Annotated in this window: 56 protein-coding genes and 1 rRNA gene (1 of these 57 only partly in view); 21 read left to right on the top strand and 36 right to left on the bottom strand. The window is 68.1% G+C overall.

Annotated features, from left to right (window positions below; translation table 11 throughout):
• Positions 1 to 760: the 5' portion of a methyl-accepting chemotaxis protein gene (locus tag J2852_RS14430; RefSeq protein WP_209876613.1), read on the bottom strand. The gene continues 578 nt to the left of window position 1, outside the view; the window shows 760 of its 1338 coding nt (coding positions 1-760); it begins with the start codon at positions 758 to 760; the stop codon falls past the left edge of the window.
• A 257-nt stretch (positions 761 to 1017) separates the two neighbouring features.
• Here J2852_RS14430 and J2852_RS14425 point away from each other — a divergent pair, with 257 nt between their 5' ends.
• The gene (locus J2852_RS14425; protein ID WP_209876611.1) at positions 1018 to 2874 is read left to right on the top strand and encodes an ABC transporter ATP-binding protein; all 1857 of its coding nucleotides are present in this window, start codon (positions 1018 to 1020) and stop codon (positions 2872 to 2874) included.
• Positions 2875 to 2929: 55 nt separating this feature from the next.
• On the opposite strand, the gene J2852_RS14420 is transcribed toward J2852_RS14425, so the two are convergent.
• The 3 genes from J2852_RS14420 to J2852_RS14410 all read right to left on the bottom strand — a co-directional run bounded on the left by J2852_RS14420 (position 2930) and on the right by J2852_RS14410 (position 4867).
• A complete protein-coding gene (locus tag J2852_RS14420; protein WP_209876609.1) occupies positions 2930 to 3688 on the bottom strand; it encodes an OmpA family protein in 759 nt (252 codons plus the stop codon).
• Entirely contained in the window at positions 3685 to 4152 is a 468-nt protein-coding gene (locus tag J2852_RS14415; RefSeq protein ID WP_246499643.1) for a DUF4398 domain-containing protein, read from the bottom strand. The genes J2852_RS14420 and J2852_RS14415 overlap by 4 nt, the downstream gene beginning before the upstream one ends.
• A gap of 94 nt (positions 4153 to 4246) precedes the next feature.
• Entirely contained in the window at positions 4247 to 4867 is a 621-nt protein-coding gene (locus tag J2852_RS14410) for a DedA family protein (RefSeq protein ID WP_209876607.1), read from the bottom strand.
• A gap of 151 nt (positions 4868 to 5018) precedes the next feature.
• Between J2852_RS14410 and J2852_RS14405 the strand changes: the two genes are divergently transcribed.
• Positions 5019 to 5684, top strand: coding sequence for an NnrU family protein (locus J2852_RS14405; protein ID WP_209876605.1), 666 nt, complete (start codon positions 5019 to 5021; stop codon positions 5682 to 5684).
• A gap of 7 nt (positions 5685 to 5691) precedes the next feature.
• Positions 5692 to 6501: a DUF2249 domain-containing protein gene (locus J2852_RS14400; RefSeq protein WP_209876603.1), complete on the top strand. Its 810-nt coding sequence runs from the start codon at positions 5692 to 5694 to the stop codon at positions 6499 to 6501.
• On the opposite strand, the gene J2852_RS14395 is transcribed toward J2852_RS14400, so the two are convergent.
• On the bottom strand, positions 6498 to 6983 hold the full coding sequence (locus tag J2852_RS14395; protein WP_209876601.1) for an ATP-binding protein: 486 nt from the start codon (positions 6981 to 6983) through the stop codon (positions 6498 to 6500). The genes J2852_RS14400 and J2852_RS14395 overlap by 4 nt on opposite strands.
• Positions 6984 to 7078: 95 nt before the next feature.
• Here J2852_RS14395 and J2852_RS14390 point away from each other — a divergent pair, with 95 nt between their 5' ends.
• Positions 7079 to 7513: a CBS domain-containing protein gene (locus J2852_RS14390; RefSeq protein ID WP_209876599.1), complete on the top strand. Its 435-nt coding sequence runs from the start codon at positions 7079 to 7081 to the stop codon at positions 7511 to 7513.
• Between the two features lie 12 nt (positions 7514 to 7525).
• Positions 7526 to 7837 carry a DUF2934 domain-containing protein gene (locus J2852_RS14385; protein ID WP_209876597.1) on the top strand — a complete coding sequence of 104 codons (312 nt, stop codon included), beginning with the start codon at positions 7526 to 7528 and terminating at the stop codon, positions 7835 to 7837.
• Between the two features lie 45 nt (positions 7838 to 7882).
• Here J2852_RS14385 and J2852_RS32045 read toward each other — a convergent pair whose 3' ends face one another.
• From J2852_RS32045 to J2852_RS14370, 3 genes are all read right to left on the bottom strand, one after another.
• Positions 7883 to 8686 carry a cold-shock protein gene (locus J2852_RS32045; protein ID WP_209876595.1) on the bottom strand — a complete coding sequence of 268 codons (804 nt, stop codon included), beginning with the start codon at positions 8684 to 8686 and terminating at the stop codon, positions 7883 to 7885.
• A 138-nt stretch (positions 8687 to 8824) separates the two neighbouring features.
• Positions 8825 to 9010, bottom strand: a complete 186-nt coding sequence (locus J2852_RS14375; protein WP_209876593.1) for a hypothetical protein — start codon at positions 9008 to 9010, stop codon at positions 8825 to 8827.
• Positions 9011 to 9012: 2 nt separating this feature from the next.
• Positions 9013 to 9552, bottom strand: coding sequence for a hypothetical protein (locus tag J2852_RS14370; protein WP_209876592.1), 540 nt, complete (start codon positions 9550 to 9552; stop codon positions 9013 to 9015).
• Positions 9553 to 9714: 162 nt separating this feature from the next.
• Here J2852_RS14370 and J2852_RS14365 point away from each other — a divergent pair, with 162 nt between their 5' ends.
• From J2852_RS14365 to J2852_RS14340, 6 genes are all read left to right on the top strand, one after another.
• Positions 9715 to 11808, top strand: coding sequence for a carbon starvation CstA family protein (locus J2852_RS14365; protein ID WP_209876590.1), 2094 nt, complete (start codon positions 9715 to 9717; stop codon positions 11806 to 11808).
• Positions 11801 to 11995, top strand: a complete 195-nt coding sequence (locus J2852_RS14360) for a YbdD/YjiX family protein (protein WP_209876588.1) — start codon at positions 11801 to 11803, stop codon at positions 11993 to 11995. Before J2852_RS14365 ends, J2852_RS14360 begins: the two co-directional genes overlap by 8 nt.
• 40 nt (positions 11996 to 12035) lie before the next feature.
• Positions 12036 to 12797 (top strand): nucleotidyltransferase domain-containing protein, encoded by a 762-nt coding sequence (locus J2852_RS14355; protein ID WP_209876586.1) that lies wholly within the window; start codon positions 12036 to 12038, stop codon positions 12795 to 12797.
• Positions 12790 to 13506: a metallophosphoesterase family protein gene (locus J2852_RS14350; RefSeq protein WP_246499641.1), complete on the top strand. Its 717-nt coding sequence runs from the start codon at positions 12790 to 12792 to the stop codon at positions 13504 to 13506. The genes J2852_RS14355 and J2852_RS14350 overlap by 8 nt, the downstream gene beginning before the upstream one ends.
• 137 nt (positions 13507 to 13643) lie before the next feature.
• A complete protein-coding gene (locus J2852_RS14345) occupies positions 13644 to 15014 on the top strand; it encodes a globin-coupled sensor protein (protein WP_209876584.1) in 1371 nt (456 codons plus the stop codon).
• A gap of 223 nt (positions 15015 to 15237) precedes the next feature.
• Positions 15238 to 16128: a DMT family transporter gene (locus tag J2852_RS14340; RefSeq protein ID WP_209876582.1), complete on the top strand. Its 891-nt coding sequence runs from the start codon at positions 15238 to 15240 to the stop codon at positions 16126 to 16128.
• Positions 16129 to 16148: 20 nt separating this feature from the next.
• Here J2852_RS14340 and maiA read toward each other — a convergent pair whose 3' ends face one another.
• The 9 genes from maiA to J2852_RS14295 all read right to left on the bottom strand — a co-directional run bounded on the left by maiA (position 16149) and on the right by J2852_RS14295 (position 24104).
• Entirely contained in the window at positions 16149 to 16787 is a 639-nt protein-coding gene (maiA, locus tag J2852_RS14335; protein ID WP_209876580.1) for a maleylacetoacetate isomerase, read from the bottom strand.
• Between the two features lie 57 nt (positions 16788 to 16844).
• Positions 16845 to 17795: an MBL fold metallo-hydrolase gene (locus J2852_RS14330; protein WP_209876579.1), complete on the bottom strand. Its 951-nt coding sequence runs from the start codon at positions 17793 to 17795 to the stop codon at positions 16845 to 16847.
• A 27-nt stretch (positions 17796 to 17822) separates the two neighbouring features.
• A complete protein-coding gene (locus J2852_RS14325; protein ID WP_209876577.1) occupies positions 17823 to 18524 on the bottom strand; it encodes an ABC transporter ATP-binding protein in 702 nt (233 codons plus the stop codon).
• Between the two features lie 13 nt (positions 18525 to 18537).
• Complete coding sequence (locus tag J2852_RS14320; protein ID WP_209876976.1) at positions 18538 to 19323, bottom strand: ABC transporter ATP-binding protein; 786 nt, start codon at positions 19321 to 19323, stop codon at positions 18538 to 18540.
• 41 nt (positions 19324 to 19364) lie between these two features.
• Positions 19365 to 20342, bottom strand: coding sequence for a branched-chain amino acid ABC transporter permease (locus tag J2852_RS14315; protein WP_209876575.1), 978 nt, complete (start codon positions 20340 to 20342; stop codon positions 19365 to 19367).
• Positions 20343 to 20358: 16 nt separating this feature from the next.
• Complete coding sequence (locus tag J2852_RS14310; RefSeq protein WP_209876573.1) at positions 20359 to 21234, bottom strand: branched-chain amino acid ABC transporter permease; 876 nt, start codon at positions 21232 to 21234, stop codon at positions 20359 to 20361.
• 252 nt (positions 21235 to 21486) lie between these two features.
• Positions 21487 to 22653, bottom strand: coding sequence for an ABC transporter substrate-binding protein (locus tag J2852_RS14305; RefSeq protein WP_209876571.1), 1167 nt, complete (start codon positions 22651 to 22653; stop codon positions 21487 to 21489).
• 136 nt (positions 22654 to 22789) lie between these two features.
• A complete protein-coding gene (locus tag J2852_RS14300; RefSeq protein WP_209876569.1) occupies positions 22790 to 23200 on the bottom strand; it encodes a hypothetical protein in 411 nt (136 codons plus the stop codon).
• Positions 23201 to 23285: 85 nt separating this feature from the next.
• Entirely contained in the window at positions 23286 to 24104 is an 819-nt protein-coding gene (locus tag J2852_RS14295; protein WP_209876567.1) for a Phenylacetic acid catabolic protein, read from the bottom strand.
• Between the two features lie 323 nt (positions 24105 to 24427).
• Here J2852_RS14295 and paaX point away from each other — a divergent pair, with 323 nt between their 5' ends.
• From paaX to J2852_RS14280, 3 genes are all read left to right on the top strand, one after another.
• Positions 24428 to 25408, top strand: a complete 981-nt coding sequence (gene paaX, locus J2852_RS14290) for a phenylacetic acid degradation operon negative regulatory protein PaaX (protein WP_209876565.1) — start codon at positions 24428 to 24430, stop codon at positions 25406 to 25408.
• A gap of 278 nt (positions 25409 to 25686) precedes the next feature.
• Positions 25687 to 26715 carry a diiron oxygenase gene (locus J2852_RS14285; RefSeq protein ID WP_209876563.1) on the top strand — a complete coding sequence of 343 codons (1029 nt, stop codon included), beginning with the start codon at positions 25687 to 25689 and terminating at the stop codon, positions 26713 to 26715.
• Positions 26716 to 26838: 123 nt separating this feature from the next.
• Positions 26839 to 27903, top strand: coding sequence for a 2Fe-2S iron-sulfur cluster-binding protein (locus J2852_RS14280; protein WP_209876561.1), 1065 nt, complete (start codon positions 26839 to 26841; stop codon positions 27901 to 27903).
• 214 nt (positions 27904 to 28117) lie between these two features.
• Here J2852_RS14280 and J2852_RS14275 read toward each other — a convergent pair whose 3' ends face one another.
• The 3 genes from J2852_RS14275 to J2852_RS14265 all read right to left on the bottom strand — a co-directional run bounded on the left by J2852_RS14275 (position 28118) and on the right by J2852_RS14265 (position 30972).
• Positions 28118 to 28684, bottom strand: a complete 567-nt coding sequence (locus J2852_RS14275) for a hemerythrin domain-containing protein (protein WP_209876559.1) — start codon at positions 28682 to 28684, stop codon at positions 28118 to 28120.
• Entirely contained in the window at positions 28681 to 29718 is a 1038-nt protein-coding gene (locus J2852_RS14270) for a fumarylacetoacetate hydrolase family protein (RefSeq protein WP_209876557.1), read from the bottom strand. The genes J2852_RS14275 and J2852_RS14270 overlap by 4 nt, the downstream gene beginning before the upstream one ends.
• A gap of 129 nt (positions 29719 to 29847) precedes the next feature.
• Positions 29848 to 30972, bottom strand: a complete 1125-nt coding sequence (locus tag J2852_RS14265; protein WP_209876555.1) for a homogentisate 1,2-dioxygenase — start codon at positions 30970 to 30972, stop codon at positions 29848 to 29850.
• A 142-nt stretch (positions 30973 to 31114) separates the two neighbouring features.
• On the opposite strand from J2852_RS14265, the gene J2852_RS14260 reads away from it, so the two are divergent.
• Positions 31115 to 31627: a MarR family winged helix-turn-helix transcriptional regulator gene (locus J2852_RS14260; protein WP_209876553.1), complete on the top strand. Its 513-nt coding sequence runs from the start codon at positions 31115 to 31117 to the stop codon at positions 31625 to 31627.
• A gap of 4 nt (positions 31628 to 31631) precedes the next feature.
• On the opposite strand, the gene J2852_RS14255 is transcribed toward J2852_RS14260, so the two are convergent.
• From J2852_RS14255 to J2852_RS14230, 6 genes are all read right to left on the bottom strand, one after another.
• A complete protein-coding gene (locus J2852_RS14255; RefSeq protein ID WP_209876551.1) occupies positions 31632 to 32258 on the bottom strand; it encodes a LysE family translocator in 627 nt (208 codons plus the stop codon).
• A 21-nt stretch (positions 32259 to 32279) separates the two neighbouring features.
• Positions 32280 to 33056 carry an ABC transporter ATP-binding protein gene (locus J2852_RS14250; RefSeq protein ID WP_209876549.1) on the bottom strand — a complete coding sequence of 259 codons (777 nt, stop codon included), beginning with the start codon at positions 33054 to 33056 and terminating at the stop codon, positions 32280 to 32282.
• On the bottom strand, positions 33053 to 33901 hold the full coding sequence (locus J2852_RS14245; protein WP_209876548.1) for an ABC transporter ATP-binding protein: 849 nt from the start codon (positions 33899 to 33901) through the stop codon (positions 33053 to 33055). The genes J2852_RS14250 and J2852_RS14245 overlap by 4 nt, the downstream gene beginning before the upstream one ends.
• A complete protein-coding gene (gene nikC, locus J2852_RS14240) occupies positions 33898 to 34794 on the bottom strand; it encodes a nickel transporter permease (RefSeq protein WP_209876546.1) in 897 nt (298 codons plus the stop codon). Before nikC ends, J2852_RS14245 begins: the two co-directional genes overlap by 4 nt.
• 10 nt (positions 34795 to 34804) lie before the next feature.
• Positions 34805 to 35842: an ABC transporter permease gene (locus tag J2852_RS14235; protein ID WP_425514382.1), complete on the bottom strand. Its 1038-nt coding sequence runs from the start codon at positions 35840 to 35842 to the stop codon at positions 34805 to 34807.
• A 183-nt stretch (positions 35843 to 36025) separates the two neighbouring features.
• The gene (locus J2852_RS14230) at positions 36026 to 37636 is read right to left on the bottom strand and encodes an ABC transporter substrate-binding protein (RefSeq protein WP_209876544.1); all 1611 of its coding nucleotides are present in this window, start codon (positions 37634 to 37636) and stop codon (positions 36026 to 36028) included.
• Between the two features lie 158 nt (positions 37637 to 37794).
• Here J2852_RS14230 and J2852_RS14225 point away from each other — a divergent pair, with 158 nt between their 5' ends.
• Positions 37795 to 37962: a hypothetical protein gene (locus tag J2852_RS14225; protein ID WP_209876542.1), complete on the top strand. Its 168-nt coding sequence runs from the start codon at positions 37795 to 37797 to the stop codon at positions 37960 to 37962.
• Between the two features lie 52 nt (positions 37963 to 38014).
• Positions 38015 to 38236: a hypothetical protein gene (locus J2852_RS14220; RefSeq protein ID WP_209876539.1), complete on the top strand. Its 222-nt coding sequence runs from the start codon at positions 38015 to 38017 to the stop codon at positions 38234 to 38236.
• Between the two features lie 24 nt (positions 38237 to 38260).
• Here J2852_RS14220 and J2852_RS14215 read toward each other — a convergent pair whose 3' ends face one another.
• From J2852_RS14215 to paaG, 8 genes are all read right to left on the bottom strand, one after another.
• Positions 38261 to 40351 carry an alpha-galactosidase gene (locus J2852_RS14215; protein ID WP_209876537.1) on the bottom strand — a complete coding sequence of 697 codons (2091 nt, stop codon included), beginning with the start codon at positions 40349 to 40351 and terminating at the stop codon, positions 38261 to 38263.
• 130 nt (positions 40352 to 40481) lie between these two features.
• Positions 40482 to 40676, bottom strand: coding sequence for a DUF2783 domain-containing protein (locus tag J2852_RS14210; protein ID WP_209876535.1), 195 nt, complete (start codon positions 40674 to 40676; stop codon positions 40482 to 40484).
• Between the two features lie 24 nt (positions 40677 to 40700).
• On the bottom strand, positions 40701 to 42359 hold the full coding sequence (locus J2852_RS14205) for an FAD-dependent oxidoreductase (RefSeq protein ID WP_209876533.1): 1659 nt from the start codon (positions 42357 to 42359) through the stop codon (positions 40701 to 40703).
• Between the two features lie 142 nt (positions 42360 to 42501).
• Positions 42502 to 43812, bottom strand: a complete 1311-nt coding sequence (gene paaK / locus J2852_RS14200) for a phenylacetate--CoA ligase PaaK (protein WP_209876531.1) — start codon at positions 43810 to 43812, stop codon at positions 42502 to 42504.
• Between the two features lie 91 nt (positions 43813 to 43903).
• Positions 43904 to 45112, bottom strand: coding sequence for a 3-oxoadipyl-CoA thiolase (gene pcaF / locus J2852_RS14195; RefSeq protein WP_209876529.1), 1209 nt, complete (start codon positions 45110 to 45112; stop codon positions 43904 to 43906).
• A 22-nt stretch (positions 45113 to 45134) separates the two neighbouring features.
• On the bottom strand, positions 45135 to 45572 hold the full coding sequence (gene paaI, locus J2852_RS14190; RefSeq protein WP_209876527.1) for a hydroxyphenylacetyl-CoA thioesterase PaaI: 438 nt from the start codon (positions 45570 to 45572) through the stop codon (positions 45135 to 45137).
• Positions 45565 to 47115, bottom strand: a complete 1551-nt coding sequence (gene paaH, locus J2852_RS14185) for a 3-hydroxyacyl-CoA dehydrogenase PaaH (protein ID WP_209876525.1) — start codon at positions 47113 to 47115, stop codon at positions 45565 to 45567. Before paaH ends, paaI begins: the two co-directional genes overlap by 8 nt.
• Positions 47115 to 47906 carry a 2-(1,2-epoxy-1,2-dihydrophenyl)acetyl-CoA isomerase PaaG gene (gene paaG / locus J2852_RS14180; RefSeq protein WP_209876523.1) on the bottom strand — a complete coding sequence of 264 codons (792 nt, stop codon included), beginning with the start codon at positions 47904 to 47906 and terminating at the stop codon, positions 47115 to 47117. Before paaG ends, paaH begins: the two co-directional genes overlap by 1 nt.
• A gap of 263 nt (positions 47907 to 48169) precedes the next feature.
• On the opposite strand from paaG, the gene J2852_RS14175 reads away from it, so the two are divergent.
• Genes J2852_RS14175 through J2852_RS32375 form a run of 3 tightly spaced genes read left to right on the top strand, consistent with a single transcriptional unit; the run spans position 48170 to position 50977 of the window.
• On the top strand, positions 48170 to 48679 hold the full coding sequence (locus tag J2852_RS14175; protein WP_209876521.1) for a flavodoxin domain-containing protein: 510 nt from the start codon (positions 48170 to 48172) through the stop codon (positions 48677 to 48679).
• Positions 48676 to 50352 (top strand): phenylacetic acid degradation protein PaaN, encoded by a 1677-nt coding sequence (gene paaN, locus J2852_RS14170; protein WP_209876519.1) that lies wholly within the window; start codon positions 48676 to 48678, stop codon positions 50350 to 50352. Before J2852_RS14175 ends, paaN begins: the two co-directional genes overlap by 4 nt.
• Positions 50353 to 50362: 10 nt before the next feature.
• Positions 50363 to 50977, top strand: coding sequence for a phenylacetic acid degradation protein PaaY (locus J2852_RS32375; protein ID WP_209876517.1), 615 nt, complete (start codon positions 50363 to 50365; stop codon positions 50975 to 50977).
• A gap of 80 nt (positions 50978 to 51057) precedes the next feature.
• On the opposite strand, the gene J2852_RS14160 is transcribed toward J2852_RS32375, so the two are convergent.
• The gene (locus J2852_RS14160) at positions 51058 to 52863 is read right to left on the bottom strand and encodes a bifunctional diguanylate cyclase/phosphodiesterase (RefSeq protein WP_343206742.1); all 1806 of its coding nucleotides are present in this window, start codon (positions 52861 to 52863) and stop codon (positions 51058 to 51060) included.
• A gap of 231 nt (positions 52864 to 53094) precedes the next feature.
• Between J2852_RS14160 and J2852_RS14155 the strand changes: the two genes are divergently transcribed.
• Complete coding sequence (locus J2852_RS14155) at positions 53095 to 54636, top strand: ATP-binding protein (RefSeq protein ID WP_209876515.1); 1542 nt, start codon at positions 53095 to 53097, stop codon at positions 54634 to 54636.
• 213 nt (positions 54637 to 54849) lie between these two features.
• On the opposite strand, the gene rrf is transcribed toward J2852_RS14155, so the two are convergent.
• A 5S ribosomal RNA gene (rrf, locus tag J2852_RS14150) occupies positions 54850 to 54933 on the bottom strand; the annotation flags it as partial.

The raw sequence follows: 54933 nt of genomic DNA, 5'->3' as shown, positions 1-54933 counted from the left end.
ACCGGGTCTGGTCGGCGTCCGCCTCGGCGCGGCGGCGGTCGAGATGGTCCTGAAGGTTGGCGAGCAGCGCCTGGTTCTCCGACGCCCCGCGCTGTGTGCCGTCGTGGCGCCCGGCGACCTCCCGCCCGCTGTCGCGGATGAAGCCGACCACCTCGGCCACGCTGGCTTCGACGCCGGCCAGACGCTCGCGCACGGTGCGCGCCGCGTCCTCGGCCTGCTCCAGCGCGGCACGCAGGCGGGCGTTCGCCTGATCCACCGTCGCCGGAACCTGGGCGAGCGCCCGTTCCGCTTCGGCCGGAATACCCTGCGGGCGCTGGGCGAAGGCGAGGCGCGCCGCGCACAGGTCGGCGAAGCCGTCCAGCGGCCCGGCCGCGCCGTTCTCGCGCAGCAGCCGGCGCCATGCCTCCGAATCCCGGTGCAGGGTGGCGAACAGGCGGTTCGCCTCCTCGGTGGTCAGCGTCTCGCCGTCGAAGGTCAGATGTTCGTGCGGGATGAAGTTGAACAGCGACGTGACCATGGTCCGGCGCGATTCCAGCACGAAATACTGGCCGAACATCACCACCATGATCGTGCCGATCATGCCGAGCGCCGCCGCCGGCCCCTCCGGCACGCCCAGTTGTTCGAGCGTGGCGTTCCACAGCGGGTTCAGCAGAACCACCAAGACGAACACCGGCACGCCAACCACCAGAAGCAGCAGAGCCTGAGCCTTGAAGAAGCCTTTGCCGAGCATCGCGCCCTCGCCGACCTGAGCAGTGATCACCGGAAATTCTCCTGCACGCATACGGACGCATGGCGCCCGCCTATTTCGCGCAGAGTTAAAACCTTACGCACAGAAAGGTAAAGGGAACATTGCGTTTGAAACGTATTCGAAGCAACTGCACAACATTCGCCAACCATTATGCCGCACCCCGAAATGACACAGCGCCCGTTTATTTAGGTAAATTTTGATTAACCACCCCGCCCCTAGCTTCCGCCGCCCATCGACGAACGGATTGAAACGGGCAAAGGGGCACCCCCATGCACTCCCCCGACATCACGCACGGCCGCGACCCGGACCGTGACCATAACCGTGACCATGGCCAGGGCCTCGCCGCCGGGCTCAAGGGGCTGTACGGCACCTTCTGGCGCCACACCGCCGGCTCGCGCGGCCTGCTCACCGGCTTCCTGACCCTGCTGTTCCTGGCGCAGGTGCTTCGCCTCGGCATCCCCTACCTGTTCGGGGAGGCGGTGAACGCCCTGCAAGGTACGGCGCAGACCGCCGGCGCGCAGGAACTCGGCACGGCCGGCTGGTACATGGCGCTGATGCTGGGGGTCGCCGTGGTGGCTTGGGCGATGCACGGCCCCGGCCGGGTGATGGAACGGTTCGTGGCCCTGCGGGTGCGCGGGCGCTTCGCCGACGCGCTCTACGGGCGCCTCATCACGCTGCCGCTGGTCTGGCACGACCGCAACCACACCGGCGAGACGATCCAGCGCATCAACAAGGCGTCCGGCGCCCTGTTCTCCTTTTCGCAAAATCAGTTCATCTACCTCCAGAACCTCGTCAGCCTGATCGGCCCCATCGCCGCGCTGTTCGTGATCTCCGCCATGACCGGGGCGGCGGCGCTGGCCGGCTATGGGCTGCTGGCGGTGTTCCTGGTGTGGTTCGACGTCCTCATGGTCCGCCTGCTGACCGAGGAGAACCGGCGCGAGCGCCGCTACTTCGCCGGCCTGTCCGACTGTGTGGGCAACATCTCCACCGTGCTGACCCTGCGTCTCCAGTCGGCCACGCGCCGCGTGCTGGGGGAGCGGCTGGACCACCTGTTCGAGCCGATCCGCCGCCACGTCGTGGTGAACGAGGCCAAGTGGTGCGTGGTGGATCTGATGAACAACGCGCTGCGCTGCGGCCTCGTCGTGCTCTACGCGTGGCTGGCGTGGCGGCAGGGCGGAATGGTTCCGCTGGGCACCGCCGTGATGGTGCATCAGTACGCGCAGCAGATCGGCACCGTGGTCGGATCCATGGCGACGCACTGGCAGGATCTCGTCCGTCATCAGGCCGACGTTGCCGGGGCCGCCGCCATCCTGGACGCCGCGCCGCGCGCCGGCGCCTCGGCCAGCGTGCCCGAGAACTGGTCCTCGATCCGCGTGGATGGCCTGTTCTTCCGCCACGCCGAACGCCCCGGCGAGCGGCGTCCGCGTCCGGCGCTGGACCATGTGTCGCTGGACCTGACGCGAGGCACGCGCATCGCGCTGATCGGCGAAAGCGGTTCGGGCAAGAGCACCCTGCTGCGCGTCCTCGCCGGCCTCTACGCCGCCGACGCCGTCGCCCTGTCGGTGGACGGCACCACGCGCCCGGACCTGCGTGACCTGTCCTCGATCACCACGCTGATCCCGCAGGAGCCGCAGATTTTCGACAGCACCATCCGCCAGAACATCACCATGGGCATCGACTACGCCCCCGGCGAGGTGGTGCGCGCCTGCCGTCTGGCCCAACTGGCCCCGGTTCTGGAAACCCTGCCCGCCGGGCTCGATACGGCGATCAGCGAGGGCGGCGTGAACCTGTCCGGCGGCCAGCGCCAGCGGCTTGCGCTCGCGCGCGGCATCCTGGCGGCGCAAAGCTCCAGCCTCGTCATGCTGGACGAGCCGACCAGCAGCGTCGATCCGGCGACCGAGCTGCGCATCTACGACGCGCTGCTGGCCGAATTCAAGGATGCCTGCGTGATGTCCGCCATCCACCGCCTGCACCTGCTGCCGCGCTTCGACGCGGTGGTGCTGATGGACGCCGGCAAGGTCGTGGACATCGGCACGATGGACGAGCTTCTGGCCCGCCAGCCCCGCTTTCAGGCCATGTGGCACAACTACCACGGCGCCCATGGCGCCACGGCCACGGCGGCGTAGGGAAAGCCACTGATCCCCTCTCCCGCCGGAGGCGGGAGAGGGGATTGAGCGCTCCTCAGTACCGCGTTTCGGCCACCGAGCCCGTGTCCGAAATCACGATGTCCACGCGACGGTTCTGCTGGCGCCCCGCCTCCGTGGCGTTGGACGCCACCGGCTGCGATTCACCGAAGCCCTGGACGACGATGCGGCCGGGGTTCACGCCGCGCGCGGCCAGCGCGTCGCGCACCGCCATGGCGCGCTCCTCCGACAGCCGCAGGTTCGTCGCCGACGAGCCGGTGTTGTCGGTGAAGCCCTCGACCCGCAGCGTGCGGTCCGGGTGCTGCTGCATGAACTGGGCGAGGCGGTCCAGCCGCGTTTCCGCCCCCGCCGTCAGCCGGGCGCTCCCGGTGGCGAACAGCACGTCGCCCAGCGTCATGACCAGCCCGCGCTCCGTGCGCTGGGCTTGCAGTTCGCGAAGCTCCTGCTCCAGCTGGGCGTTGCGGGCCTGCAGGCGGTAGGTGTCGGCGTTGGCGACGACCTGCTGCGCGCCCTTCAGCGCGGCCACCTCCTGGGCGATCTGCAACTGCTTGGTGGCGAGATAGGCCTGATGGTCCATCTCCGCCACGTTGCCGTCCCGGCGCTGGGCCTCGGCAAGGCGCAGCGATTCCTCGGCGCGGCGCAGTTCCAGCGCCGCGTTGCCGGCGACGTTCGGATCGGCGGCGGCGGTCGCGTAGTTCTGGCGCGCCTGCACCAGGGCCGGCGTGTCGGTGGGGGTGGCGCAACCGGCCAGCGCCGCGGCCAGAGCGCCCAGGGATAAGAGAACAGGCGTCCTCATGGCGTTCCCTCCAGCGTGCGCGGGCTGTTCCAGCTCGTGTTGCCGCTGTTCACCGGCGGCAGCAGCGGCGCGGTGGCCGAGGTGGTAGGCGCGTTCGGATAGGGCGCGACGGGGACGGCCGTGCTGCGCACCGCGCTCGCCGCCTGCTGGGCGTTGGCCCGCTGGGAGCGCACGGTGGCGAGTTCGGCCTCGACCTGCGCTTCCTCGGCGAGGCGGCGGGCGCGGGTGCGCTCGTCGGCGCGCATGGCGGCGTCGGCAGCGGCCAGCTTCTCGCGCGCGGACTGGTACTCGGTCGGCGCGTACTGAAGGGCGCCGGCCCGTTCGGCGGTCAGGATCGCCTGGCTGGAGGCGCCGAGCTGCGCCGTGGGCGGGGGGACGTCGCTGGCGCACGCGGCAAGCCCAAGCGACGCCGACAGGACGGCGGCGGCGCGCCATCCCAGGGACGTTAAGCGTTTCCGGTTCATGGTTCGGCTTCCTGCTGGACGAACGTGTATGGCCGTTCGGATATCCGCCGCAGCAACGGCCGCCTGCCGCGAAAGTTCCTGGGATTCGCGCGGCTCAGCTCTCGGAGCGCGACAGGCGCGTGCTGCGCCGGTGCCGCACCAGCCGGATCACGTACAGGAACAGCAGCGTCGCGAACAGCAGCAGGGCACCCGGCACCATGTAGTTCGCCAGCTCCGGAAAGCCGGTGCGCACCAGATAGCCGGTGGTCGCCAGCACCAGCACCCACAGGGTCGAACCCGTCGCGGAATAGGCCAGGAACACCGGCAGCCGCAGCCCGCAGGCCCCCGCCGGAATGGAAATCAGTGTGCGCAGCCCCGGCAAGGGCTGGCACAGCATCACGGCGATGCCGCCGCGCCGGGCGAACCACTCGGTCGCCTGATGCACCTGCTCCGGCCGCACGGTCAGCCAGTGGCCGTAGCGGCGCAGGAACGCCTCGAACCGCTCGCGGCCCAGCAGATGGGCGGGCAGGTACCAGACCATCTCCCCCACCGCCGAGCCCAGCCCGCCGGCCAGCGCCACCAGCAGCAGGTTGAAGTCGCCGTTCGCCGCCCCCATCCCGGCCAGCGGGATCACCGTCTCCGCCGGGACGGGGGGCAGCACGCGGGCCAGGATCAGCATCAGGAAGATGCCGACGTAGCCGAGTTGTTGGACGGTGGCGATGATCCATTCGGTCATGTCGCATCTGGAACCGTCCCCGCCCCCGATCCGTTCCGCGTCCGCCTGAGAAAAGCCGCCCGCTTGAGAAAAGCCGTCCGCCGTGCTTGCTCCCCCGACCTCTTGACTGTCATCAAGGCTAACGGTTCGCGATCCGGTGTTTTCTCTCCCCATGACCAGCACGCTCACCTTCGCCGCCCTGCTTCTGTTCGTCAGCCACGCCGCGCCGTCCTGGCCGGGGGTGCGGCCGGCGCTGATCGCGCGGCTGGGGCGGCCGGGCTTCGTCGCCCTGCATTCCCTCGGTTCGCTGGCGACCCTCGCCCTGTTCGTCTACGCCTACCGCGAGGCCGGGGGCGGCATGCCGCTGTTCATCCCCGCCGGCTGGGCGGCTCCGCTGGTCGTCGCGCTGATGCCGCTGGCTTTCCTGCTGATCCTCGCCCGCATCACCACCAAGTTCGGGGAGCACGACCGGCCCAACCCGCCGGCCGGCATCTACCGGATCACCCGCTTTCCCGGCAGCATGGGGCTTCTGCTGTGGGCGCTGCTGCACCTCCAGGCGACCGGCGACGGGCGGCGGGTGGTGCTGTTCGTCACCATGGCCGCCATCGCCCTGTTCGCTATGATCAAGAACGACTGGGTCCTGCGCCGCACCGATGCCGGCCAGACCTTCCGGGCCGAGACCTCCGCCCTTCCCTTCGCCGCCGTCCTGGCCGGGCGCCAGCGCCTTGTGTGGTCCGAGATCGGCTGGGGGCGTGCGCTGGGGACCGTGGCCGCCTATGCCGCCATGCTCATCATCCACCCCTGGCTGTTCGGGGTCAGTCCCCTCTATTGGCTGTGAGGCCGTCATGTCCATTGCTCCTGGGCCCATCGCTTCCAACGCGTCCCTTCTGAAGGTCCTGCGCGACGACGAGTCCGCGCGCGCGCGGCTTCTGGATCTGCTCGGCCCCGACAGCGCGCTGGCCGACCTGATCGGGCAGGACGCCGTTCCCGCCCGCCTGCGCGTTGCCGAGGCCGCGCGCATGGCCGGCGTGCCGCTCGACCGCTTCACCGCCGTGCTGAGCGGGGCCGCCGCCGAGGCGCCCAAGGCGGCTCCGCCCCCGAAGCCCGCCCCCTGCGGTGCCGGCCCGAACGACTGGTTCACCCAGGCGGAGGAGAGCGGGGCCGTCCACCTCGACGTGCGGCCGATCCTGGCCTCGGGCCGCGACCCCTTCGCCGACATCATGGCGCGGGTGCCGGAGGTGCCGCCGAACGGCTTCCTGGTCGTCGATGCCCCCTTCGACCCCGCCCCGCTGCGCCGCGTGCTGGCCGGCAAGGGCTTCACCTCGGTCGGGCGCCCGGTGGGGCCGGGGCACTGGCGCATCTGCTTCCGCCGCATGGACGGCGGGACCGTCCTGCCGCCGCCCCTGCCCAAGCCCGGCGCGATCTGGCGCGAGGGCAACGTCGTGCACATCGACGTGCGCGGCATGATGCCGCCGGGACCGCTGAACGCCGTGCTTCGCCTTGTCGAATCCGGCGAGGCTCCGGCCATCATGGCGCATTTCGACCGCGATCCGGTGCCGCTCTACGCGGAGCTGGAGCAGCGCGGCTGGGACTGCGTCGCCAAGCAGAACCACGGCGACGAGTTCCGCCTGATCCTGCGGCCCCGCGCCGATTAGGCGGACGGACCGACCGTCAGCACCCGGTCGAACTCGCCGGGTTCGGGCGGGACCCAGTCCTTGCGCATGGTGGCGATGATCCACAGCGGCACCCGCGTGCCGCCGGCCGCCGCGCGTTCCCGCAGGCGGCGCTCCAGCTCCGCGTCCGGCGCGTCGAACAGCACGGCCACCCGCTCCCACCCCTCCGGCACGCGGGACAGGATGCGCCTGCGCGCCTTCGCCGTGACGTTGGTGGCGTCCACGACCACATCCAGCCCGTGGGTGAAGGCGTCCGTCAGACGCCGTCGGTATTCCTTGTCGATGGGCTTGGCGAAGGCCCGCCACGCCTCGCGGTAGCTCAGCCCGTTGGCAGCGGCGAAATCCTCCACCACGTCGTCGCGGCTGACGGCGACCGCCCGGCCGGCGCGCTCCGCCAGGAAGGCGTTGCGCCACGTCGTCTTGCCGCTACCCGGCGGGCCCATCAGCACGTAAGCGGTCGGCAAGGCGCTACCTCCGCAGGGTTGTGGCACGCCACCGTCCGCCGGCTGTTGACGGTGGCGGAAACAAACCACTTTCGGGCGAAGGAAGGCTCTTTCCCATGACCATCCGCGACATCATGACCCGCGACGTTCAGGTCGTCGGGCCGAACGACACGATCCGCAAGGCGGCCCAGCTGATGGACCAGCTGAACGTCGGCGTCCTGCCGGTGTGCGACGGGGCGAAGCTGCTGGGCATGATCACCGACCGCGACATCACCGTGCGCGCCACCTCGGCAGGCATGGCGCCGGACCAGTGCAAGGTGTCGGAGGTCATGACCACCGAGCCGCGCTTCTGCTACGAGGACGACCCCGTCAACGACGTCGCCCGCTTGATGGGCGACCAGCAGATCCGCCGCGTGCCCGTCGTCGACCGCGACGAGAGGCTGGTCGGCATCGTGTCGCTGGGCGATCTCGCCACCGACGCCAAGGACGACCGCGCCGCCGGTTCGGCCCTGGAGCAGATCTCCTCGCCGTCCGAACCCGACCGTGGCTGAAGGAGGCATCCCATGGAACACATCACCGGCAGCGACGATCCGCGCATCCGCGAGCGCGCCCACGCCATCTGGGACCGCGAGGGCCGTCCCGAGGGCCGGCACCTCCAGCATTGGGACCAGGCGACCCGCGAGATCGCCGAGGAGGACGCGGCCCTTGGCCCCGACGCCGGGCTCCAAGTGCCCGACAACGCCAGCGAGCGCGCGCTCCGCGAAGCCGCCGAGCATCTGCGTGGCGTCAACGCCGAGAGCAAGGAGATGCACCGCCGTCCGTCCGCCGATCCCGTGACGGTGTCGGAAACCGGCTGGGCGGGGACGCGGACGTAGCGCAAACGGTGCCCCCTTCCCGAGGGGGCACCCGTCCTCTGCGCCTTACGTCCCTTCGACCGACACGGCCTCGGGACCCTTCTGGCCCTGGCGGACGGTGATGCGCACGCGCTGACCGTCGTTCAGGCCCGGCAAGCCGGAGCGCTCGACCGCCTTGACGTGCACGAACACGTCCTGGCCGCCGTTGTCCGGCGCGATGAAGCCGAAGCCCTTGGTGGTGTTGAACCACTTCACGGTGCCCTCGACCTGCTGGGTCGGGCCGCCCTCGGAGGAACGGTCGAAGGACCGGCGCGGCCCACCACGGTCGCCACCACGGTCACCGCCCCGATTGCCGAAGCCGCCGCGATCACCGCCCCGGTCTCCGCCACGATCACCAAAGCTCCGCTCGCGACCGCCGAAGCCGCCGCGCTCGCCACCCCGATCACCGGAGTTGCGGTCGCCGAAGCTGCGCTCACCATAGCCCCGGTCGCGGTCACCGAAACCACGGTTGCCGCCCCGGTCCCCGCCCCGATCGCCATACCCACCGCGATCCCCATACCCGCGGTCGCCCTGCGGGCGCGGCGGACGGGCGGGAGCGGCGGTGGAGGTATCGACCGAATGCAGGGCGCTGACCTGATTGCCCTTGCGCCCCTCGACCACGTCCACGACGACGGTCGCGCCGTCGGGCAGGGCTTCATGACCGGCCGTCGCGACGATGGCGGCGGGGATGAGGGCGTCGGGCTGGCCGTCCTCGAACTTGACGAAGCCGAACCCCCGGGTGGGATCGTACCACTTGACGGTGGCCTGAACCTGAGTGCCGAGGACGACGGGCTGGCGGTAGACGTGCTGGCGCGGCGGTGAACGGTGCATGGGACCCACTGAACTCCAAAAGCAACTGAGGCACCGGCGTGCCCGCCGGCGCATCCCCACACATCGCCCGTTCCGCACCGAATGACAAGACCGCAGACGGGCGGAATCGCACCCGCCCGTCCGTATCCCAAAGATCGTTCAGGAAGCCAACCGTTCCGGCGCCGGAGGCGGGTCCACCGGCGGCACGGGAATGGCGTCCGGCGGTTCGTCGATGGGCGGCCGGGACGGGTCGTCCGGCACCTCGGGAACAATCGGAGGGGGCGGCTGCTCCGGAACGTGGGGCGACGGCGGATGGGGGCCGAAATTCACCATTTCACCCACCATTCTCAGCCACCCCCGCCCGAGCCGCCCGTTCCACCGGGCGCGGTCTGCGACAGGCGGCGGGCCTGCGACAGGCTTTCCATGCACCGCGCCTCGTCCCCGTTCTTGGCCGCCGTGCGCGCGGCGGTGACGAGCGCCTCCATCTGCGCGTTCTGCGCCGCCGGGGCCATGGCGTCGCCGGTCGAACCGCTCGTCCCCGGCCCGGCGTCGGGCCGGACCGCCGGGGCGGTCGGCATGTTGCTGGAGCCGGCGCGCGGCGGCTCGATCACCGCCGTGTCGCCGACGGCGGGCGGTGTCACGACCCCGCCCGACTGGGCCAGCTTTTCGGACGACGCGGCCCCCTTACCGCCGCCGTTCTCGGCCGTCGAACCGGCAGAACCCGGCGTCGAGGGGACCGCCGTCGGCGGCGGGCTGGTGGACAGGCTGTGGTCGGCGGCGAAGCGTTCCACCAGATCGGCGCAAGACTGCGCGGACGCGGGCGCCGCCCCCCAAACGGACATCCCGGCGGCCACCAGCGCCGCCGTGATCCACCCTTCTCGATTCATCGCGAAGCCTCCCCAACAGCGATCCCTTCCACCAACGGTCCGGTGGCGTTGACGGTTCCCGGCCGGCATTCGTCCGGATTTTTGCCGTTCTCCCAGCCAACGCGGTGCCTTTTTCGCCGTTTGCGCTGTTTAGGGCTGAAGACGTGAACGGGAGCGTTCGCCATGGGCAGCAAGGTGAGCAGCAAGGCTTGGTCGGGGCTGAAATGGGTGCTGGTGACCGCCGCGCTGGCGGGCACCACCGGCTTCGTGGCGCTCAACCGGGGGGAGACGATCAACGCCGTCTGGCTGGTGATCGCGGCGGTCTGCGTCTTCCTGATCGCCTACCGGTTCTACAGCCTCTACATCGCCAACTCCGTGCTGCGGCTGGAGGCGGACCGGGTGACCCCGGCGGTGCGCTACAACGACGGGCTCGACTACGTGCCCACAGACAAGTACGTGCTGTTCGGCCACCATTTCGCGGCCATCGCCGGGGCGGGGCCGCTGGTCGGGCCGGTGCTGGCGGCGCAGATGGGTTGGTTGCCGGGCACCTTGTGGATCCTGATCGGCGTGGCTTTGGCGGGCGCGGTGCAGGACTTCGTCGTCCTGTTCGCCTCGACCCGCCGCGACGGCCGCTCGCTCGGCGACATCGCGCGGATGGAGATGGGGCCGGTCGCCGGCGTCATCGCCATGATCGGCGTGCTGCTGATCATGGTCATCCTGGTCGCCGTTCTGGCGCTGGTGGTGGTCAAGGCGCTGGTCGGCAGCCCGTGGGGCACCTTCACCGTCTTCGCGACGCTGCCCATCGCCATGTTCATGGGCGTCTACAGCCGCTACATCCGGCCGGGCCGCATCGGGGAGATGTCGGCCATCGGCTTCGTCCTGCTGATGGCGGCCATCGTCTTCGGCCAGACGGTGAGCGAGAGCCCGACGCTCGCCCCGCTGTTCACCTATTCCGGCACGGCGCTGGCGCTGATGATCATCGGCTACGGCTTCTTCGCCTCGGTCCTGCCGGTGTGGTTCCTGCTGGCCCCGCGCGACTATCTGTCCACCTTCCTGAAGATCGGCGCCATCCTGGGCCTCGCCGTCGGCATCATGTTCGTCCAGCCGGACCTGAAGATGCCGGCCGTCACCCAGTACATCGACGGCACCGGCCCGGTCTTCTCCGGCGCGCTGTTCCCGTTCCTGTTCATCACCATCGCCTGTGGTGCCGTGTCGGGCTTCCACTCCCTGATTTCGTCCGGCACCACGCCGAAGATGCTGGAGAACGAGACGCAGGCGCGCCTGATCGGCTACGGCGGCATGCTGACGGAGGCCTTCGTCGCCATCATGGCGCTGATCGCCGCCTGCATCCTGGAGCCGGGCGTCTATTTCGCCATGAACAGCCCGCCGGGCCTGATCGGGACCGACGCCGCGCAGGCCGCCCAGGTCATCAGCAGTTGGGGCTTCACCATCACGCCCGACACGCTGACCCAGATCGCCCACGACGTCGGCGAGTCCACCATCCTGTCCCGCGCGGGCGGCGCGCCGACGCTGGCCGTGGGCATGGCGCACATCCTGTCGGCGGCCATCGGCGGGCAGGCGCTGATGGCCTTCTGGTATCACTTCGCCATCCTGTTCGAGGCGCTGTTCATCCTGACCACGGTGGACGCCGGCACGCGCGTGCTGCGCTTCATGATCCAGGATCTGCTGGGCACCGCCGTCCCCTTCATGAAGCAGACGCAAAGCTGGCCGGCCAACCTGATCGCCACCACGCTGGCGGTCGGCGCCTGGGGCTATTTCCTCTACCAGGGCGTGGTCGATCCGCTGGGCGGCATCAACACGCTGTGGCCGCTGTTCGGCATCGCCAACCAGATGCTGGCCGCCATCGCGCTGATCATCTGCACGGTGGTGCTGTTCAAGATGAAGCGGCAAACCGGCGCCTGGGTGACCATCCTGCCGACCATCTGGCTTCTGATCTGCACGCTGACCGCCGGCTGGCAGAAGCTGTTCCACCCCGACCCCAAGATCGGCTTCCTGGCGCACGCCGACCTGTTCTCCACGGCGCTTGCCGAGGGCAAGGTCCTGGCCCCCGCCAAGACGGCGGCGGAGATGAGCCGCGTCATCGTCAACGACTATGTGGACGCCACCCTGTGCGGCCTGTTCATCGCCGTGGTGCTGGCGATGGTGGTCTTCGGCATCCTGTGGATCCGCCGCGCCTCGGCCGAACCGCGCGCCACCGCGCACGAGGTCACCGGCCCGGCCGCCCCGGCGCGGTCCGGAGGGGTGGGCCATGCGTGAGGCGATGGATCTCTATCTCGCCATGCGGCGGACGGCGCGGCTGATGGTCGGCATTCCCGACTACGACACCTACGTCGCCCACCGCCGCGAAACCCACCCGGACGAACCCGTCATGACCTACGAGGAGTTCTTCCGCTACTGCCAGGACCGCCGCTACGACCCGAAGAACGCGCGCGGCTGCTGTTGATCGAGCTGTTGCCGATTGGGATTCTGCTGAGGAGACCTTGATGACCGAGACCCGCGAGGGCAGCGCAGACGTTACCCCCGAGGCCGAGGCCTTCTACACCGAAAGCCTGAAACTGCTGAAGGATTCGCAAATCCCGTTCCTGCTGGGCGGCACCTACGCGGTCAGCGCCTACACGGGCATCACCCGGCCGACCAAGGACATCGACGTGTTCTGCCGGGGCGGCGACTTCCCGCGCATCCTGGCCTATTTCCAGGACCGCGGCTTCGAGACCGAAATCGAGGACGAGCGCTGGATCGGCAAGGTCAAGCACGGCAAGCTGTTCTTCGACGTGATCTTCAATTCGGCGGTCGCCATCAACCCGGTCAGCGACCGCTGGTTCGAGGAGGACCACCGCGCCATCATCTGCGGCGCCGACGTGCAGTTGATCCCGCCGACGGAGATGGTCTTCTCCAAATCCTTCGTGCAGATGCGCCACAAGTACGACGGCCCCGACGTCGCGCACCTGATCCTGAAGCAGCACGCGGCCATCGACTGGAAGCGTTTGCTCGCGCACATGGAGCAGTATTGGGAGGTCCTGCTGATGCAGGTCCTGAACTTCCGCTTCATCTACCCGACGGAGCGTGACTGCATCCCCGGCTGGCTGTTGGAAGAGCTTCTGAACCGCCTGCACGAGCGCGCGAAGCTGCCCATCCCGCAGACCCGCATCTGCCGGGGCCGGCTGTTCTCGCGCGAGGATTACCTGATCGACGTCACGGAATGGGGGTTCGCCGACGTCGTCGGCGAAGAGACGAAGCATGGCTGAAGGGAGCTTGAAGGTCGCCGCCATCGGCGACATCCACGTGGGCGAGACCTCCGTCCACCCGTACCGCGAGCTGTTCCGCGAAATCTCCGACCGGGCCGACGTGCTCGTCCTGGCCGGCGACCTGACCAACCACGGCAAGCCGCGCGAGGCGGAGGTGCTGGCCGAGGATCTGCGCGGCATCGGCATTCCGGTCGTCGCCGTTCTCGGCAACCACGATTACGAGTGCGGCCATGTGGAGGAGATGCAGCACATCCTGGAACAGGCCGGAGTGCGCTTTCTCGACGGCAATCCGCAGGAAATCCGGGGCGTCGGCTTCGCGGGCGTGAAGGGCTTCGGCGGCGGCTTCGAGAACCGCATGCTCGACGCCTTCGGCGAATCCGCCATCAAGCAGTTCGTGCACGAGGCGGTGAACGAGGCCATGCGCCTGGAAAGCGCGCTCCGCCAGCTGGAGACCGAACGGATCATGGTCGTCCTCCACTACGCCCCCATCGCCGACACGGTGCGCGGCGAACCGCCGGAGATCTTCCCCTTCCTCGGCTCCTCCCGCCTCGCCGAAACCATCGACCGCTTCCACGTCCGCGCCGTGGTGCACGGCCATGCCCACCACGGCAGCTATTCGGGCAAGACCATGCGCGGCACGCCCGTCTACAACGTCGCCCAAACGATCGAGAAGGAATCGGGTCGCCCCTACGCCCTGATCGAGGTATAGGACGAAGGCCGCGCCTCGGTATTTTCTGCTAGGCCGTCTTTCGGCGAAATCCGATGCGCGGAATCCTTCGTATTTTCCGCATCGGCAACGCCACGCATGGGGCACGGCATGCCGCAGGGAAAGAAAAAGAAAATCCAATGACGCAGACCGCGTTCACGGCAAGCCGTTCCGCGACCGACGCGAAGAACCGGCGGTTTTCCAGTTTCGACATCGGCAGGGCCGATCTTGAACGTCTGAAGCAGAACGCGGCCTTCGCCGAGCAGACCCTGCCGGGGCTCCTTGAACAGTGGCATCGGCGTTTCGCCGAATGGCCGGAGATCCAGTCGGCCCTGACGCACCCCGAGGTGCACAAGGCGCGCGTCGAGCATTGGGTCCGCGTTGCGTCCGGGCGCCTCGACGACGGTTTCCTGGAGTCGGCCAAGCGCCTCGCCACCGTCTTCTATGAAAACGACGTGCCCGGCTACGCGGTCGCGCTGTGCCATTCCACGGTCGTCAACGGCATCATCGAAGCCTTGAACCTGACCGACGACGCCGGCGGGTCGCTGTTCGGCCGGAAGGAAAGGGAACGGAAGGCGGCACTGCGCGCCACGCTCAACAAGGTGGCGTGGCTGGATCTCGAAATTCTGCTGGAGACCTACACCGAGATTGAGCGCGAAAGCCGCCGCAGGATGCTGCAGCAGCTGGCCGACAATTTCGAGGACAGCGTGAAGGGCATCGTCCAGGGCACCGTCGCGGCGTCCAACCAGATGCAGGGCAGCGCCCAGCGCATGGCGCAGATCGCCACGGCAACCAGCGCGCAGTCGATGGAAGTCTCCTCGGCCGCCGAACAGGCGTCGGTCAACGTCCAGACCGCCGCCGCCGCCGCGGAACAGCTGACCGCCTCCATCGCCGAGATCGGCCGTCACGTCGGCCAATCGTCCCAGATCGCCAACGCCGCCGTGAAGGAGGCGCAGCGCACTAACGAGACGGTCAGCGGTCTGGTCGACGCCGCCCAGAAGATTGGCGAGGTGGTGGCGCTCATCAACAGCATCGCCAGCCAGACCAACCTTCTGGCGCTGAACGCCACCATCGAGGCGGCGCGGGCCGGAGAGGCCGGCAAGGGCTTCGCCGTCGTGGCGCAGGAGGTCAAGAGCCTCGCCAACCAGACCGCCAAGGCCACCGAGGACATCCAGAATCAGGTTGTCGGCATGCAGGAGGCCGCGCGCGGCTCGGCGGACGCCATCCGGGACATCGGCGCCACGATCACCCACATCGACGAGATCGTCGCCACCGTCGCCGCCACCGTCGAGGAGCAGTCCGCCGCCACCCGTGAAATCGCCCGCAACGTCCGGGAAGCGGCAGCCGGCACCCGCAGCGTCACCCACACCATCACCGGCGTGACCCGCGCCTCGACCGAGACCGGCACCATCGCCGACGAGGTTCTTCAGGCAGCCACCCTGCTGCACCGTCAGGCCGACTCCCTGAGCGACGGGGTGGACAGCTTCCTCCAGCGCATCCGCGAGTCCTAAAGCGAACTGTCGTTCGCTTTAGGTCCAAATGGCCTCACTCGCCGGCCGGGCTTCGGACGCATGGGCGTCCGGGACCGCCGTCGCGGTCCTGAGCGGATCAAAATCCGCTCTAAAACACGGGTCGAAACGTGGGGCGGCCATGCGCGCGGAACACTTCCGCGCGCCCGTTCTTCCATCGTAGGGTGCGATCCGTTCCGCCCTACGACGAGTTCATCCCCCCATTATGCTGATCGCCAATCTCGCCGCACTCGGCGCCGCGCTCTGCTGGGCCGCCGGCGGGCTGATCGCCATCGGACCGGTGCGCGCCATCGGCCCCGTCGCCTTCAACCGTCTGCGCATGATCGTCGCCGCTGTCGGGCTGGCCGCCGCGACGACGGCGCTCGGCACCTGGGAGACGCTGGACCCGCGCACCGCCGTCATATTGGCCCTGTCCGGCGCGGTCGGCATCGTCCTGGGCGACACGGCGATGTTCTGGGCGCTGAACCGGCTCGGCCCCCGCCGCAACACCGTGGTCTACGCCACCAACGCGCCGCTGACCGCTGTTCTCGCCTGGATCGTGCTGGACGAGGCGCTGGGGCCGTGGACCGCGCTGGGCATCGCGCTGGTGACGGCCGGCGTCATGCTGGCGGTCTTTTTCCGCTCCGGCGCGCAAACGCACGACTGGGAGTCGGTACGCGGCCATCTGCTGGTCGGCATCGGCGCCTGCCTGACGGCGGCCCTCTGTCAGGCGGCCGGGTCGGTCATCGCCAAACCGGTCATGGCGGCCGGCGCCGACCCCATCGCCGCCGCCACGGTGCGCGTCGGCACGTCGGCCCTGCTGCTGTTCGGCAGCAGCCTGTTGCCCGGCCAACGCCCCGGCATCGGCGCGGACCTGCAACCGCGCATCGTCGCGCAGGTCGCGGTCCAGAGCTTCATCGGCCTCGGCCTCGGCATGACGCTGCTGCTGGTCGGGCTGGCGCACGGCAACGCCGGCGTGGTCGCCACCCTGTCGGCGACCAGCCCGGTCCTGATCCTGCCCATGCTGTGGGTCATGACCCGCCAGATCCCCGGCCCCGGCGCCTGGGCCGGTGCGGCCATCGCCGTGCTCGGCGTGGCACTGATCGTGAACCGGTAACGCGCAAAGCCTGAGCGGTTCTACGCCTCGGCGTCCGGCTGGTGCTCCGGCAGCGCGTCGGCGAAGGCCGGGATGGCGAGGCAGGCTTCCTCGATCCGCCGCAGCGTCGGATAACCGCTCAAGTCGCAGTCGAAGCGCCGAGCGTTGGTCATCTGCGGCACCAGACAGACGTCGGCGAGGCTGACCGCATTCCCGTGGCAGAAGCGCCCGGTCTGCGGATCGCCGGCCAGCTGCGCCTCCAGCCCGTCCAGCCCCTCCGCGATCCAGTGCCGGTACCAGCCGTCCACCTCCGCCTGCGAATGCCCCATCGCCTTCAGACGCTGGAGCACCCGCAGGTTGTTCAGCGGATGGATGTCGCAGGCCACCGCCAGCGCCAGCGAGCGCACCCGCGCCCGCCCCAGCGGATCCCCAGGCAGGAGCGGCGGTTCGGGGTGCGTCTCGTCCAGATACTCGACGATGGCGAGCGACTGAGTCAGCACCCGCCCGTCCACCTCCAGCGCCGGCACCAGCTTGTGCGGGTTCAGGCCGGCGAAGGGCGCGGCCTTCTGCTCCCCCTTGCGCAGGTGGACGAAGGCCTGTTCGGCCTCAATGCCCTTCAGGTTCAGCGCGATGCGCACCCGAAACGCGGCGGAGGAGCGGAAGTAGCCGTGCAGTTTCATGAAGATCCCCAAAGGCCCCTCTCCCAGCCCCGCTGGGAGAGGGGGAAACAAGCGCGATCAGCCCTGCAACGCTTCCCACATCTCGCGGTCGCGTTCGGCGGTCCAGATCTTCGGATCGCGCAGGCCGCCGGCCTCGTCATAGGCGCGCGACACGTCGAAAGGCAGGCAGTGCTCGAAGATCACCCAGCCGCCGAACTGCGGCTCCAGCGCAGTCCGCGCCTCGGTGAAGGCGTCCCGAAGCGACGCGCCCTTGTTCCGCGCCTGCTTCACCGTCTGGTACATCAGCGCGACGAAGGCGCGGGTCTCGTTGATGGCCTTGCCGCACAGCTCCGGCGTCATCAGCGCGTCGCCGCGCCCCGGCACCAGCCGCGCCGGGTTCAGCGCCGCCAGGCGGTAGAGCGTCTGCGGCCAATCCTCCAGATAGGCGTCGCCGGTGTAGGGGGTGGCCCCGTACTCCACGAGGTCGCCGGAATAGAGCACGCGGTCCTCCGGCAGCCAGACGACCGTGTCGCCCTTGGTATGCCCGCGGCCGAGCTGCATGATCTCCACGCGCTTCTTGCCCATGAAGACGGTCAGCTTGTTCTCGAAAACGATGGTCGGCCAGGTCAGGCCGGGGATGCTTTCCGAACCCTGGAACAGACGCGGGAAGCGGCCCAGTTCGGATTCATAATCCTGCTGCCCGCGCTCCACGATAAGATCATACGTATCCCGGCTGGCGATGATCTGTTCGGCGTTGTAGCCGCTCGCCCCCAGCACGCGCACGGCGTGATAGTGGGTCAGCAGCACGTACTTGATCGGCTTGTCGGTGACCGTGCGGATGTGGGCGATGACGTCCTCGGCCATACGCGGCGTGGCCTGGGCGTCGATCACCATCACGCCGTCGTCGCCGACGATGACGCCGGTGTTAGGATCGCCCTCGGCGGTGTAGGCGTAGGCGCCGGGCGCCAGCTCGGCGAAGGTGACCTTCTTCTGCTCAAGGTCGCCGGTGGACGCGAAGGCTTTGGACATGGATCGCTTCCTCTCCTCGATATTCTTTTAAAGGCCCAGATAGGCCTGCTTGACGCGCTCGTTCGCCAACAGGGCGGAGCCGCTGTCGTGCAACGTGATCTCGCCCGTTTCGATGACATAACCCCGGTCGGCGATGGCCAGCGCGGCGTAGGCGTTCTGCTCGACCAGAAGGATGGTGGTGCCCTGCTCCTTCAGCCGCTCCACAGCGTTGAAGATCTCGCCGACCAGCAGCGGGGCAAGCCCCATGCTCGGCTCGTCCAGCAGCAGCACGCGGGGCTTCGCCATCAACGCGCGGCCGATGGCGACCATCTGCTGCTGCCCGCCCGACAGCGTGCCGGCCGGCTGGTCGCGCTTCACCTTAAGGACCGGGAACATCGCGTAGAGTTCCTCCAGATCCCGCTCCGGATTCCCGCCGCGCCGGTAGGCGCCAAGGCGCAGGTTGTCCTCCACCGACTGCGGCCCGAACAGCTGGCGCCCTTCCGGCACCTGGATCAGCCCTTCCGCCACGCGCTGGTGCGCGGGCATGCGGGTGATGTCGCGCCCTTCGAACTTGATGGTGCCGCTGGTCGCCGGGTGCACGCCGGACAGGGTGCGCAGCAGCGTCGTCTTGCCGGCCCCGTTGGCGCCGACCAGCGCCACCAGCTCGCCCTCCCCCACGGTCAGGCTGGCCGACTTCAGCGCGTGGATGCGCCCGTAATGCGCGTTGAGGCCCTCGATTTCCAAAAGCATCGTCCAGGCCCCCTCAGTCCATGGTGCCGAGATAGGCCGCGACCACGTCCGGATTCGCGGCGACCTCGGCCGGCGTTCCCTCGGCCAGCTTGCGGCCGTAGTTCAGCGCGGTGATCCGGTCGGAGATGCCCATGACCATCTTCATGTCGTGCTCGACCAGGATGACGGTGATGCCCGACGCGGCGACCTTCTTGATGACCTCGTCGATCTCGCGGCTTTCCGTCGCGTTCAGACCGGCGGCGGGCTCGTCCAGCAGCAGCAGCTTCGGCTCCGACGCCAGCGCGCGGGCGATCTCCAGCCGCTTCAGCGCGCCGTAGGGCATGGAGGAGGCGTGCGCGTCCACATACTTCGCCAGACCGACCGACGCCATCAGCTCCGCCGCGCGTTCCTTGGCCTCCCGATCCTTCCGCACCAGCGACGGAAAGCGGAACAGCGCCGGCAGCAGCGTGCCGTTCAGGTGCAGGTGCCGCCCGACCATCACGTTCTCGACGGCCGTCATGTTGAAGAAGATCTGCAAGTTCTGGAACGTGCGCGACATGCCGCGCGCCGCCAGCTTGTAAGGCGGCAGGCCGGACACCGTCGCCCCGTCGAACAGCACCGTGCCGCCGGACGGCTTGTAGACGCCGGTGATCAGGTTGAACAGCGTGGTCTTGCCCGCGCCGTTCGGCCCGATGATCGAATGGATGTCGCCCTTCGCGACCGTGAAGCTCAGGTTTTCGATGGCGAGCACGCCGCCGAACTCGCGGCTCAGATTTTCCACGCGCAGCAGCGCCTGGGAGGGATGGGCCACGGGGGACATGGGCTCGTCCTCGGGCTGGATGGGGGCGTTGGCAAGCATGGTCATGCCCGCCTCCGCTGGGCGATCAGCCCTTCGATCGTGGGCAGCAGGCCCTTGGGCATGAAGACCATGGTGAACATCAGGATCGCCCCCAGAACGATCTGCGAGTAGTCCTGGAACACGGTCAGCGCCTGCGGCAGCACGGTCAGCACGACCGCGCCGATCACCGCCCCGAAGGTCGAGGCCATGCCGCCGAACACCACCATGGTGACCAGCTCGATGGACTTGAAGAAGTCGGCCTTGGCCGGCGTGATCAGCCCCGTGTAGTGGGCGAACAGGCTGCCCGCCACGCTGGCGAACACGGCCGACACGACGAAGACCATGACCTTGTACCGGGTGGTGTCCACGCCGACGACCTCGGCCGCCACCTCCGACCCGTGCACCGCGCGCAGCGCGCGGCCGACCGGGCTGTCGATCAGGTTCAGGCTCAGCCACACGGCGATGAACAGCATCACGCCGACGACCCAGTACCAGGTCTTCTCGCCGTACAGCTCCAGCCCGAAGATCTTGAAGCTGTCCACCATCATGCCGTCCGGCCCGCCGGTCAGCCCGGTTTCGGTGCGCAGCACGATGGACACGATGATGCCGATGCCCAGCGTCGCCATCGCCAGATAGTGGCCCTTCAGCCGCAGGATCGGCTTCGCCAGCAGAAAGGCGAGGACGCCGACGAACAGGGCGCCGACCAGCAGCGCCGCGATGGGCGGCCATCCGTAGGTCGTGACCAGGATGCCCGACGCGTACGCCCCGATGCCGAAGAAGCCGGCGTGCCCCAGGCTGATCTGCCCGGCATAGCCGATCAGCAGGTTCAAGCCCACGCAGACGATGGCGTTGAATCCAGCCAGGATGGCGATGTCTAGATAGAAGTTGTTGGTCAGTGCAAGCGGCAGCACGGCGATGACGACGGCCAGCGCCGCGAGGCTGAGCAGCCGCGTGTTGATCGGCTGCGCTGCGGCCGTACGCGTGGCGGCGATTTGGACCATGGCGGTGTACGTCTCCTCACACGCGCTCGGTGCCGCGCTTGCCGAACAGACCGCTCGGCATGAACAGCAGCACCAGAAGGATGATGACGAAGGCGACGGCGTCCTTGTAAGCCGACGAGATGTATCCGGCGCCCAGCGCCTCGGCGACGCCGACGATCAGGCCGCCCGCGACCGCGCCCGGCCCGTTGCCGAGCCCGCCCAGCACCGCCGCCGTGAAGCCCTTCAGCCCCAGCATGATGCCCATCTCCGTGTAGGAGAAGGTGATCGGCGCCACGACCGCGCCGCCCATGGCGCCCAGCGCCGCCGACAGCGCGAAGGAGATCAGCACGACCCGCTTCACGTTGATGCCGACCAGCTGCGCGGCCAGCCGGTTGTGCGAGGTGGCGAGCATCGCCTTGCCGGTCAGCGTCCTGTTGAAGAAGGTGCCGATGGCGACGATCAGCACGGCGGCGCAGCCGATGACCCACAGCGACTGCGGCTGCATCGAGGCGCCCAGGATGTTGATCGGCGTCTCGCCCGAGAAGGCTTCCAGCCGCTTGAAGTCCTTGCCCCAGACCAGCTCCGCGACGCCGCGCAGGAAGATCGAGGCGCCGATGGTGATGATGATCAGCGTCACGACCGAGGCGTTGCGCGCCCGCTCCACCGTGAATTTGGCGACCAGCACGCCGACGATCATCGCCCCGCCGCAGCCCATCAGGATGGCGAGCGGCAGCGGCACGCCCGAGGCGGTCAGGGTCGCGGCGGCCATGCCGCCGATCATGATGAATTCGCCCTGGGCGAAGTTGATGACGTGGCTGGCGTTGTAGATGATCGAGAAGCCGAGCCCGGCCAGCGCGTAGATCGCGCCGATCGTCAGCCCCGACAACATGTATTGCAGGAATTCGGCGAACATCGTCCGGTCGTCTCCACCCGGTGTGCTTAATTCCCTCTCCCGCCCCGGGAGAGGGTGGCCCGAAGGGCCTCTCGCGCTGGCCAAAGGCCAGCGCTGACCGCGTCAGGCGGATGCCTATGGCATCCGCTGAGAGCCGGGTGAGGGTACGGCCGAGAATCAGTGTCCCCTCCGCACCTGCACCCTCACCCTCCCACCGCTTCGCGGTGGGCCCCTCCCTCTCCCGGGACGGGAGAGGGGGCTTCGGAGCCTCCCTTACTTCACCAGCGTCCAGTCGCCCTGCTTGATCTCCACCATGTGGAAGGCGTCGAGGCCCAGGCCCATGTGGTCCTTGGCGGTCATGTTCACGACGCCGCCGGTGCCGACATAGCCCTTGGTCTGCTCGATGGCGTCGCGCAGCTTGGCCTTGTCGGTGCCGCCCGCGCGCTTCACCGCGTCCAGCGCGATCATCAGGCCGTCATAGGCGTGACCGGCGAAGGTCGAGACCTCCGACTTGAAGGCGTCCTCGTAGACCTTGGTGAACTCGGTCACGACCTTCTTCTGCGGGTCGCTGTCGGGCAGCTGGTTGGCGACGACCAGACCGGCCGCCGGCAGACGCACGCCCTCAGCGGCGCCGCCGGCCAACCGGATGTATTCCTTCGACGCAACGCCGTGCGACTGGTAGAGCGGCAGGTTGATGCCCAGCTGGCGGTAGTTCTTGGTCACCACCGCCGGTCCCTGGCCGAGACCGAAGACCAGCACGGCCTGGGCGTTCGGGTTGTTCTTGATCTTGGTGAGCTGCGCGGTGACGTCGGTGTCCTTGGCGCCGTAGGTCTCGTCGGCGACGATCTCGATCCCGCTTTCCTTGGCCGCCTTCAGCGTCTCCTCACGGCCGGACTTGCCGAAGCCGGAATCCTCCGACACCAGCGCCAGCTTGGTCAGGTTGCGCTTCTTCATGTCCTCCATGACCTTGTCGGCGGCCATGCGGTCGGTGTGCGGGGTCTTGAACACCCACTTCTTCACCGGATCGACGATCACGACCGCGCCGGCCAACGAGATGAAGGGCACCTCGCCGCGCTCCACCAGCGGGACGGCGGCCATGGTGGCGGCGGTGGTGGTGCCGCCGACGATCACGTCCACCTTGTCGCTCTCGATCAGGCGCTTGGTGAAGGAAGCGGCCTTGTCGGCCGCCCCGCCGTCGTCGTAGAGGAACAGCTGCACCGGGCGCCCATCGACGCCGCCGGCCTTGTTGATCCGGTCAACATACAGCTCCATCACGCGCTTTTCCGGCTCGCCCAGGAAGGAGGCCGGGCCGGTCGCCGACAGGAATGAGCCGACCTTGATCGGCTCGGCGGCCGTCGCAGTTCCCGCGGCCAGGCCAAAGGTGACGGCCCCGAGGACCGTGGCCGCGGCGGCGACCGTGTTCAGCAAGCGCTTTCCCATGCGTTTCTCTCCCGTTTGGTTCGCCTGTTCAGTCGGCGGTTTGATTCGCATAATGTTTCAAACGAAATTATTTCTCTAGCAATAATTCCGGCAAGCGGCATCGGACCGCACCGGGGTGCGGCCCGACCCGTGCGTCTCAATGCTGAATGAGAAGTCCGGCCAGCCGCACCCGCGCGGCGCCGAAGGCCTCCACGCTGTCCTCGTAGGCGTCGCGGGCGACGGCGTACGCCTCCACCCCATCGGTGCAGATGCCGCGCGCGAAGAGATCGCGGTGCAGTTCTTCGCACCGCCCCAGCGTCACGTCGCTGATCAAGCGCTGGCGGATGTAGGCCCGCGCCGCGTCCCGCGCCGCCGGGGGCAGTTCGTCGAAGGCCGGCACATGGGGCAGCGCCTGCGTGGCGAAATCGCCGCGCAGTTCGTCCCACAAGGCCACCCAGTTGATGAACTCGTCGGTGGGAACGTGATCGAGCGTCCTGGACCCGAAACGGGCCAGCACCCGCCGGCCGGCGGACAGCAGGCGGTCGGGCGTCGCGTGCGTGTGGGCCATGGTTTCCTCCCCCATGCTTTCCAAAGCTGGACCCAAAGCGCAAAAGCCGGCGCGCGGATCTTTCCGTCGCGCCGGTCGGACACCGTTAGGCCACGGCGTGAACCGGGGCGTCGGCGGCCTCGTAACTGACGCGCATATCATAGTCCGGATCGACGCCGGTGGGCATCGGAATCCCGACTTCCCGCAGCCGTTCTTCGAGCAGTTGCAGGTATTCCGCCTGCAATTCTTCCGGCTTCTTCACCTTCAGCCCGTATTCGTAATACAGCTCGAAGTTGGCGGAGCGCGCCTCGCCGAGCGACGGCCGGCCGAAGAAGCCAAGGCCCATGCGCATGAACTTCGGGATGCGCGCGGCCATGTCCTCCCGCGCGGCGTCGCCGCCGAATTCCAGCACGCGCTTGGCCGCCCAGACGCCGAAGGCGAGGTGGCCGAACTCCTCCTTGTGGATGCGCGCGTTGACCCGCGCCCACGGCAGGTAGGAGCAGTCGCGATACTGGCCGAGGAAGGCGACGGCGGCCGGCGTGACCACGGTCGAGAACAGCGCCACGTCGGTCCAGCTGTCGAAGAACCGCTCCCAGTTCTGGCGGCGGAAGCCGTTGATGACGTTGACCTTGCCGGGGTCGGGATTGTCCGGGTGGGCGACCAGTTCCTGCAGCCGCGCGTCCACGTCCACGCCCAGATCCTGCATCAGATTCCAGACGTAATAGGCGTGCCCCATCTCCTCCATGACTTTCTTGGAGAGGCGGTAGGCTTCTTCCGGCCGCGGGGCGAAGCGCATGTTTTCCGCCACGCGCTGGGCGCCGGCGTATTCGGAATCCCCCTGGAACGACATCAGATGCAGCAGCGCCTTCCGATAGTCGTCGGGAAGCAGATCCCCCTTGTCGTAGGTCTTCCACGTCGTGGGCATGTTTCCTCCGTCCTCGCCGGTTCACCCCATCGGCGGCCGCATTTTCGGGCTCGCGGGAGTGTCGACGTTATGACACAAACTGTGTTATTGATTGGACGGTAGTGTATCACATTGACGCTTGTCAAACGGAAATTCGGCGTTCGCTAATGTCAAAACCGGCAAAAAGGAAACGAAATTTCCGTTTTTGTTCATGGGCTTAGAATTGGCTTCCGAAGAACCGCCACGACGTGACCGGTATAGCCAGACAGGACGCATATCCTCTATAAAGTTGGTATCACACCGATGCGCTTAGCCCTGCCCGCCAATCGGAAGAGTTCCTGAGCATGCCCCGTCCGCGCCGCCCCGAAGACCTGGTCGCCCCGCTGATCGAGACCATCGCCCCGCGCGCCAAGTCGCTCATCATCACGGTCTACGGCGACGCGATCCTGCCGCATGGCGGCTCCGCCTGGCTGGGCAGCCTGATCGACCTGATGGCGCATTTCGGGCTCAGCGAGCGCATCGTCCGCACCTCGGTCTTCCGGCTGTGCAAGGACGACTGGCTGACCAACACCCAGATCGGCCGGCGCAGCTTCTACCGCGTCACCGAAAGCGGGCACGAGCGGTTCGCCGCGGCCGAGCGGCGCATCTACGCGCCGCTGGTGCGCGGCTGGGACCGGGGCTGGCACCTGCTGCTGGTGGCGCCCAACGCGCTCGACGTCGAGACGCGCGAGAAGCTGCGGCGGGAGCTGGTCTGGCAAGGTTTCGGCGCCGCCGCCAACAACGTCTTCGCCCACCCCAACTGCGACGAGGCGGCGATGCACCGCCTGCTCGCCGAACTGGGCATCGCCGACAAGGTCGTGCACATGAAGGCGACGCACGACCGGGCGTCCGGCTACGGCCCCTTGCGCGAACTGGTGCGCGGTTTCTGGGACGTGGACCAGCTGGAGCGCGACTACGCCGGCTTCCTGGATCGCTTCCGCCCGGTGTGGCAGGCGCTGGATTCCACCGACTCGCCCGATCCGCGCCTGTGCTGCGTGCTGCGCACGCTGATGATCCACGATTTCCGCCGCATCCTGCTGCGCGACCCGATGCTGCCGCCCGACCTGCTGCCGCCGGACTGGCCGGGGCAGGAGTCGCGCATGCTGACGCGCAACATCTATCGCCTTGTCCGCCAACCGGCGGAATCCTTCCTGATGTCCGCCCTGACCACCGCCAACGGCCCCCTGCCCGAGGCGCAGCCTGCCTTCAACGCCCGCTTCGGCGGCCTGCTGGACGGCGAGCCGGACAACATCCGCGAACTGCCCCAGCGCGGCGCGGTCGGGTAAACCCTTCGAAAAAAGCGATACACCCAACTCCAATTATGGAGATTTTTCGCGTCGCCACGCGCCGCGAAGCGCTCACGCTTGCCTAAATTCAGCGTGATAACAGCAACTTAGAGCAATCTTCACCCCGCCACAAAAGCGATACAAATTCCTGTTGCTGATCGCTAAACACTGTGTCACGTTAATGAACATACGGCGCGCCACTGCCGCGCCCCATGCGCATGAACCGGGCACACAAGAACGAACGGCCCGGCCCGCAAAACCTCAGGAGGAAATGCCGGATGGCCAAGGATTACACCCCGATCGCGAACACCATGGAGTTCCCGCCGGACACGCCGCAGCCCAACGTCTATCCGCTGTCCTGGGAATCCCACACCAAGAAGCTGGAAGAGGTGTGGACCGCGGCACAGCGCGAGAACTGGGACCCGGCCAAGCTTCCGTGGGACAGCTTCGACGTGTCGAAGTATTCGTGGGAAGAGCGCGAGGCGATCGCTTACTGGTGGACGATCCTGTCGGTGTTCGACGCGTCGGCCCCGCCGGTCTTCGCCCACGCCCTGATCAAGACCTACGAGGTCCACGAGGAAGACCCCGTCCGCCGCTGCTTCTTCTCCGTCACCCGTGACGAGCAGAACCACGAGCAGATGTGCGGCATGGCCATCACCAAGCTGCTGGACGCCACCAGCCCGCTGACCTACGTGCCGAAGACGGAACTCGGCAAGCGTCTGCAGCGCAACGCCCACTGGCTCTACTACAACGGCGGCCGCTACTGGGACGGCTACAAGAAGGCGGTGCCGAAGTATTCGCTGGCCGTCCTCTTCAGCTCCTTCCTGATGGGCGAGATCGCGGCGGCGACCATCTTCCACCAGATGGCGGCGGGCTGCACCGAGCCGGTCTTCAAGGAGGCCTTCCGCAACATCGGCCGCGACGAGGGGCGCCACATGGCGATCTGCATGTCGGTGATGGAGCGCGACTATCCGCACCTGGAGGTCGAGGACCGCGCCGTCATCACCAAGCAGATCCGCGCCGGCTACCTGTTCCTGTCGGCCGTGCTGTTCGAGCCGCCGCCGCAGTTCTGGGACCTGCCGGACGACTTCATCGCCACCCAGCGCGAGGCCGAGGAGGTCGCCCGCAAGGCCGGCTTCCACATCCCGACCTACGAGGCGAAGAAGGAGAACTGGCGCAACGCCATGCTGAACCTGAAGGGCGTTCTCGACCGCTACAACATTCCCTTCCCGGCGATCCCCGAGGTCGGCATCACCGGCGAGGAAGTCCGCGACGTCGATATGGACGAGATCATTCCCGTCTTCTGAGCGTTTTTAGAACATCGGCACGAACTGACGTACGGCCGGCAGGGCACCGCCCTCGCCGGCCGGATCTTCCGAATAAGAATCAACCAAGAGCCTATCAACCAAGAGTCTAGGGAGGACTCGTCCGTGAGCCGCATCCGCCTCCATCCCTCGGGCCGCGACGTCGAATGCCGCGAGGGCGAGACCGTGCTTTCGGCGCTGGAGCAGGCCGGCTACGCCCTGCCCAACAACTGCCGCGCCGGGGCCTGCGGGGAATGCAAGGTCAAGGTGCTGAGCGGCCAATTCGACCAGGGCATGGTGCTGGACATGGCGCTGTCCCAGGCCGAGCGGAAGGACGGCTACGGCCTGATGTGCATGGCCAAGCCCATCTCCGAGGAACTGGTCATCGAATACGGCACCGCCGACGCGCAGCCCAAGCTGTTCCCGCCGCGCGAAAACGTGCTGTTCATCGTCACCGACCGCATCCAGCGCACGCCGCGCATCGTGGAGCTTCTGCTGCGCCCGCTGGGCCAGCCGCTGCGCTATTGGCCCGGCCAATACGTGATGCTGGGCGACGAGTCCGCCGGCATCCCGCCGCGCTGCTACTCCATCGCCAACGCGCCGCGCGCCGACGGGGAGATCGCCTTGCAGATCACCCGCGCCGAGGGCGGGGCGACCAGCATGTGGGTTCATGACACGCTGAAGGTCGGGGACATGGTGAAGCTGTCCGGCCCCTACGGCACCTTCATCGGCGATCCGTCGGTGGACACGCCGGTGTTGTGCATGGCGGCCGGCTCCGGCCTCGCGCCCATCCTGGCGCTGGCCGACGCGGCGCTTCGGCGCGGCTACCGCCAGCCGGTGACTCTGCTGTTCTCCGCCTGCACGGCCGACGACGTCTACGACCGCGGCCTGATGGCCTACTGGCAGGCCAAGCACCGGAACTTCAAGTTCCTGACCACGCTGACCCGCGAGCAGAATGACGGCCCCAATAAAGAAGGATTGCGTGGCCGCATCCCGGTTGTCCTGCCCACCCTGTTCAAGGACCTGTCGGCGCACAGCGTGTTCATCGCCGGCAGCCCCGCCTTTGTCGAAGACTGCGCCTACGCCGCCAAGGCGCTGGGCGCACGGGACGAGCTGATCCACAGAGAAGGCTACGTCTCGCAAGCCATCCCGGTGGCCCCGCCAGCCGAGCGGCTTGTGGCCAACGGGTGAAGGGGCGTCCCCTGACGCGGTCGGCCCAGCCGGCCGCACCCCGACAGATCAATGCGACAGCATCGATTGAAAGGGGCGGTCGGCCCACCGCCGACCGGGCAAGGACGCGATAGACCCCACTGAACGCCCGGATCGCAAGGTCCGGGCGCTTTTTTTTGCTCTGCTCCCTGCCCCTCCCCCGACTTTGGCGGGGGAGGGGCAGGGAGGGGGCTCCTCAATGCGCGTCGGCCAGCCCGTAGGGAGCCGGCGCCAGATTCACCACGCGGGAATAGAGCGCCCGTACGCTTTCCTGGGCGTCGTCGCTGAACAGCGGGTCCTTGTTGTCGGCGAAGGCGGCGTTGATCTCCACCCAATCCTCGGGGCGGAGCGCCTGTTTCGCCATGGGCATCACCACGCCCTCTTCCTTTTGCAGATGCCGCAGCTGAAGGCGCCGGTAATCCTCGGCCACAGCGCGGAAGTTCTCAGCACCGCTCGGCTCGCCCGCCCGGTAGGCGTCCAGCGCGGCGCGCAATCCGTTTGTGGCCTTCAGGCACAGGTCGTGCTCGGCTTCCAACTCGTCCAGGATGCCCGCAGCGTCCGGGTCGCGCGCGCGCAACGCCGTGAACAGGAACCGGTCTTCCTTGGGATGATGGTAGGTGTCCGGGAATTGCTGGAGATAGTCCACGATGGCCGTCAGCAGCGGGAAGTCGGGCTCGGCCTCCCGCAGCACGATGTCGAAGATGTTGACCACCCGCATCAGGTTGCGGTGCTCGGTCTTGATGACGTTCAGCGCGTCGGTCATTGGCCCCTCCCTTCAAGAGTCGACCCTCCGTACCGCACCACCTCCTGGTCGATGGCGCCGAAGACGCTGCCGCCGGTCTCGTCGAACAGCTCGATCCGCACGCGGTCGCCGAAGCGCATGAAGGGGGTCTGCGGCTTGCCCGTCTCGATGGTCTCGATCGTGCGGATTTCGGCAAGGCAGGAATAGCCGACACCGCCCTGCCCCACCGGCTTGCCCGGCCCGCCGTCCAGCTTGTTGGACACGGTTCCCGACCCGATGATCGACCCCGCCGCCAGGAAGCGCGTCTTCGCAGCGTGCGCCACCAGCGTCGGGAAGTCGAAGGTCATGTCCACCCCGGCGTTCGGCGTGCCGAACAGTTCCCCGTTCAGGTGGGTGACCAGCGGCCGGTTGACCTTGCCGCCGTCCCAAGCCCCGCCCAACTCGTCCGGCGTCACCGCGACAGGGGAAAAGCTCGACGCGGGCTTGGACTGGAAGAAGCCGAAGCCCTTCGCCAGTTCCGCCGGGATCAGGCTGCGCAAGGACACGTCGTTGACCAGCATCAGCAGCCGGATGTGCCCGCGCGCCGCGTCCGCCGAGACGCCCATCGGCACGTCGTCGGTGATGACGGCGATCTCGGATTCGAAGTCGATGCCGAACGCCTCGTCCGCCACCGGGATCGGGTCGCGCGGACCGAGGAACGCGTCGGAACAGCCCTGGTACATCAGCGGATCGGTCCAGAAGCTCGGAGGCATTTCCGCCCCGCGCGCCTTTCGCACCAACTCCACATGGTTGACGTAAGCCGACCCGTCCGCCCACTGGTAAGCGCGCGGCAGCGGCGAGGCCGCCAGCGCCGGATCGAACGGCTCGTCCGACGCCGCGTCCGCGTTCAACGCGCGATAGGCCTCCTCCAGCTTCGGCGCGACCTCCGCCCAGCCGTCGAGCGCCGCCTGCAAGGTCGGCGCGATGCCGGGGACCGCCCGGCACCGTGTCAGATCCTTCGACACCACCACGAGCGTGCCGTCACGGCCGCCCGCCTTCAGGGTTGCCAGCTTCATGCCGGGTCCTTCCTCCCAATATGTTTTTTCACCACCAAGACACAAAGACACCAAGGGTCCAAAGCTCGTTTAAGCCTGGGATTCTTGGTGTCTCGGTGCCTTGGTGGTGAATCCCTCTCCCGCGATGCCTTACTTCGCCTTCCAGCTGTCGACGTAGCCCGTCCACTCGGTCGCGGCCATGCCCTCGTAGACGTCCAGCGGGTCGCGGGTGTCGAGCATCACGGCGACCTCGTCCGTCTCCTTGCGTTCGAACTTCTGGGCGATCTCGTAGGCCTTCGGGTGCGGCCCGTGCGGGAAGCCCGAGGGGTGATAGGTCACCATCCCCGGATGGATGTTGTCGCGCGAGAAGAACTGGCCGCGGTGATAGAACAGCACCTCGTCGTAGTCCTCGTTGGAATGATAATAGGGCAGCTTCAGCGCCTCCGGATCCGACTCAATCGGACGAGGCACGAAGGTGCAGATCACGAACCGCGCCGACACCCAGGTGCAGTGCGCGCTGGGCGGCAGGTGGTAGCGGTGGCTCATCAGCGGCCGGATGTCGCGCCAGTTGATGCGCACCGGCGCCAGATCGCCGTGCCAGCCCACCGCGTCCAGCGGGTTGAACGGGTAGACCATGGAGCTGACCCGGCCCCGCTTCTTCACGCGCACGACCGTCTCACGCTCGTTCTTCTGGCCCTGGAAAGCGTCGTCCAGCACCGGCACGTCCAGCACCGCCGGGTCAAAGATCGCGTGCGTCCCGACCAGCCCCTTGTGCGGCAGCTGGTAGGCGTCGTTGGTCGCCTCGATCATCAGCGCGGTGACCGGCTCGTCGCTTTCCAGACGCCAGGCGGTGTTGCGCGGCAGCACGACATAGTCGCCCTCGCGCACCTCCAGATGACCGTAGTCGCAGAACAGATGCCCGCCGCCTTGGTGGAAGAACAGCAGGTCGTCGCCGTCGGCGTTGCGCACCAGATGCTCCATCTTCCCCCGGAAGCGCCACATCCGCACCTGCGTCGCCCCGTTGCCCATCAGCCTCACGGCGTTCAGCGGGCAGTCGGAGAATTCCTCCGACCGGTTCAGGTCGAAGGCGCGCGGGCGCAGGTCGCCGTCGAAGCTGGTCCAGCCGGTCGGCGGGTGGGCGTGGTGCATCTGGGTCGCCGGGCCGAAAAAGCCCTCGCGCCCCATCTCGCGCTCATAGGTCCCGGCCGGCAGACGGACGTGGGCCTGACGGGTCGCGGTGCCTTCCACGCGCGGAAACGAGATCCAGTTCTTCATGGCGATCCTCCCAGATCGTTTTGGCCAAGCGATTTTATGATGCGTGTTCGCTGCCCCTCAGTTTAGTTTCATATGAAACAGTTGCAAGCAGAAAATCCTCGCGCAGGATGAGCGGACGCAACCGCAACAAGCGCGACGCCCCATGCCCCAAGCCCGCCGCAAGCGTTCGGAGTCCACGCCCGATGGCGCCACGCTGCACCTGACCCGCTTCCTGCCCTACCGGCTGTCGGTGCTGGCCAACACGGTCAGCCACACGGTGGCGAAGCTGTATGAGAAGCGCTTCGGCATCACGATCCCGGAATGGCGGATCATCGCCGTGCTGGGCGGCGGGGAGACGCTGAGTGCCGGCGAAATCGCCCAGCGCACGGCCATGGACAAGGTGCAGGTCAGCCGCGCCATCAGCCGCATGCTGGATTCCGCCCTGATCCTGCGGGAATCCGGCGACACCGACCGCCGCAAGGCGCTGCTGACCCTGACGCCGAAGGCGCTGGACATCTACACGCAGATCGTGCCCCTGGCGCTCGCCTACGAGGCCCAGCTGACCAGCGCCCTGACGGAGGAGGAAGCGGCCCTGCTCGACCGGCTGCTGAGCAAGATGCAGGCCCAGGCCGACCAGCTGTCCTCCGCGCCGGAACAGCGGCTGCCCAAGACCTGAGGATTTACGCGGTCGGCCGGCGCACGAAGGCCAGCATCAGCCCGAAGCCGATCATCAGGCTGCCGCTCGCCCGATTGAACCAGCGAAAGGCGTTGCCGCCCTTCACCACGGAGCCGAGCCGCGCGCCGATGGCCGCGTAGATCGTCATGGCGACCACCTCCAGCGCCAGGAACGACGCGCCCAGCACCGCGAAGCTCGTCAAGTAGTTCGCCGGATCGATGAACTGCGGGAAGAAGGCGGTGAAGATCAGGATGGCCTTCGGGTTGCCGGCCGCCACCCAGAACTCCTGCAACATCAGGCTCTTCAGCGACAGCGGCGCACCGCCCGCCTCGCTCCCCACCACCGGCGCGCCGGAGCGCAGCAGCTTCACCCCGATCCACACCAGATAGGCCGCACCCAGCCACTTCACGACGGTGAAGACCAGCTCCGACGTCGCCAGCAGCGCGCCCAGCCCCAGCGCCGTGATCAGGATCATCGCCGCGAAGGCCGCCAGCCGCCCGCTCGCCGCGATGGTCGCCCGCACCGCGCCGTCCCGCGCGCCGTTGGTCAGCGACAGCAGGTTGTTCGGCCCGAACGCCATATTCAGCGCGAAACAGGCGGGCAGAAAGACCAGCAGGGTTTCCAACGTCATGCGCCCCTCCACCCGTTTTCGTCAGGCAAAATCCCGGAAGCTGTCCGCCGCCGCGCGGTCGTAGCCGAGGCTGGCTCGCAGAAGCTGCCGCGTGTAGCCCTCCCGCGCCTCGCCCCGACGAAGGGCGGCCACGTCCATCTCCTCGACGACGCGGCCCCGGTTCATCACCGCCAGCCGGTCGCACATCGCCGCGACGACCGCCAGATTGTGGCTGACCAGCACGTAAGTCAACGCGTGCTCTGCCCGCAGCCGCTTCAGCAGGTTCAGGATCTCCGCCTGCACCGACACGTCCAGTGCCGAGGTCGGCTCGTCCAGCAGCAGCACGCGCGGTTCCAGCACCAGGGCGCGGGCGATGGCGACGCGCTGCCGCTGCCCGCCGGAAAGCTGGTGCGGGTAGCGGAAGCGGAACTGCGGCCCCAGGCCCACGTCGCGCAGGACCCGGTCGATCCGCGCGTCGGCATCGCCCAGCCGGTGGATGGCGATGGGCTCGGCCAGGATGCGGTCGATGGTGTGGCGCGGGTGCAGGGAGCCGTAGGGATCCTGGAAGACCATCTGGCAGGTCTTGAAGAAGGCCTTGTCCCGGCGCGGCGCCTGCGCCTTGCCGTCGATGGTGACCGAACCCGTCCAGTCGTGGTTCAGCCCGACCAGCGCGCGCAGCACGGTGGACTTGCCCGACCCGGACTCGCCGACCAGCCCAAAGCTCTCCCCCGGCTTCACGTCGAAAGACACGCCCTGCACGGCCGCCACTGCGTCGGCCCCATGCCCGAAGGTGACGCGGAGATCATCGACGGTGATCATGCGCCATCCTCCAGCCAGGCCGGATCCCGGTTCAGCACCGGCAGCTCCGCCCGCGTGTCGTCCAGGCGCGGCAGGCTGTCGAGCAGGCCGCGCGTGTAGGGATGCCGGGCGTTGTGCAGCTCCGACGCCCGGCAGGTCTCCACCACCCGCCCCGCGTACATGATCAGGATCCGGTCGCAGAAAGACGCCACGAGGTTCAGGTCGTGGCTGATGAAGATCATCCCCATGCCCCGGCTGCTGCACAGCTCGTCCATGATGGCGAGCACCTGCATCTGCACCGTCACGTCGAGCGCGGAGGTCGGCTCGTCCGCGATCAGCAGGTCCGGGTTCGGGATCAGCATCATGGCGATCATGATGCGCTGCCCCATGCCGCCCGACACTTCATGCGGGTAGAGGCCGTAGACCCGCTCCGGATCGCGGATGCGCACGGCCTCCAGCATCTCCAGCGCGCGGCGCTTGGCCTCCGCCTTGCCGGCGTCGGAATGCACCCGGTACGCCTCGGCGATCTGTCGCCCCACGGTCATCACGGGGTTCAGCGAGAATTTCGGGTCCTGCATGACCATGGAGATGCGCCGCCCGCGAATGTCGCGCAGCCGCTTTTCGCCCATCCCCAGCAGATCCTCGCCCTGGAAGCTCAGCCGGTCGGCCGTGACGATCCCCGGCGGCGGTACCAGCCGCAGCACAGCCCGCCCCGTCATCGACTTGCCGGAGCCGGACTCGCCGACGATGCCCAGCTTCTCCCGCCCCACGCTGAAGGACACGCCACGCACCGCCTGCGTCACGCCCGTCCGGGTCGGAAACGAGATGCGGAGGTTCTCGACCTCCAGCAAAGGCGTGTCGCTCATGATGCCTTCGGGTCCAGCACGTCGCGCAGGCCGTCGCCCAGCAGGTTGAAGCCCAGGCTGACCACGAAGATGGCGATGCCGGGCATGGTGGCGACCCACCACTGCTCCAGCACATATTGCCGCCCGGTGGCGATCATCGCGCCCCATTCCGGCGCCGGCGGCTGCGCGCCAAGGCCCAGGAAACCCAGACCCGCCGCCGTCAGAATGATTCCCGCCATGTCCAGCGTCACCCGCACGATCAGCGAGGATGTGCACAGCGGCACCACATGCCCCAGGATGATCCGGACCCGCGAGGCCCCTTGCAGCCGCACCGCACTGATGAAGTCGCTGTTGCGGATGGTGATCGTCTCCGCCCGCGCGATGCGTGCGTAGGGCGGCCAGGAGGTGATCGCGATGGCGATGATCGCGTTCTCGATCCCCGGCCCCAGCGCCGAAACGAAGGCCAGCGCCAAAATCAGCTTCGGGAAGGCCAGGAAGACGTCGGTCACGCGCATCAGCACCGTGTCCACCCATCCACCCAGATAGCCCGCCACCGTCCCGATCAGCAGCCCGGCCACGGGCGCCGTCACCGCGACCAGCGCCACGATCATCAGCGTCAGGCGCGAGCCGTAGAGGATGCGCGACAGGATGTCCCGCCCGAAGGCGTCGGTGCCCAACCAGTGGGCGGCGCTCGGCGGCATCAGCCGGTTCGCCAAATCCTGCGTATAGGGATCGTACGGCGCGATCACCGGCGCCAGCGCCGCCATCAGCACCAGCAGCAGCACAATCCCCAACCCCATCATCGCCAGCCGGTTGCGGGCGAAGGTGAGCCAGCCGATGTAAATCCGCCCCAGCCGCGCCTGCGTGCGCGAGTGCGGCGTCTCGGTCGTAAGCCAGGCGTGCGCCGTGGTCATCGCGCCACCATCATCGTGCTCTGGGATCCAGCAGGCGGTAAAGCAAATCAGAGAGCAGGTTCAGCCCGATGAACACCGCCCCCACCACCAGCGTGCCGCCCAGCACCGCGTTCATGTCGGCGCTCAGCAGCGAGTTGGTGATGTAAAGCCCTAGCCCCGGCCAGGCGAACACCGTCTCGGTCAGCACCGACCCTTCCAGCAGGGACGCGTAGGACAGCGCCACCACCGTGATCAGCGGCACCGCGATGTTGCCCAGCGCATGGCGCCAGATCACGCGGGTTTCGGACATGCCCTTCACGCGGGCGGTCGTGATGTATTCCTGCCGCAGCTGGTCCAGCATGAAACTGCGCGTCATGCGCGCGATGTAGGCGACGCTGTAGTATCCCAGGATGGAGGCCGGCAGCACCAGATGGGCCAGCGCGTTCCAGAACACGTCCGTCTCCCCAGCCAGCAGCGCATCCACCGTGATGATGCCGGTCACCGGCTCCACCAGCCCCTCATAGAAGACGTCCACCCGCCCCGGCCCCGGCGCCCAGTCCAGCCGCGCGTAGAACACCAGCAGAGCCATCAGCCCCAGCCAGAAGATCGGGATGGAATGGCCGATCAGCCCCAGCACGCGGATCACATGGTCCGGCCAGCGCCCCCGGTTCACCGCCGCGACCACTCCCGCCGGCACGCCCAGCGTCACGCCGATGATGATCGCCGCCGTCGCCAGTTCCAGCGTCGCCGGGAAGACGCGGGCGATGTCCTCCAGCACCGGGCGGGAGGTCAGCACCGACTCCCCGAAGTCACCGCGCAGCACATCGCCGACGTAGCGCAGGAACTGCTGCCACAGCGGCAGGTCCAGTCCCAGTTCCTGCCGGATGCGCTGGTAGGTGTCGGCCGACACGCGGTCGCCGACCATGGCGATCACCGGATCGATCGGCACCACCCGCCCGATCAGGAAGGTGACCAGCAGCAGCCCCAGAAAGGTCAGCGCCAGCGTCACCAGCAGGCTCGTTCCGCGCACCACATGGCGGCGGCCCGGAAAGCCCGGACGTTTCAGGATTCCAGCCAAGACACTCTCATGAAATCATCCTCCCCTGCGGGGAGCCTCGCCTTTTCCGTCATCCCCACGAAGGCGGGGATCCAGGGCAACTCGGGAGCGCATTGGAATGCCCTGGATTCCCGCTTTCGCGGGAATGACGGTGAAAAGAACCTTTCATTCCCGCCAGGGGGTAGAAGGGGACGTCTATTTCTTGCTGACCTTCCAATAGTAGTTGCTGTCGAAGCTCGGCCCCCAGACCAGCCCTTCGACGTTCGTCCGCTCCGCGATCACTTCGGTCTGCTGGAACATGATCACGAAGGGGGAGGTGTCCAGCACCTCGCGCTGAAGCTCCTGGTACATGGCGGCGCGCTTGGCGGCGTCGCGCTCCTGCACGGCGGCTTCGGTCTTCTTGGTCAGCTCCGGAATGTCCCAGGCGTTGCGCCAAGTCAGCGGCTTGGCCTTGGCGTCGTCGCGGTTGTCCGGATTGGCGGCGAAGGTGTCGGCGTTGGTGTGCGGGTCCTGGTAGTCCGCGCCCCACTGGTACAGCAGCATATCGTGGTTGCGGGCGCGGTACTTGGTGACGACCTGCTTGCCGTCGGCCGGCAGCAGGTTGATCTTCACGCCGGCCGCCGCCGCGCTGCCCTGGATCGCCTGCGCCATGTCCATGCTGGGCGAGGTGTTGCGCACGTCCATGGTGATGGTGAAGCCGTCCGGATAGCCGGCCGCCTTCAGCAGCTCCTTGGCCTTGGCCGGGTCGTATTTGTACGGGTTCTCCTCCAGCGCGCCCAGGAAGCCCTTCGGCAGGAAGGCCTGATGCACGGTGCCGAGGCCGTTCATGATGGTCTTCGCCATACCGTCGTAATCGACGAGGTACTTCATGGCCTTGCGCACTTCGGGCTTGGCCAGGATCTCGTTCTTCTGGTTCAGGCCGAAGTAGAACAGCGTGCCCTTGGGCGCCTGGACGATGCGGATCTTGTCGTTGCCGCGCAGCGGTTCGAACTGCTCGGGCTTCAGGTTGCGGGCCACGTCCACGTCGCCCTTTTCCAGCAGCAGGCGCTGGGTCGCCGGTTCGGCGATCTGGCGAATCAGCACGCGCTTCACCTTCGGTGCGCCGCCCCAGTAGTTCGCGTTGGCCTCCAGTGACAGAAGTTCGCTCGCCTTCCACTGCTTCAGCACGAAGGGACCGGACCCGGCGGAGTTGGTCTTCAGGAAGGCATTGCCGAAGTCGCCGTTGACCTCCTTGCTCTTGACCAGCTTGCTGTCCACCACGCCGGTCACGTCGGCGGTCATGCAGTACAGCACGAAGGTCGGCGCGTAGGCCTTGTCGGTCTCGAACACCAGCGTGCGCGGATCGGTGGCGCGCACCTTTTGGTCCACGTTCTCCGGGGTCAGGCCGAACTGGGTCAGGATGAAGGCCGGCCCCTTGTTCATCTTCACGGCGCGCTGGAAGGAGTAGGCCACGTCCTCGGCCGTCAGCGGGTTGCCGGAGTGGAACTTGATCCCGTCGCGGATCTTGAAGGTGAAGGTCTTGCCGTCGTCCGACACGGTCCAGCTTTCGGCGACCTGCCCGTCGATCTTGCTGACGTCCTTCACGTCGAAGCGAATCAGCCGGTCATAGACCTGCGCGCCGTACTCCGCGCCCGACAGCTCGAAAATCTCGCCGGGGTCGAGCGTCACGATGTCGTCGAACTGCCAAGCCATCACCAGCGTGTCCTTCGGCGTGTCCGCCAAGGCCGGGGTGGCGGCGCTGCCCAGGATTCCTGTGCCGAGCGCAACAATGGCCGCGCCGACGACGCGGCGAGCGAGCGTGTTCATGGTCTCCGGTCTCCCTGCCGATTTTCTTCGAAGTTCTCGGTCTGAGATTCGAATCATCCGGCGGCGCCGAACAATCTGTCAAGCGGCCGGCGGTCATAAGGGGGTATTGCCGGTGCCGCCGCGCCGTCCAGATCACTCCTACCAGGAGCGGAGGATCCATGAACCAGGACCGCAACCCCGAGAACGGACAGGCAAAGGTACCGAAGCCGCCCAACCGCGAAGACATCGAGAAGATCAGCGAAGCCCAAAAATACATCACCGACGACTGGACCGGCGACGGCCCCACCCCGCCCGACCAGAAGGACGCCGATAAGAAGGACGGTTGAGGCCCGGCCCGCTTCCGCGTAGCGTCCTTCCAGGACCATCCACGGGGACGCCATGATCGGAAACGACGGAAAGCCGGTGTCGAAGGAGGAGCTTCGCAAGCACCTCGCCGCCTACAACACCCAGTCGCGCGGCTCCAAGGAGTTCGCGGCGATTCCCCGCGCGCTGGTCACCATCTGCGACAATCTGAAGGCCGGCAAGACCACCTACGTGAAATGCCACGACGGCCAGCTTCAGCTGTCCCGCCGCAAGGACAACAGTGTCCAAGCAGCGTAGAAAGGGGCCGCCTAGGAATGGGGTTCACCCCACCCGTTCCAGGTGCAGCACCACAGCCGTGTCCAGCCGTCCCAGCCCGACCCGGACGCCGTAGAAGCCCAGCAGCCGCCCGCTGAGCGGCGGGCTTTCCCGCCCCCAGGGCAGGGCGCCGTCGGGCGCGGGCTCCGGAACGCGGACCACGTACGTCCCCTCCGGGTCCAGCCCGGCCAGCCGCACCGCGATGGGCGCCGGCCGGGTGACCAGCCGCGCCACGAGGTACAGCGCCTCGGCGCCGTCCGGCGCGACCACGCCATGCCCCGTCGCCTCCACCCCGTCCAAATCCAGCCGCACCGACCGGCCGCCGTGCAGCAGCGCCCGGTGCCGCTTGTGCAGGGCGATCCAGGCGGCTAGGTCCGCCAGTTCCTCCTGGCTCAGCGCGCGGATGTCCCATTCGACGCCCATGTGCCCGAACAGGGCGACCGCCGCGCGGAAACCCAGATCGTTCCGCCGGCTGGTCACCGTGCAGCGCTCGCGCCCCACATGCGCGCCCATGACCTCCGGCGGGAAGAACAGCGAAAAGCCGCGCTGGATGGACAGCCGGTCGTGCGCGTCGTTGCTGTCGCTGACCCAGACGCGCTCCGTCCGCTCCAGAATGCCCCAGTCGGCCCGCCCGCCGCCCGACGCGCAGGTCTCGATCTCCACGTCGGGGTGGGCGGCCCGCAGCCGGTCGATCAGGCCATACAGCGTCCGCGTGTGCCGCCCATAGGCCGGCTCGCCGCCGACACCCGCCGGGGCGACGTCGCGGTTCATGTCCCACTTCAGGTAGCCGATGTATCCGGGCCGCAGCAGCGCGTCGATCTTGTCGAACAGATAGTCCGCCACCTCCGCCCGCCCGAGGTCGAGCACAAACTGCCGCCACTGCCCCGGCGGCCACCGCTCCGGGTCGGTCGCCTGCGGCAATTCCATCACCCAATCCGGGTGCGCGCGGTAAAGCTCGCTGTTCGGATTGACGTTCTCCGGCTCGACCCACAGGCCGAACTCCATGCCCTTCGCCCGCACGGCCTCGGCGATGGGCGCCAGCCCGTCCGGATATTTCCCCTCGTCCGGCCACCAGTCGCCCAGCCCCGCGCGCTCGTTCACCCGCCCGTGGAACCAGCCGTCGTCGATGACGAAGCGCTCCACCCCGACCTTCGCGGCGCGGTCGATCAGGTCCAGCAGCGCGCCCTTCTCATGCGCGAAGTAGATTGCTTCCCAGATGTTCAGATGCACCGGCCGCGTGCGCAGGGGCTGGCGCGGCAGGATGCGTTGCCGCACATGGGCGTGCGTGCGCGCCATCAGCCCGTTCAGCCCACCCCCATCCACCGCCGCGTAGGCCGGCGGCGTCCGATAGCTCTCCCCCGGACCCAGCACGACCTCGCCCGGATGCAGCAGCTCGCCCAGCTGCACGATCCGCGTGCCGTCCGGGCGGGTCTCCACCAGCAGGCGGTGGTTGCCGCTCCAGCCCAGGTGGAAGCCGTACACCGCCCCGCGCTCCGCGCCAAAGCCGCGCTCGCCCAGCACCACGCCCGGAAAAGCATCGTGGGACGTGCGCCCGCGCCGGTTCTCGCGCAGCAGCACGCCGGCGCCCAGCGCCACCCGCCGCTCCTGAAACTCGCGGATGTAGGCGCCCTCGGAGACCAGCGCCTCGTCCAGGAAAGCCGGCAGCGCGAAGCACAGTGACGCGCACCAGTCCAGCCGGTAGGGTTCGGCGGCCCGGTTGGTTACCTCGGCGCAGGCGCGCAGCACGCCCGTCCCGGCGTCCAGGTCCAAGTCCACGACGACGGCGAGCGACCCGTCCTCGGCCTCGTGCGCGATCCGCGCCCGGCCGGCCGTCGCCTCCACCCCCATGGCGCGCAGCCGGGGCGCCCAGCCCCCGCCGTCATGCCGCCCCGACAGCGCCGGCTGCCCCCAGAAACCCCAACCCGAGGCCGGCAGCAGCGGCGGGAACATCGGCGCGTCAATACCTGATTCGGGAAGGGAGGCGCGCAAGCCTCCCTCGTCCACGCCCTCGGGCAGGGCCGGTCCCCAGTAGAGCAGACGCGCCGTGTCCTCGACGCCCAGCGCGAGGCTGACCCCGCCGCCCCGAAGATGGACCATCCGTTCCGTTGGCCGTGCCGACATCCTGCGCGTCCCCGTGCGTTTGCCCGTTGGCGGCTTTGTAGCACAGTCCCCTCCCCCGTGCGGAGCATGGGGGAGGGTCAGGGTGGGGGCCCGCCGGCCGGCGCTTTCACACCCCCTTGCGGGCGATGCGCAGCGCCTCCTTCAGCACCTCCATGTCGCCGATGTGGTTCGCCAGCAGCAGCACCAGCTTGGCATTGACCATGTTGCTCTGCTCGGCGCTCAGGTCGCGATGCGTGTCGATCAGCGCCTCGTAGAAATCGTCCGGATTCGCAAGCCGGTTCTCGGTCACGAGCGTGGCCATGACTATGTCCTCCCCACTATTTTCTTACAGACCGACAGCGCGGTTCAGCGCACCGGCCAGCTTGTCGGCATCGAAATTCCGCCAGCGCCCGGCCACATGCTGGTCGGGACGGATCAGGTACAGCGTGCCCGGCGTGGCGTCGTACCGCTCCTCGAAGCGGCCGTTCACGTCCACCAGTTCGTTCGGCAGAGCCTCGCGGCGCCGGCTGGTGACGGCGTGCCACGCGAACGGCACCGCCCCCTTCGCCAGCCCGTCAAGCCGCTCCGCCACCTCGGCCGGCACCGCGTCGCCTCCGGCGTAGTAGAGCGCCACGAAACCGCCGCCCAGCTTGTCCATCAGCCAGCCGGCCTGTCCCTGCGCCTCCACCGGAGCGTCGGTCGCGGGCGCGCCCGGCACCATCTTGCCCTCGAACCGGTCGCCGTCCGGCGTGTTCAGACGGCTGTCCACATAGGTCGTCGGCGTAGACAGGCGGCCGGAGTTCACCAGCGACCGCGCGAAGGGCTGCTCGCCCGCCAGATTCAGCACGGCGTCCCGGAAGGTCCGGCTGACCTCGCTCTTAGGCGTGATGAAATCCGTGGACCGCGTCGAGTTCAGCAGGTTCTCCTTCGCCGCCGCGACGCGCTCGTCAGAATAGGTGTCCAGCAGGCTGTCCGGCGCCACGCCGTCCATCACCAGCTTCAGCTTCCACACCAGATTGTCGGCGTCCGGCACGCCGGAGTTGGCGCCGCGCGCGCCGAAGGGCGAGACCTGATGCGCGCTGTCGCCCGCGAAGAAAACGCGGCCCTTGCGGAAATTCTCCAGGCGCCGGCACTGGAAGGTGTAGACCGACACCCACTCCAGCTCGAACTCTGTGTCCTCGCCCAGCATGGCCTTCAGGCGGGGGATGACCCGCTCGGGCTTCTTCTCCTCCTCCGGATCGGCGCCCCAGCCCAGTTGGAAGTCGATGCGCCAGACGTTGTCCGCCTGCATGTGCAGCAGGGTGGATTGCTTCTGGTGGAAGGGCGGGTCGAACCAGAACCAGCGTTCCGCCGGGAAGTCGGCCTTCATCACCACGTCGGCGATCAGGAAGCGGTCCTGGAACACCTCGCCCACGAACTCCAGGTCCAGCATCTTGCGGATCGAGGACTTGGCGCCGTCGCAGGCGATCACCCAATCGGCCTCCAGCGCGTAGACGCCGTCCGGGGTCTCGACCTGAAGCACCACATGGTCGTCCTGCTGCTTGACCGACAGCACGCGCGACTTCCAGCGCAGATCGACCCGCTCCGTCTTCTTCGCGTCGGTGATCAGGTATTCTTCCAGATAATATTGCTGGAGGTTGATAAAGGCCGGGATCTTATGGTCCGGTTCCGGCAGCAGGTCGAACTGGTAGACTTGGCTGTCGCCGTGGAAGACCTTGCCGATCTTCCAGATCACGCCCTTGTCGATCATCTTTTGGGCGGAACCCATCCGGTCCCACACCTCCAGCGCCCGCTTGGCGTAGCAGACCGCACGGCTGCCGATGCTGACCGTGTCGTCGTCGTCCAGCACGACCACCGGCACCCCCTTCTGGGCGAGGTCGATGGCGGCGGTCATGCCGACCGGCCCGGCCCCGACCACCACGACGGGGTGGCGCTTGACGGTCCCGGTGCGCTGTTCCTCCGACGGCGTGTAGGCGAATTTCGGGTAGCTGTAGGTCGAGTGCATGGTGCGTTTCCCCCGAAGTCTCTTTATTTGTTTCTGATGATACAGTTTCAAATGATACTTTTCAAACGGAAAGACCTGCATTGAGAAGGGCCATTGCCCCCTCCCTCCCCGGCGGAGCGGGAAAGGAGGGGGCACCTGGGTGCTACCCTTTCGGCCGCAGATCCCGCACGCGCTTCGCCTTGCCCTGCGAGCGCTCGATCGCGCCGGGATCAACCACCTCGACCGCTGTAGTGATGCCAATCAGTGACTTGATGCGGTGCTGCAAGTGCTTGCCGAACGCCTTGCGGTCGCCGCCGGCGTGGCTCGGCTCCGCCTCGACCCGAACCGCCAGATTGTCCATGTGCCCGTCGCGCGACACGACCAGCTCATAGTGGGGCGCGAACATCGGTTCCTTGCAGATCAGCTCCTCGATCTGCGTCGGGAAGACGTTGACGCCGCGGATGATGAGCATGTCGTCCGACCGGCCGGTGATCTTGTCGATGCGCCGCATGCTGCGCGACGTGGGCGGCAGCAGCCGCGTCAGGTCGCGCGTGCGGTAGCGGATCATCGGCAGGCCTTCCTTGGTCAGCGTCGTGAAGACCAGTTCGCCATACTCGCCGTCCGGCAGAACCTCGCCCGTCTCCGGGTTGATGATCTCCGGATAGAAATGATCCTCCCAGATGACCGGGCCGTCCTTGGTCTCCACGCACTCGCTGGCGACGCCCGGCCCCATGATCTCCGACAGGCCGTAAATATCGACCGCGTCGATGCCGAACTTCTGCTCGATCTCCGCCCGCATGGCGTTGGTCCAGGGCTCGGCGCCGAAGATGCCGACGCGCAACGCCGTCTGCCACGTCTTCATGCCCTGGCGTTCCATCTCCTCCGCGATGTTCAGCATGTAGGAGGGGGTGACCATGATGATGTTGGGCTCGAAGTCGCGGATCAGCTGCACCTGCCGCTCCGTCTGTCCGCCGCCCATGGGAATGACGGTGCAGCCCAGCCGCTCCGCCCCGTAATGGGCGCCGAGACCGCCGGTGAACAGCCCGTAGCCGTAGGACACATGCACCCGGTCGCCGCGCCGCCCGCCGGCCGCCCGGATGGAGCGGGCGACCAGATCGGCCCAGTTGTGGATGTCGGCGTCGGTGTAGCCGACCACCGTCGGCTTGCCGGTCGTGCCGCTGGAGGCGTGCAGGCGCACCAGCTCCGTCATCGGCACGGCGAACAGGCCGAACGGGTAGGTCTGGCGCAGGTCCTCCTTCACCGTGAAGGGAAACAGCGCCAGGTCCTTCAGCTCCTTGAAGTCGGCCGGGGTGACGCCCTTCTTCTGGCACTTGGCCCGGAAATGCGCGACGTTGGCGTAGGTGTGCTGCAGCGACCATTTCAGCCGCGAGATCTGCATGGCCGTGATCTCGTCCCGGCTGGCCGTCTCGTAATGGTCAAGTTCGTGCTGCAGCGGCGTGTTCAGCATCAACATGGCGTTTCTCTCCCGAAGCTGCGTTCCGGACCGGTTTTTGTTTTGTTGGTCCCGCAAATTGATATGCCCGCAAATTGATATGGGTGTGCGGTCAGTCGCGCTCCAGCATCAACGCGATGCCCTGCCCCACCCCGATGCACATGGTACAGAGCGCGCGGCGCGCCTTGCGAGCCTCCAATTCGACCAGGGCCGTTCCGGCCAGCCGGGCGCCCGACGCCCCCAGCGGGTGGCCGAGCGCGATGGCCCCGCCGTTGGGATTCACATGCTCCGCGTCGTCCGGCAGGCCGAGCATCCGCAGCACCGCCAGCGCCTGCGCCGCGAAGGCCTCGTTCAGCTCGACGACATCGACGTCGCCGATGGGCAGCCCCAGCCGTTCCAGAAGCTTCCGCGTCGCCGGGGCCGGTCCGATGCCCATGACGCGCGGCGGCACGCCCGCCGTGGCGAGCCCGGTGACCCGCGCGCGCGGTGTCAGCCCGTATTTCCGAACCGCCGCCTCCGACGCCACCAGCAGCGCCCCCGCCCCGTCATTGACGCCCGAGGCGTTGCCTGCGGTCACCGACCCGCCTTCCTTCTTGAACGGCGTCCCCAGCTTCGCCAGAGCCTCCAGCGTCGTGTCGGGGCGCAGGTGTTCATCCTTGTCGATGACCTTCGGATCGCCCTTCCTCTGCGGGATCAGCACCGGCACGATCTCTTGCGCCAGCCGCCCGGATTCCTGCGCCCGCGCCGCCCGCTGCTGGCTGCGCAACGCGAAGGCGTCCTGATCCGCCCGGTTGACGTCGTAATCGGCCGCGACGTTCTCCGCCGTCTCCGGCATCGAATCGATCCCGTAGGCCGCCTTCATCTTCGGGTTCACGAAGCGCCAGCCGATGGTCGTGTCGAACGTCTGCGCCTCGCGGGAAAAGGCGCTGTCGGCCTTGCCCATCACGAAGGGCGCGCGGGTCATGCTTTCCACCCCGCCCGCGATGATCAGGTCCGCCTCGCCGGCCTTGACGGCGCGCGCCGCCATGCCCAGCGCGTCCAGCCCCGACCCGCACAGCCGGTTCACGGTCGTCCCCGGCACCTCCACCGGCAGCCCCGCCAGCAGCGCGGCCATGCGCGCGACGTTGCGGTTGTCCTCGCCGGCCTGATTGGCGCAGCCGAGGATCACGTCGTCCACGGCGGCCCAATCCACGCCTGCGTTGCGCTCCATCAAGGCCTTGATCGGCACGGCGGCCAGATCGTCCGCCCGCACCGGCGCGAGCCCCCCGCCATAGCGCCCGAACGGCGTGCGAACCGCGTCGCAGAGGTAGGCTTCGGTCATCTCACTCCCCCCGATCTTCTTATTAGAGGCTCACAACCTCGCCCTGGATGCGCATGGACTGGCCACGGAAGATGCCGATGACGGCGCCCTCCTGGTTGGTCACAGTTGTGTCATAGACGCCGGCCCGGCCGCGCTTGTGCACCTCGCGGCATTCCGCCGTCAGCACGTCGCCCAGCTTCGCCGGGGCCGGGAACACGATGTTGCAGGCGGCGGCCACCGTGACTTCGTTGCCGGCGTTGCAGGCGTAAGCGAAGGCCGTGTCGGCCAGCGTGAAGGTCATGCCGCCGTGACAGATGTCGTGGCCGTTCACCATGTCCTTGCGCACGGTCATGGTCATGCGGGCATAGCCCGGCGCGATCTCCACCAGCTCGATCCCATGGGCGATGGCGCAATGGTCGCGCTCGTACATGCCCCGCCCGACCGCCTCGGCGATGGCCTGCGCCCTGTTCGTCTCAGTCATGAAAGAAGGTTCCTCCCCAAACTTTGCGGCGCAGCAGCGCCGAGGCGCGGTAGCGGTCCTCGCCATAGGTGCGGTTGAGCGCGTCCAGCACGTCGACCACGAGGTCGAGCCCGATGGTCTCCGCCCAGGCCAGCGGCCCCAGCGGATAGTTCACCCCCTTGGTCATCGCGGTATCGACGTCGGCCGCGCTGGCGACACCCTGAAGCACCGCGTCCGCCGCCTCGTTCGCCAGCATGGCGACGGTGCGCATGACCAGCAGCCCCGGCAGGTCGTCCAGCACGGACACGCGCTTGCCCAGCGCCTGGAACAGCCCCGCCGCCTTCGCGATGGATCCGCGCGCCGCCCCGTCCGCCGCCGCGATGGCGATGCGGGTCGCCCCCGCATAGTCCCGCGCCAGATCGAACAGGACCACGTCCCCCCGCCCGATTTCCGCCGCGTGCTGGGTGGCGCTGCGCCCGTCGGTCAGGGTCAGGGTCACCCCGTCCACCACCAGCCGCCCGATGCGGTTGCGCCCGAACGGACGGGTCGGCAGCGGCCCCGGCAGCTTCTCCACCGTGATGCCCGCCTCGCGGATCACCTCCACCAGCCCATGCGCCGGCCCGAGATGCCCTTCCACCGACACCACCGAGGGCCGGGGGGCGTCCGGCGCATCCTTGGCCAGCGCCTTCTCCACCCCCGCCCCGTAGTCGTAGAAGCCGCGCCCGGTCTTTCGCCCCAGCCGTCCCGCCTCCACCAACTCCTGCTGAATCAGCGAGGGCTGGAAGCGCGGATCGCCGAAATAGGCCGCGTGCACCGACCGCGTGACCGCGAAGTTCACGTCGTGGCCGATCAGGTCCATCAACTCGAACGGCCCCATGCGGAAACCGCCGCATTCGCGCATCACGGCATCGAGCGTCGCCGGGTCCCCCGCCTGCTCCTGCAAGGCCCGCAAGCCCTCGGCGTAGAAGGGCCGCGCCACCCGGTTGACAATGAAGCCCGGCGTGGAGCGCGCGTGCACCGGGCTTTTCCCCCAGGTCTTCGCCGTGGCGAACAGCGTCTCCGCCACCGCCCGGTCCGTCGCCAGCCCGCTGATGATCTCCACCAGGGCCATCAGCGGCGCGGGATTGAAGAAGTGCAGCCCCGCGAACCGCTCCGGCCGCTTCAGCGGCGCCGCAATCGCCGTCACCGGCAAGGAGGAGGTGTTGGTGGCGAGGATCGCGTCCTCTCCCACGATCCCTTCCAGGTCCCGGAACAGCCCGCGCTTGACCTCCAGGTCTTCAACGATGGCCTCGACGACCAGCGCCGACGGGGCCAGCGCCGCCAGCCCGCCCACCGGCTCCAGCCGCCCGAGCAGGGCAACCCGGTCCTCCTCGCGCATCTTGTCCTTGGCGACCAGCTTGGCGAGCGCGTCGGCGATGCCGTCCACCGCCTTGGCCGCCGCCCCCTCCCGCGCGTCGAACAGCAGCACCGTATGCCCGGCGCTGGCCGCCACCTGCGCGATGCCGGCACCCATGGCGCCGCAGCCGACCACGGCCACGGTCGCCGAACGATCCAAACCGGCCATCACTTGCCCTCGAATCGGGGCGCCCGCTTCTCCAGGAAGGCGGCGACGCCCTCGCGGTAATCGGCCGTGCGGCCAGCGGCGCGCTGAAGATCGCGCTCCAGGTCCAGCTGCTCGTCCAACGTGTTGGTGGTGGAGGCGTAGATGGCTTTCTTGATGAGGGCCAGGCCCTTGGTCGGCTGGGTCGCCAGCTGCCGGGCCAGCGCCGACGCGGTCGGCATCAGCTCCGCGTCATCGACCGCCTTGTAGATCATGCCGAGCCGCTCGGCCTCCTCGGCCGTCACCTTCTCGCCCAGCATGGCCAGAGCCATCGCCCGCTGCGTACCGATCAGCTTCGGCAGGAACCACGTCCCGCCCGAATCGGGCACCAGCCCCAGCTTGCAGAAGGCCTGGATGAAGCTCGCCGAACGCCCCGCCAGCACGAGGTCGCAGGCGAAGGCGATGTTCGCCCCGGCCCCCGCCGCCACGCCGTTGACCGCCGCGATCACCGGCATGTCCAGCGCGCGCAGCGTGCGGACCAGCGGGTTGTAGTTCGTCTCGATGGACTGGCCGAGATCCGGCATCTCCTGCCCCGGCGCCACCGCCCGGTCGGACAGATCCTGCCCCGCGCAGAAGCCGCGCCCCGCGCCGGTCAGCAGCAGACAGCGCACGGATTCGTCTTCCTTCACGCGGAACAGCGCGTCGCGCACCTCCGCGTGCATGTCGCTGGTGAAGCTGTTGAGCTTGTCCGGCCGGTTCAGCGTCAGCGTCGCCACGCCGTCCGCCACCTCGAACAGGATGCTGGCGTAGCTCATCGGCGGACTCCCGCCGTGAAGAGGTGCGTTTCCATTCCCTAGTCGTCCCTTTGTTGGGGCCGTTCTTGCCGTATCGATATGATACAGTTTGATGCGCGTTATGCGCTTGCATGTAATATGTCATCGGCGGCGCGCGGTGGGCAAGCGGGAAAAAGCTTTCCCTCCACCCCCACCCGTTGGGGCAGGGCCAAAGGGATACAGAACCACGGACATACTCCAAAAATCGGTATCACTATTCGTCGGCCCTGGTGTAAGGTCCGGCCATGGCTGAGATCCTGATCGTCGTCGGCTCGGAATCCGGAAACGCCCGTCTCGTCGCCGAATGCGTGCGCGACGCGTTGGCGCGCGCCGGCCACGGCGCCACGCTCTCCACCGACCAGGACTGCGCCGACCTGCGGTTGTCGGAGCGCGACCTGCTGCTGGTCTGCACTTCGACCCACGGCTATGGCGACTGGCCGGACAACATCGCCCCCTTTGCCCGCAGCCTGGACGCGACCCGGCCCGACCTCAGCCACCTGCGCTACGGCGTCATCGCGCTGGGCGACCGCACCTATCACGACACCTTCTGCCTCGCCGGCCGCCGCCTGGACGAGGCGTTGCGCCGCCTGGGCGCCACACGCCTGGGTGAGCGCCTGGAGATCGACGCCTGCGAACAGCCGCTGCCCGACGAGGACGCGCTGGCTTGGCTCAAAAACTGGACCGCCTTTCTGAACGCGGCCCACCACAACGAAAACAACCAATACGAAGAAACCCGGAGGAGACGCCTGTCATGACCACCCCGCAAGAGCTGTTCGAGCGCCACCGCGCCACCCTGGATCAGGCCGTTGCCGCCTCGCGCCAGCGCGGCTACTGGTCGCCCTTCGCCGAGATGCCGAGCCCCCGCGCCTATGGCGAAACCGCCGCCGCGGACGGCGAGACCGCCTTCAAGGCCCGCCTGAACAAGCTGTTCCCGCTGGACCAGCCCGCCGGCAGCGGCTTCGTGGGCGCCGAACGCTCGCCCTTCGGATTCGACCTTGGCGTGACCTACCCGAAGCCCGACCTGGACGCCCTGCTCTCCGCCGCGAAGGCCGCCATGCCCGGCTGGCGCAAGGCCGGCCCGGATGGCCGCGCCGGGGTCTGCGTGGAAATCCTGACGCGCCTGAACAAGCGCAGCTTCGAGATCGCCAACGCGGTCCAGCACACCACCGGCCAGGCCTTCATGATGGCCTTCCAGGCCGGCGGCCCGCACGCTCAGGACCGGGGCCTTGAAGCCGTCACCTACGGCTGGAAGGCAATGACCGATCAGGTCCCCTCCGCCCGCTGGGAAAAGCCGCAGGGCAAGAACCCGCCGCTGGTCATGGACAAGGTCTTCGAGGTCGTGCCGCGCGGCGTCGCGGTGATGATCGGCTGCGCCACCTTCCCGACCTGGAACGGCTATCCGGGCCTGTTCGCCAGCCTCGTCACCGGCAACCCCGTGATCGTGAAGCCGCACCCGGCGGGCATCCTCCCGCTCGCCATCACCGTGGAGGTCTGCCGCGAAGTCCTCAAGGAAGCCGGCCTCGACCCCAACCTCGTCACCCTCGCCGCCGACAGCGCCGACGCGCCGATCACCAAGGAACTCGCCACCCGGCCGGAGGTCGCGCTGATCGACTTCACCGGCTCCAGCGAGTTCGGCAATTGGCTGGAACAGAACGCCCGCCAAGCCCAGGTCTTCACCGAGAAGGCCGGCGTGAACACGGTCGTCATCGACTCGACCGACGACCCGAAGGGCATGGCGCGCAACCTCGCCTTCTCGCTGTCGCTCTATTCCGGCCAGATGTGCACGACCCCGCAGGCGATCTTCGTGCCGAAGGACGGCATCAAGGCCGGCGGCGAGCAGCTCAGCTTCGATCAGGTCGTCCAGGCCATCGCCGGCGCCACCGACAAGTTCCTGTCCGATGCCGAGCGCGCTGTCGAGGTGCTGGGCGCCATCCAGTCCGACGCCACCCTGAAGCGCCTTGAGGACGCCCACAGCCTCGGCACCGTGGCGCTGGCCTCCCGCAAGGTGGACCACCCCAAGTTCGCCGACGCCCGCGTCCACACCCCCGTCATCCTCGTCCTCGACGCCCAGGACGAGGCGAAGTACGGGCACGAGTGGTTCGGCCCCATCTCCATGATCGTGAAGGTGGACAACACCGAAGACGCACTGACCCGCGCCACCGCCCTCGCCCGCGGCAAGGGTGCCCTGACGGCCGCCCTCTACAGCACCGACCAGACCACCATCGCCAAGGCCCAGGACGCCTTCACCGAAGCCGGTGTCGCCCTGTCCGTCAACCTGACCGGCGGCGTTTTCGTCAACCAGTCGGCGGCCTTCAGCGACTTCCACGGCACCGGCGCCAACCCGGCCTGCAACGCGGCGCTCTGCGACCTCGCCTTCGTGGCGAGCCGCTTCCGCGTCGTCCAGACCCGCGTTCCGGTCGCCGCCTGAAGGAGGGAACATGACGGGCCTGCGTCCGAAGGTCTACGCCATCGACGGCGTGGTGCCGGTGGTCCACCCGACCGCCTTCGTGCATCCCTCCGCCGTTCTGATCGGCGACGTGATCGTGGGGGCCGGCTGCTACGTCGGCCCCTGCGCGTCCCTGCGTGGCGACTTCGGCCGCATCATCCTGGAGGAGGGCAGCAACGTGCAGGACAACTGCACGCTCCACGCCTTCCCCGGCCATGACGCGGTGGTCGAGGTGGACGGGCACGTCGGCCACGGCGCGGTCCTGCACGGCTGCGTCGTGAAGCGCGGTGCGCTGGTCGGCATGAACGTGGTGGTCATGGACGGCGCGGTGATCGGCGAGGAGGCCATCGTCGCCGCCATGGCCTTCGTGAAGGCCGGCTTCGCGGTGCCCCCGCGCACTCTCGTCGCCGGTCTCCCCGCCAAGGTGATCCGCGAGCTGCGCGAGGACGAGATCGCCTGGAAGGCCGAAGGCACGGCCGAGTACCAGCGCCTGACCGCCCGCTCCCTCGCCACCATGGTGGAATGCGATCCCCTGACCGAGGAAGAACCCAACCGCCCGCGCGTCGAGGGCGGGGACAGCCAGCCGCTGTACAAGGTGAAGTCATAGGCTCCGATTGCCCCCCATGCTGCGCATGGGTCCCCTCCCTCCCCTGCGAAGCGGGGGAGGGTTAGGGAGGGGGCAATACTCTACGGCAGCCGCACCACGCTCAGCTTGTCCGCGCGCCCCTTTGCTTCCGCCTTGTGGTTCGCAATCACCGCGTTGATGGCGTCCGGGGTCAGCCGATGCGGCCCCGGCGCAATCACCACGGCCACCCCGCTCGCCGACAGAAGCGGGAACTCCCGCAGGCTGCCGTAGCGGTCCTTCGCCAGGAACTGCCCGGCCTCGCGCGTCTCCGGGTCGTACAGGCTCTCGGCATCCGACCGGAACAGCGCAACCAACTCCGCCAGCCGCTTCAGCGTCTCGTCTTCCCCGGCCCCGCTGACCGCCAGGAAGAAGTCGTCGCCGCCGATGTGCCCCGCGAACGCATCCGCACCGCTCGCCCCTCCGGATGTCCCTCCAGACGCCCAAGCCTTCAGCCGCTCGCTGAACATTAAGATCGCCCGATCGCCCTGCCGGAAACCGAAGTTGTCGTTGAACGGCTTGAAGTTGTCGAAGTCCAGATAGGCCAGCATGTGCCGCCGCCCCTGGTCCTCCAGCGCGCGTTCGATGTGGCGGACGATGGCGGCGTTGCCGGGCAGCCGGGTCAGCGGGTTCTGGTCCGCCGCCATGGCGAGGTTGCGCTCGTGCACCAGCCGGATCAGCGCGCCGCTGGACAGGAAGCCGACATACTCCCCGCCCTCGATGATGATGATCCCGTCGCTGGACTCTTCGGCCGAAAAGGCCTCGATCACCTGATCCAGCGGCGTGGAGATGTCGCAGACCGGGCTTTTGACGACCAGCTCCATCAGCGTGTCGCCAAGCCCCCGATTCCTCAGCAACTCTCCCCCGAAGCGCGAATAGACGAAGCGCTTCAGATCGCGCTCCCGGATCAGCCCCAGCGGGCGGCGCTGGTGGTCCACGACGGGCGCGATGGTCGAGGCGTTGTCACCCCGGAAATACTCCAGCAAGTCCGTCTTCGGCGACTCCACCGGCAGCGGAGCGAGCCGCTCGATCACCTCCGACAGGCGGCGGTGCGCCTCGCTCGGCTTGCGGCGGTCCTTGCGGTTCAGAGCCTCCACGCGCGGAAAGCTCTCCGGCACCAGCCGGAAACCCAGGCTCGGCCGGCAGATCAGATAGCCCTGCGCGAAGTCGCAGCCCAAATCGCGGCAGGTGTGGAATTCCGTCTCGGTCTCCACCCCTTCCACGATGATGAGGATGCCGAGCGCGTGGGCGTAGCTGACCAGCGAATTGGCGATGGCCCGCTTGCGCATGTCCTGGTCGATGCCGGACACAAAATAGCGGTCGATCTTCACATAGTCCGGCTTCGATTCATGCAGCAGCCGCAGCCCCGCGAAGCCGACCCCGAAATCGTCCAGGGCGACGCCCACCCCCGCCTGCCGATACGCCTCGATGGCCTGCTCGACGCTGTTGTCCGGCTGCAACTCCCGCCGTTCGGAGATTTCCAGATTGACGCTCAGCCGCCGATCTCCCGCCGCCCGCCCATCCAGCCAGGGCGACCCCGGCATCCCGACCAACCGTGCGTCGATATTCAGGAACAGCTTGGCCCCCTGCCAACCCTCCAGCGCGCGGTAGGCCTCCACCGCCTTGGCGTGCAGGGCGCATTCCACCTCGGCCAGCACGCCCTGCACGCAAGCCGCATCCAGCAGGTCGTTCGCCCCGGCGAAGGGCGTGCGCTCGAACCCGCGCAGCAGCGCCTCCACCCCATGGCAGCGGCCGGTGCGCATCTGCACGATGGGCTGGAACGCGTAATCCAGAACCGACAGCGTCGCGCGCCAATCGGCGGGCAGGGCGGCCTCCGGCGCGCACCCCGGCGGGACAGCGCGACGCTCCACCTCCGTTATCTGCCCCTCCGTCATCTGTGGCGAGAGCCAATTCATGGGACGCGGACCGACTGTTGCGGCACCCCGTTCGGGCGCAACCCTGTGTGTAGCAGATCATTTTTTCCGTTTCGTGACTCCCCTCCGCTTTTCAGCGGATCTCCAGAGGGACCCAAACCGGTTCTCGTCCCCGGCCGCCCTTTTGCGTTATACGGGTGGGCTTCAGCGGAACGAGGACAGCAGAGCATGAAGGTCGGCATCGACATGGGACGGACGACGGCGGGCACTCCGGCGACGCTCGACCTTGAGGAGCTGCTGGCGACCCGCCTGCTGGTGCAGGGCAATTCCGGTTCCGGCAAGTCGCACCTGCTGCGCCGCCTGATCGAGCAGAGCGCCCAGTGGGTCCAGCAGGCGATCATCGACCCGGAAGGCGACTTCGTCACGCTGGCGGAGCGCTTCGGCCACATCGTCGTGGACGCCTCCGAACACACAGAGGCCGCCCTGCAGAGCGTCGCCGCCCGTGTGCGCCAGCACCGCGTCTCCGTGGTCCTGAACCTGGAAGGGCTGGACTCGGAAATGCAAATGCGCCACGCCGCCGCCTTCCTCGGCGGGCTGTTCGACGCCGACCGCGATTTCTGGTACCCGATGCTGGTGGTGGTGGACGAGGCGCAGCTGTTCGCCCCCTCGGCCGCCGGCGAGGTGTCGGACGAGGCACGCAAGGTCTCCCTCGGCGCTATGACCAACCTGATGTGCCGAGGCCGCAAGCGCGGCCTCGCCGGGGTAATCGCGACTCAGCGCCTCGCTAAGCTCGCCAAGAACGTGGCGGCGGAGGCGTCCAACTTCCTGATGGGCCGCACCTTCCTCGACATCGACATGGCCCGCGCCGCCGACCTTCTGGGCATGGAGCGCCGGCAGGCCGAGATGTTCCGCGACCTGGAGCGCGGCCACTTCATCGCCCTCGGCCCCGCGCTCTCCCGCCGTCCGCTCCCCCTGCGCATTGGCGCCGTGGAGACCCAGGGGCGCACCGGCAGCCCGTCCCTGATGCCGCTGCCCGCCACGCCGGTCGAGGACGCGCGCGAGCTGATCTTCAAGCATGGCGAGCCGGAGCCTCCGCGCTACCCGGTGCGCCGCCCTTCGGCCTCGGCCAGCGCCGACCTGCTGGCGCAACTCTCGCGCCCACGCCCGGTCATCACCCCCGCCACCACCGACGACCCCGTCTCCGAGGATCCCGCCGAGGAGCCGGAAACTCCGGAACAGGCCGCCGAGCGCCACGCCGCCTACGACGAGGTTCTGCGCGAGGTGCTGGCCGACCCGGAGGCGCCCTACCGCTCCATCGCCGTCCTCTATCAGGATTTCCTGGTCCGCTGCCGCAACCGCGAGATCCGTGGCGAACTCCTCGAACTGCCGGCCTTCCGCCGCAAGCTGGCCGCCGCCCGCGCCGGTGCCGGCCAGACGGAGGAGGAAAACCCCGCCTGGACCAAGGCGACGGAAGTTGCGGCCACCCTGCCCGAGGACATTCAGGTCGTCTTCCTGATGCTGGCGCGCGCCGCGCTCGACCATCTGCCCTGCCCGTCCGACGCCGATGTGGCGCGGGCCTGCGGCAGCCGTTCGCGCGGCCGGGCGCGGCGCCTGCTGACCTACATGGAGCAGCGCGGCTTCATCGCCACGCGCAGCGGCCTCGGCAACACGCGCGCCATCTCTCTGCCGGCGCTCGGCTGGGAAACCGCGCTCGGCGATCCCAACGCCGACGAAAGCCCGGAGGGCGACAACCTCTTCGCCGTGGCGTGAGCGAAGAGGTCATCCTCGCCGTGACACCGCGTTGAGGATGCGTCCGGACAAACGCCTTCGCGCGCCGGACCCGATGCCCCGGCGCGTTCCTATGAAAACGTTCGAAAGATTTTGTTTGTGTTGCGCCCGCGCGAAGGGGCCTTGGAGCCGGGCTCTGCTGGCCGGGCTTTATACGCTCTGCTCGTTGGGTTTGGCTTGGTGTGCGTCGTGGCGACCTGGCGGCGACCTACTCTCCCACGTCTTAAGACGCAGTACCATCGGCGCTGAGGCGTTTCACGGCCGAGTTCGGAATGGGAT

The organism is Azospirillum soli, assembly GCF_017876165.1.
In the GTDB taxonomy this organism is placed as follows: domain Bacteria; phylum Pseudomonadota; class Alphaproteobacteria; order Azospirillales; family Azospirillaceae; genus Azospirillum; species Azospirillum soli.
The sequence above is the reverse complement of the archived record's forward strand: the minus strand, read 5'-3'. Positions and strand labels throughout refer to the sequence as shown.

What these genes read in the sequence shown, in the direction of transcription:
- J2852_RS14425 (WP_209876611.1), top strand. Translation starts at nt 1,018, where the DNA reads ATGCACTCCCCCGACATCACGCACGGCCGCGACCCGGACCGTGACCAT.
- J2852_RS14420 (WP_209876609.1), bottom strand. Translation starts at nt 3,688, where the DNA reads ATGAGGACGCCTGTTCTCTTATCCCTGGGCGCTCTGGCCGCGGCGCTG.
- J2852_RS14415 (WP_246499643.1), bottom strand. Translation starts at nt 4,152, where the DNA reads ATGAACCGGAAACGCTTAACGTCCCTGGGATGGCGCGCCGCCGCCGTC.
- J2852_RS14410 (WP_209876607.1), bottom strand. Translation starts at nt 4,867, where the DNA reads ATGACCGAATGGATCATCGCCACCGTCCAACAACTCGGCTACGTCGGC.
- J2852_RS14405 (WP_209876605.1), top strand. Translation starts at nt 5,019, where the DNA reads ATGACCAGCACGCTCACCTTCGCCGCCCTGCTTCTGTTCGTCAGCCAC.
- J2852_RS14400 (WP_209876603.1), top strand. Translation starts at nt 5,692, where the DNA reads ATGTCCATTGCTCCTGGGCCCATCGCTTCCAACGCGTCCCTTCTGAAG.
- J2852_RS14390 (WP_209876599.1), top strand. Translation starts at nt 7,079, where the DNA reads ATGACCATCCGCGACATCATGACCCGCGACGTTCAGGTCGTCGGGCCG.
- J2852_RS14385 (WP_209876597.1), top strand. Translation starts at nt 7,526, where the DNA reads ATGGAACACATCACCGGCAGCGACGATCCGCGCATCCGCGAGCGCGCC.
- J2852_RS32045 (WP_209876595.1), bottom strand. Translation starts at nt 8,686, where the DNA reads ATGCACCGTTCACCGCCGCGCCAGCACGTCTACCGCCAGCCCGTCGTC.
- J2852_RS14375 (WP_209876593.1), bottom strand. Translation starts at nt 9,010, where the DNA reads ATGGTGGGTGAAATGGTGAATTTCGGCCCCCATCCGCCGTCGCCCCAC.
- J2852_RS14370 (WP_209876592.1), bottom strand. Translation starts at nt 9,552, where the DNA reads ATGAATCGAGAAGGGTGGATCACGGCGGCGCTGGTGGCCGCCGGGATG.
- J2852_RS14365 (WP_209876590.1), top strand. Translation starts at nt 9,715, where the DNA reads ATGGGCAGCAAGGTGAGCAGCAAGGCTTGGTCGGGGCTGAAATGGGTG.
- J2852_RS14360 (WP_209876588.1), top strand. Translation starts at nt 11,801, where the DNA reads ATGCGTGAGGCGATGGATCTCTATCTCGCCATGCGGCGGACGGCGCGG.
- J2852_RS14355 (WP_209876586.1), top strand. Translation starts at nt 12,036, where the DNA reads ATGACCGAGACCCGCGAGGGCAGCGCAGACGTTACCCCCGAGGCCGAG.
- J2852_RS14350 (WP_246499641.1), top strand. Translation starts at nt 12,790, where the DNA reads ATGGCTGAAGGGAGCTTGAAGGTCGCCGCCATCGGCGACATCCACGTG.
- J2852_RS14345 (WP_209876584.1), top strand. Translation starts at nt 13,644, where the DNA reads ATGACGCAGACCGCGTTCACGGCAAGCCGTTCCGCGACCGACGCGAAG.
- J2852_RS14340 (WP_209876582.1), top strand. Translation starts at nt 15,238, where the DNA reads ATGCTGATCGCCAATCTCGCCGCACTCGGCGCCGCGCTCTGCTGGGCC.
- maiA (WP_209876580.1), bottom strand. Translation starts at nt 16,787, where the DNA reads ATGAAACTGCACGGCTACTTCCGCTCCTCCGCCGCGTTTCGGGTGCGC.
- J2852_RS14330 (WP_209876579.1), bottom strand. Translation starts at nt 17,795, where the DNA reads ATGTCCAAAGCCTTCGCGTCCACCGGCGACCTTGAGCAGAAGAAGGTC.
- J2852_RS14325 (WP_209876577.1), bottom strand. Translation starts at nt 18,524, where the DNA reads ATGCTTTTGGAAATCGAGGGCCTCAACGCGCATTACGGGCGCATCCAC.
- J2852_RS14320 (WP_209876976.1), bottom strand. Translation starts at nt 19,323, where the DNA reads ATGTCCCCCGTGGCCCATCCCTCCCAGGCGCTGCTGCGCGTGGAAAAT.
- J2852_RS14315 (WP_209876575.1), bottom strand. Translation starts at nt 20,342, where the DNA reads ATGGTCCAAATCGCCGCCACGCGTACGGCCGCAGCGCAGCCGATCAAC.
- J2852_RS14310 (WP_209876573.1), bottom strand. Translation starts at nt 21,234, where the DNA reads ATGTTCGCCGAATTCCTGCAATACATGTTGTCGGGGCTGACGATCGGC.
- J2852_RS14305 (WP_209876571.1), bottom strand. Translation starts at nt 22,653, where the DNA reads ATGGGAAAGCGCTTGCTGAACACGGTCGCCGCCGCGGCCACGGTCCTC.
- J2852_RS14300 (WP_209876569.1), bottom strand. Translation starts at nt 23,200, where the DNA reads ATGGCCCACACGCACGCGACGCCCGACCGCCTGCTGTCCGCCGGCCGG.
- J2852_RS14295 (WP_209876567.1), bottom strand. Translation starts at nt 24,104, where the DNA reads ATGCCCACGACGTGGAAGACCTACGACAAGGGGGATCTGCTTCCCGAC.
- paaX (WP_209876565.1), top strand. Translation starts at nt 24,428, where the DNA reads ATGCCCCGTCCGCGCCGCCCCGAAGACCTGGTCGCCCCGCTGATCGAG.
- J2852_RS14285 (WP_209876563.1), top strand. Translation starts at nt 25,687, where the DNA reads ATGGCCAAGGATTACACCCCGATCGCGAACACCATGGAGTTCCCGCCG.
- J2852_RS14275 (WP_209876559.1), bottom strand. Translation starts at nt 28,684, where the DNA reads ATGACCGACGCGCTGAACGTCATCAAGACCGAGCACCGCAACCTGATG.
- J2852_RS14270 (WP_209876557.1), bottom strand. Translation starts at nt 29,718, where the DNA reads ATGAAGCTGGCAACCCTGAAGGCGGGCGGCCGTGACGGCACGCTCGTG.
- J2852_RS14265 (WP_209876555.1), bottom strand. Translation starts at nt 30,972, where the DNA reads ATGAAGAACTGGATCTCGTTTCCGCGCGTGGAAGGCACCGCGACCCGT.
- J2852_RS14260 (WP_209876553.1), top strand. Translation starts at nt 31,115, where the DNA reads ATGCCCCAAGCCCGCCGCAAGCGTTCGGAGTCCACGCCCGATGGCGCC.
- J2852_RS14255 (WP_209876551.1), bottom strand. Translation starts at nt 32,258, where the DNA reads ATGACGTTGGAAACCCTGCTGGTCTTTCTGCCCGCCTGTTTCGCGCTG.
- J2852_RS14250 (WP_209876549.1), bottom strand. Translation starts at nt 33,056, where the DNA reads ATGATCACCGTCGATGATCTCCGCGTCACCTTCGGGCATGGGGCCGAC.
- J2852_RS14245 (WP_209876548.1), bottom strand. Translation starts at nt 33,901, where the DNA reads ATGAGCGACACGCCTTTGCTGGAGGTCGAGAACCTCCGCATCTCGTTT.
- nikC (WP_209876546.1), bottom strand. Translation starts at nt 34,794, where the DNA reads ATGACCACGGCGCACGCCTGGCTTACGACCGAGACGCCGCACTCGCGC.
- J2852_RS14230 (WP_209876544.1), bottom strand. Translation starts at nt 37,636, where the DNA reads ATGAACACGCTCGCTCGCCGCGTCGTCGGCGCGGCCATTGTTGCGCTC.
- J2852_RS14225 (WP_209876542.1), top strand. Translation starts at nt 37,795, where the DNA reads ATGAACCAGGACCGCAACCCCGAGAACGGACAGGCAAAGGTACCGAAG.
- J2852_RS14220 (WP_209876539.1), top strand. Translation starts at nt 38,015, where the DNA reads ATGATCGGAAACGACGGAAAGCCGGTGTCGAAGGAGGAGCTTCGCAAG.
- J2852_RS14215 (WP_209876537.1), bottom strand. Translation starts at nt 40,351, where the DNA reads ATGGTCCATCTTCGGGGCGGCGGGGTCAGCCTCGCGCTGGGCGTCGAG.
- J2852_RS14210 (WP_209876535.1), bottom strand. Translation starts at nt 40,676, where the DNA reads ATGGCCACGCTCGTGACCGAGAACCGGCTTGCGAATCCGGACGATTTC.
- J2852_RS14205 (WP_209876533.1), bottom strand. Translation starts at nt 42,359, where the DNA reads ATGCACTCGACCTACAGCTACCCGAAATTCGCCTACACGCCGTCGGAG.
- paaK (WP_209876531.1), bottom strand. Translation starts at nt 43,812, where the DNA reads ATGTTGATGCTGAACACGCCGCTGCAGCACGAACTTGACCATTACGAG.
- pcaF (WP_209876529.1), bottom strand. Translation starts at nt 45,112, where the DNA reads ATGACCGAAGCCTACCTCTGCGACGCGGTTCGCACGCCGTTCGGGCGC.
- paaI (WP_209876527.1), bottom strand. Translation starts at nt 45,572, where the DNA reads ATGACTGAGACGAACAGGGCGCAGGCCATCGCCGAGGCGGTCGGGCGG.
- paaH (WP_209876525.1), bottom strand. Translation starts at nt 47,115, where the DNA reads ATGGCCGGTTTGGATCGTTCGGCGACCGTGGCCGTGGTCGGCTGCGGC.
- paaG (WP_209876523.1), bottom strand. Translation starts at nt 47,906, where the DNA reads ATGAGCTACGCCAGCATCCTGTTCGAGGTGGCGGACGGCGTGGCGACG.
- J2852_RS14175 (WP_209876521.1), top strand. Translation starts at nt 48,170, where the DNA reads ATGGCTGAGATCCTGATCGTCGTCGGCTCGGAATCCGGAAACGCCCGT.
- paaN (WP_209876519.1), top strand. Translation starts at nt 48,676, where the DNA reads ATGACCACCCCGCAAGAGCTGTTCGAGCGCCACCGCGCCACCCTGGAT.
- J2852_RS32375 (WP_209876517.1), top strand. Translation starts at nt 50,363, where the DNA reads ATGACGGGCCTGCGTCCGAAGGTCTACGCCATCGACGGCGTGGTGCCG.
- J2852_RS14155 (WP_209876515.1), top strand. Translation starts at nt 53,095, where the DNA reads ATGAAGGTCGGCATCGACATGGGACGGACGACGGCGGGCACTCCGGCG.